The 56,577-nt window shown below is 70.4% G+C and carries 51 protein-coding genes, 1 other RNA gene and 3 pseudogenes (1 of these 55 only partly in view); 28 read left to right on the top strand and 27 right to left on the bottom strand.

The annotated features are described in order from the left end of the window. Positions 1–1,600: the 5' portion of an ATPase gene (locus AB0L65_RS32395; protein WP_364252935.1), read on the bottom strand. 506 nt of this gene lie to the left of the window's left edge; the window shows 1,600 of its 2,106 coding nt (coding positions 1–1,600); it begins with the start codon at positions 1,598–1,600; its stop codon lies beyond the left edge, outside the window. 582 nt (positions 1,601–2,182) lie between these two features. Between AB0L65_RS32395 and AB0L65_RS32390 the strand changes: the two genes are divergently transcribed. Beyond that, the gene (locus AB0L65_RS32390) at positions 2,183–3,898 is read left to right on the top strand and encodes a hypothetical protein (RefSeq protein WP_364252932.1); all 1,716 of its coding nucleotides are present in this window, start codon (positions 2,183–2,185) and stop codon (positions 3,896–3,898) included. A 77-nt stretch (positions 3,899–3,975) separates the two neighbouring features. Here AB0L65_RS32390 and AB0L65_RS32385 read toward each other — a convergent pair whose 3' ends face one another. Further along, positions 3,976–4,587 carry a DoxX family protein gene (locus tag AB0L65_RS32385; RefSeq protein ID WP_364252929.1) on the bottom strand — a complete coding sequence of 204 codons (612 nt, stop codon included), beginning with the start codon at positions 4,585–4,587 and terminating at the stop codon, positions 3,976–3,978. After that, complete coding sequence (locus AB0L65_RS32380; protein ID WP_364253557.1) at positions 4,584–5,141, bottom strand: ABC transporter permease; 558 nt, start codon at positions 5,139–5,141, stop codon at positions 4,584–4,586. Before AB0L65_RS32380 ends, AB0L65_RS32385 begins: the two co-directional genes overlap by 4 nt. An 88-nt stretch (positions 5,142–5,229) precedes the next feature. On the opposite strand from AB0L65_RS32380, the gene AB0L65_RS32375 reads away from it, so the two are divergent. After that, positions 5,230–5,727 carry a TetR/AcrR family transcriptional regulator gene (locus tag AB0L65_RS32375; protein WP_364252926.1) on the top strand — a complete coding sequence of 166 codons (498 nt, stop codon included), beginning with the start codon at positions 5,230–5,232 and terminating at the stop codon, positions 5,725–5,727. A gap of 85 nt (positions 5,728–5,812) precedes the next feature. Here the strand turns inward: AB0L65_RS32375 and AB0L65_RS32370 are convergent, their stop codons facing one another. Together AB0L65_RS32370 and AB0L65_RS32365 are read right to left on the bottom strand one after the other, a co-directional pair. Further along, entirely contained in the window at positions 5,813–7,174 is a 1,362-nt protein-coding gene (locus tag AB0L65_RS32370) for an MFS transporter (protein WP_364252923.1), read from the bottom strand. 70 nt (positions 7,175–7,244) lie between these two features. Next, positions 7,245–8,087, bottom strand: a complete 843-nt coding sequence (locus AB0L65_RS32365; RefSeq protein WP_364252920.1) for an NAD(P)H-binding protein — start codon at positions 8,085–8,087, stop codon at positions 7,245–7,247. 105 nt (positions 8,088–8,192) lie between these two features. On the opposite strand from AB0L65_RS32365, the gene AB0L65_RS32360 reads away from it, so the two are divergent. The 5 genes from AB0L65_RS32360 to glpK all read left to right on the top strand — a co-directional run bounded on the left by AB0L65_RS32360 (position 8,193) and on the right by glpK (position 12,223). Continuing rightward, positions 8,193–8,666: a MarR family winged helix-turn-helix transcriptional regulator gene (locus AB0L65_RS32360; RefSeq protein ID WP_364252917.1), complete on the top strand. Its 474-nt coding sequence runs from the start codon at positions 8,193–8,195 to the stop codon at positions 8,664–8,666. 79 nt (positions 8,667–8,745) lie between these two features. After that, positions 8,746–9,279, top strand: coding sequence for a chloramphenicol phosphotransferase CPT (gene cpt, locus AB0L65_RS32355; RefSeq protein ID WP_364252914.1), 534 nt, complete (start codon positions 8,746–8,748; stop codon positions 9,277–9,279). An 8-nt stretch (positions 9,280–9,287) separates the two neighbouring features. Beyond that, complete coding sequence (locus tag AB0L65_RS32350; protein ID WP_364252911.1) at positions 9,288–9,752, top strand: GNAT family N-acetyltransferase; 465 nt, start codon at positions 9,288–9,290, stop codon at positions 9,750–9,752. A gap of 127 nt (positions 9,753–9,879) precedes the next feature. Then, positions 9,880–10,689: an MIP/aquaporin family protein gene (locus AB0L65_RS32345; protein ID WP_364252908.1), complete on the top strand. Its 810-nt coding sequence runs from the start codon at positions 9,880–9,882 to the stop codon at positions 10,687–10,689. A 25-nt stretch (positions 10,690–10,714) separates the two neighbouring features. Beyond that, a complete protein-coding gene (gene glpK / locus AB0L65_RS32340) occupies positions 10,715–12,223 on the top strand; it encodes a glycerol kinase GlpK (protein ID WP_364252905.1) in 1,509 nt (502 codons plus the stop codon). On the opposite strand, the gene AB0L65_RS32335 is transcribed toward glpK, so the two are convergent. Genes AB0L65_RS32335 through AB0L65_RS32325 form a run of 3 tightly spaced genes read right to left on the bottom strand, consistent with a single transcriptional unit; the run spans position 12,220 to position 16,115 of the window. After that, positions 12,220–13,071 carry an ABC transporter permease subunit gene (locus tag AB0L65_RS32335; RefSeq protein ID WP_192786611.1) on the bottom strand — a complete coding sequence of 284 codons (852 nt, stop codon included), beginning with the start codon at positions 13,069–13,071 and terminating at the stop codon, positions 12,220–12,222. The two genes, glpK and AB0L65_RS32335, sit on opposite strands and share 4 nt — an antisense overlap. Continuing rightward, a complete protein-coding gene (locus tag AB0L65_RS32330; protein ID WP_364252902.1) occupies positions 13,068–15,647 on the bottom strand; it encodes a CocE/NonD family hydrolase in 2,580 nt (859 codons plus the stop codon). Before AB0L65_RS32330 ends, AB0L65_RS32335 begins: the two co-directional genes overlap by 4 nt. A 60-nt stretch (positions 15,648–15,707) precedes the next feature. Further along, positions 15,708–16,115: a PaaI family thioesterase gene (locus tag AB0L65_RS32325; RefSeq protein WP_364252899.1), complete on the bottom strand. Its 408-nt coding sequence runs from the start codon at positions 16,113–16,115 to the stop codon at positions 15,708–15,710. Between the two features lie 112 nt (positions 16,116–16,227). On the opposite strand from AB0L65_RS32325, the gene AB0L65_RS32320 reads away from it, so the two are divergent. The 3 genes from AB0L65_RS32320 to AB0L65_RS32310 all read left to right on the top strand — a co-directional run bounded on the left by AB0L65_RS32320 (position 16,228) and on the right by AB0L65_RS32310 (position 19,605). Beyond that, complete coding sequence (locus AB0L65_RS32320; protein ID WP_364252896.1) at positions 16,228–17,511, top strand: cytochrome P450; 1,284 nt, start codon at positions 16,228–16,230, stop codon at positions 17,509–17,511. 49 nt (positions 17,512–17,560) lie between these two features. Beyond that, complete coding sequence (locus AB0L65_RS32315) at positions 17,561–18,355, top strand: class I SAM-dependent methyltransferase (protein WP_364252893.1); 795 nt, start codon at positions 17,561–17,563, stop codon at positions 18,353–18,355. A gap of 68 nt (positions 18,356–18,423) precedes the next feature. After that, complete coding sequence (locus tag AB0L65_RS32310) at positions 18,424–19,605, top strand: hypothetical protein (RefSeq protein ID WP_364252890.1); 1,182 nt, start codon at positions 18,424–18,426, stop codon at positions 19,603–19,605. Here AB0L65_RS32310 and AB0L65_RS32305 read toward each other — a convergent pair. Further along, the gene (locus AB0L65_RS32305) at positions 19,563–20,594 is read right to left on the bottom strand and encodes a CopD family protein (RefSeq protein ID WP_364252887.1); all 1,032 of its coding nucleotides are present in this window, start codon (positions 20,592–20,594) and stop codon (positions 19,563–19,565) included. The genes AB0L65_RS32310 and AB0L65_RS32305 overlap by 43 nt on opposite strands. Next, positions 20,591–21,220, bottom strand: a complete 630-nt coding sequence (locus tag AB0L65_RS32300; RefSeq protein WP_364252884.1) for a copper resistance CopC family protein — start codon at positions 21,218–21,220, stop codon at positions 20,591–20,593. Before AB0L65_RS32300 ends, AB0L65_RS32305 begins: the two co-directional genes overlap by 4 nt. A 51-nt stretch (positions 21,221–21,271) precedes the next feature. Here AB0L65_RS32300 and AB0L65_RS32295 point away from each other — a divergent pair, with 51 nt between their 5' ends. Continuing rightward, positions 21,272–22,036 (top strand): methyltransferase domain-containing protein, encoded by a 765-nt coding sequence (locus AB0L65_RS32295; protein ID WP_364252881.1) that lies wholly within the window; start codon positions 21,272–21,274, stop codon positions 22,034–22,036. Here AB0L65_RS32295 and AB0L65_RS32290 read toward each other — a convergent pair. The 3 genes from AB0L65_RS32290 to AB0L65_RS32280 all read right to left on the bottom strand — a co-directional run bounded on the left by AB0L65_RS32290 (position 22,033) and on the right by AB0L65_RS32280 (position 25,075). Then, on the bottom strand, positions 22,033–22,992 hold the full coding sequence (locus AB0L65_RS32290; RefSeq protein ID WP_355194281.1) for a diiron oxygenase: 960 nt from the start codon (positions 22,990–22,992) through the stop codon (positions 22,033–22,035). The two genes, AB0L65_RS32295 and AB0L65_RS32290, sit on opposite strands and share 4 nt — an antisense overlap. Before the next feature lie 63 nt (positions 22,993–23,055). Further along, on the bottom strand, positions 23,056–23,655 hold the full coding sequence (locus tag AB0L65_RS32285; protein ID WP_350722968.1) for a TetR family transcriptional regulator C-terminal domain-containing protein: 600 nt from the start codon (positions 23,653–23,655) through the stop codon (positions 23,056–23,058). A gap of 82 nt (positions 23,656–23,737) precedes the next feature. Next, complete coding sequence (locus tag AB0L65_RS32280) at positions 23,738–25,075, bottom strand: HAMP domain-containing sensor histidine kinase (RefSeq protein WP_364252877.1); 1,338 nt, start codon at positions 25,073–25,075, stop codon at positions 23,738–23,740. Positions 25,076–25,234: 159 nt separating this feature from the next. Here AB0L65_RS32280 and AB0L65_RS32275 point away from each other — a divergent pair, with 159 nt between their 5' ends. From AB0L65_RS32275 to AB0L65_RS32265, 3 genes are read left to right on the top strand one after another with little or no spacing between them, the layout of a single operon-like run. Continuing rightward, positions 25,235–26,401 (top strand): acyl-CoA dehydrogenase family protein, encoded by a 1,167-nt coding sequence (locus tag AB0L65_RS32275; protein ID WP_364252874.1) that lies wholly within the window; start codon positions 25,235–25,237, stop codon positions 26,399–26,401. Further along, positions 26,398–27,414: an acyl-CoA dehydrogenase family protein gene (locus tag AB0L65_RS32270; protein ID WP_364252871.1), complete on the top strand. Its 1,017-nt coding sequence runs from the start codon at positions 26,398–26,400 to the stop codon at positions 27,412–27,414. The genes AB0L65_RS32275 and AB0L65_RS32270 overlap by 4 nt, the downstream gene beginning before the upstream one ends. Continuing rightward, positions 27,415–28,902, top strand: a complete 1,488-nt coding sequence (locus AB0L65_RS32265) for an AMP-binding protein (protein ID WP_364252868.1) — start codon at positions 27,415–27,417, stop codon at positions 28,900–28,902. Here AB0L65_RS32265 and AB0L65_RS32260 read toward each other — a convergent pair. The 7 genes and pseudogenes from AB0L65_RS32260 to AB0L65_RS32230 form a co-directional block, all read right to left on the bottom strand. Next, positions 28,884–30,005 carry a C45 family peptidase gene (locus tag AB0L65_RS32260; RefSeq protein ID WP_364252865.1) on the bottom strand — a complete coding sequence of 374 codons (1,122 nt, stop codon included), beginning with the start codon at positions 30,003–30,005 and terminating at the stop codon, positions 28,884–28,886. The genes AB0L65_RS32265 and AB0L65_RS32260 overlap by 19 nt on opposite strands. Positions 30,006–30,040: 35 nt before the next feature. After that, positions 30,041–31,009 carry a YafY family protein gene (locus AB0L65_RS32255; RefSeq protein WP_364252862.1) on the bottom strand — a complete coding sequence of 323 codons (969 nt, stop codon included), beginning with the start codon at positions 31,007–31,009 and terminating at the stop codon, positions 30,041–30,043. 18 nt (positions 31,010–31,027) lie between these two features. Then, a complete protein-coding gene (locus AB0L65_RS32250) occupies positions 31,028–31,921 on the bottom strand; it encodes an NADP-dependent oxidoreductase (protein ID WP_364253554.1) in 894 nt (297 codons plus the stop codon). A 12-nt stretch (positions 31,922–31,933) separates the two neighbouring features. After that, a pseudogene (locus AB0L65_RS32245) lies at positions 31,934–32,710 on the bottom strand (zinc-binding dehydrogenase); the annotation flags it as partial. Positions 32,711–32,884: 174 nt separating this feature from the next. After that, positions 32,885–34,315: an Nramp family divalent metal transporter gene (locus AB0L65_RS32240; RefSeq protein WP_364252859.1), complete on the bottom strand. Its 1,431-nt coding sequence runs from the start codon at positions 34,313–34,315 to the stop codon at positions 32,885–32,887. A gap of 66 nt (positions 34,316–34,381) precedes the next feature. After that, positions 34,382–35,131 (bottom strand): GNAT family N-acetyltransferase, encoded by a 750-nt coding sequence (locus AB0L65_RS32235; RefSeq protein ID WP_364252856.1) that lies wholly within the window; start codon positions 35,129–35,131, stop codon positions 34,382–34,384. 266 nt (positions 35,132–35,397) lie between these two features. Continuing rightward, positions 35,398–36,843, bottom strand: a complete 1,446-nt coding sequence (locus AB0L65_RS32230; protein ID WP_364252853.1) for an NAD(P)/FAD-dependent oxidoreductase — start codon at positions 36,841–36,843, stop codon at positions 35,398–35,400. A gap of 94 nt (positions 36,844–36,937) precedes the next feature. On the opposite strand from AB0L65_RS32230, the gene AB0L65_RS32225 reads away from it, so the two are divergent. The 6 genes and pseudogenes from AB0L65_RS32225 (at position 36,938) to AB0L65_RS32200 (ending at position 41,557) form a co-directional block, all read left to right on the top strand. Further along, the gene (locus AB0L65_RS32225; RefSeq protein WP_357730565.1) at positions 36,938–37,738 is read left to right on the top strand and encodes a Nif3-like dinuclear metal center hexameric protein; all 801 of its coding nucleotides are present in this window, start codon (positions 36,938–36,940) and stop codon (positions 37,736–37,738) included. A gap of 2 nt (positions 37,739–37,740) precedes the next feature. Beyond that, positions 37,741–38,481 carry a C4-type zinc ribbon domain-containing protein gene (locus AB0L65_RS32220; RefSeq protein ID WP_357730568.1) on the top strand — a complete coding sequence of 247 codons (741 nt, stop codon included), beginning with the start codon at positions 37,741–37,743 and terminating at the stop codon, positions 38,479–38,481. After that, positions 38,478–39,776, top strand: coding sequence for a bifunctional RNase H/acid phosphatase (locus AB0L65_RS32215; protein WP_364252849.1), 1,299 nt, complete (start codon positions 38,478–38,480; stop codon positions 39,774–39,776). Before AB0L65_RS32220 ends, AB0L65_RS32215 begins: the two co-directional genes overlap by 4 nt. 36 nt (positions 39,777–39,812) lie before the next feature. Next, an RNA gene (gene rnpB / locus AB0L65_RS32210) (RNase P RNA component class A) lies at positions 39,813–40,200 on the top strand. Between the two features lie 227 nt (positions 40,201–40,427). Continuing rightward, positions 40,428–40,802, top strand: a pseudogene (locus tag AB0L65_RS32205) (transposase); the annotation flags it as partial. Positions 40,803–40,978: 176 nt separating this feature from the next. Next, entirely contained in the window at positions 40,979–41,557 is a 579-nt protein-coding gene (locus AB0L65_RS32200; RefSeq protein ID WP_355201520.1) for a dihydrofolate reductase family protein, read from the top strand. Here AB0L65_RS32200 and AB0L65_RS32195 read toward each other — a convergent pair. The 3 genes from AB0L65_RS32195 to AB0L65_RS32185 all read right to left on the bottom strand — a co-directional run bounded on the left by AB0L65_RS32195 (position 41,539) and on the right by AB0L65_RS32185 (position 43,761). Beyond that, entirely contained in the window at positions 41,539–42,165 is a 627-nt protein-coding gene (locus tag AB0L65_RS32195) for a helix-turn-helix domain-containing protein (RefSeq protein WP_364252846.1), read from the bottom strand. The genes AB0L65_RS32200 and AB0L65_RS32195 overlap by 19 nt on opposite strands. Positions 42,166–42,601: 436 nt before the next feature. Beyond that, on the bottom strand, positions 42,602–43,018 hold the full coding sequence (locus AB0L65_RS32190; protein WP_364252843.1) for a hypothetical protein: 417 nt from the start codon (positions 43,016–43,018) through the stop codon (positions 42,602–42,604). 137 nt (positions 43,019–43,155) lie between these two features. Then, on the bottom strand, positions 43,156–43,761 hold the full coding sequence (locus AB0L65_RS32185) for a hypothetical protein (RefSeq protein ID WP_364252840.1): 606 nt from the start codon (positions 43,759–43,761) through the stop codon (positions 43,156–43,158). 507 nt (positions 43,762–44,268) lie between these two features. Between AB0L65_RS32185 and AB0L65_RS32180 the strand changes: the two genes are divergently transcribed. From AB0L65_RS32180 to AB0L65_RS32170, 3 genes are all read left to right on the top strand, one after another. Next, positions 44,269–44,991, top strand: a complete 723-nt coding sequence (locus AB0L65_RS32180; RefSeq protein ID WP_364252837.1) for a VOC family protein — start codon at positions 44,269–44,271, stop codon at positions 44,989–44,991. Between the two features lie 157 nt (positions 44,992–45,148). Further along, positions 45,149–46,339, top strand: coding sequence for an FAD-dependent oxidoreductase (locus AB0L65_RS32175; RefSeq protein WP_364252834.1), 1,191 nt, complete (start codon positions 45,149–45,151; stop codon positions 46,337–46,339). Beyond that, positions 46,336–47,256 (top strand): RNA polymerase sigma-70 factor, encoded by a 921-nt coding sequence (locus AB0L65_RS32170; protein WP_364252831.1) that lies wholly within the window; start codon positions 46,336–46,338, stop codon positions 47,254–47,256. The genes AB0L65_RS32175 and AB0L65_RS32170 overlap by 4 nt, the downstream gene beginning before the upstream one ends. 14 nt (positions 47,257–47,270) lie before the next feature. Here AB0L65_RS32170 and AB0L65_RS32165 read toward each other — a convergent pair whose 3' ends face one another. Further along, a complete protein-coding gene (locus AB0L65_RS32165) occupies positions 47,271–48,140 on the bottom strand; it encodes an alpha/beta hydrolase (RefSeq protein ID WP_364252828.1) in 870 nt (289 codons plus the stop codon). A gap of 54 nt (positions 48,141–48,194) precedes the next feature. Continuing rightward, positions 48,195–48,782, bottom strand: coding sequence for a GNAT family N-acetyltransferase (locus tag AB0L65_RS32160; protein WP_364252825.1), 588 nt, complete (start codon positions 48,780–48,782; stop codon positions 48,195–48,197). 107 nt (positions 48,783–48,889) lie between these two features. On the opposite strand from AB0L65_RS32160, the gene AB0L65_RS32155 reads away from it, so the two are divergent. Continuing rightward, complete coding sequence (locus AB0L65_RS32155) at positions 48,890–49,834, top strand: GntR family transcriptional regulator (protein ID WP_364252822.1); 945 nt, start codon at positions 48,890–48,892, stop codon at positions 49,832–49,834. A 7-nt stretch (positions 49,835–49,841) separates the two neighbouring features. On the opposite strand, the gene AB0L65_RS32150 is transcribed toward AB0L65_RS32155, so the two are convergent. Together AB0L65_RS32150 and AB0L65_RS32145 are read right to left on the bottom strand one after the other, a co-directional pair. Beyond that, positions 49,842–50,303 carry a DUF2871 domain-containing protein gene (locus tag AB0L65_RS32150; protein ID WP_364252819.1) on the bottom strand — a complete coding sequence of 154 codons (462 nt, stop codon included), beginning with the start codon at positions 50,301–50,303 and terminating at the stop codon, positions 49,842–49,844. Between the two features lie 121 nt (positions 50,304–50,424). Beyond that, positions 50,425–51,363 carry an SDR family NAD(P)-dependent oxidoreductase gene (locus AB0L65_RS32145; protein ID WP_364252816.1) on the bottom strand — a complete coding sequence of 313 codons (939 nt, stop codon included), beginning with the start codon at positions 51,361–51,363 and terminating at the stop codon, positions 50,425–50,427. Positions 51,364–51,463: 100 nt separating this feature from the next. Between AB0L65_RS32145 and AB0L65_RS32140 the strand changes: the two genes are divergently transcribed. From AB0L65_RS32140 to AB0L65_RS32125, 4 genes and pseudogenes are all read left to right on the top strand, one after another. Continuing rightward, positions 51,464–52,042, top strand: a complete 579-nt coding sequence (locus AB0L65_RS32140; protein ID WP_364253551.1) for a TetR family transcriptional regulator — start codon at positions 51,464–51,466, stop codon at positions 52,040–52,042. A 528-nt stretch (positions 52,043–52,570) separates the two neighbouring features. Next, on the top strand, positions 52,571–53,599 hold the full coding sequence (locus tag AB0L65_RS32135; RefSeq protein WP_364252813.1) for a dipeptidase: 1,029 nt from the start codon (positions 52,571–52,573) through the stop codon (positions 53,597–53,599). Between the two features lie 637 nt (positions 53,600–54,236). Further along, entirely contained in the window at positions 54,237–55,307 is a 1,071-nt protein-coding gene (locus AB0L65_RS32130; protein ID WP_364252810.1) for a M20 family metallopeptidase, read from the top strand. Between the two features lie 1,026 nt (positions 55,308–56,333). Further along, positions 56,334–56,577: pseudogene (locus AB0L65_RS32125) on the top strand (cytochrome P450); the annotation flags it as partial.

Here is a 56,577-nt window from a genome sequence, read left to right as displayed (position 1 = left end):
CGATGGCGGGCAGCAGGCCGGGGTTGAGCTCCTTGTTGTCGGTGTTGAACTCGATCGCCACGCCCAGCAGCGCGCTGGCCTTCTGCAGGTCGCCCTGGAGCAGCGCGGCCGTGCCCTGCATCTTGGAGGCCAGGATCACGGCCCTGGAGTCGCCGACCCTGACGGCCTCGGTGCTGCACTGCTCGGCCGCCTTCAGCGCGCCCGCGCTGTCGCCCTGGGCGCTGCGCACGTACGAGAGCACCCACAGCGCCTTGCAGCGCTCCTTGCTCACGGTGGGGTTGGCCTGGAGCGCCTTCTCCAGGTAGAGCCGCCCCTCACGGACGAATCCACAGCAGATCCACATGAACCACAACGACGACAGCAGCGTCAGCGCCAGCACCGACTTGCCTGGCGACTTGAGCGCGTGGTCGAGCGCCACCCGTACGTTGTCGTGCTCCTGCCGCATGCGGACGAACCAGTAGATCTGCCGCGGCCCGGACCAGGCGTCCTCGCTGCGCTGGGCCAGGCTCAGGTAGTACTCCAGGTGCCGCTGCTGCATCTGCTCCATCTGGCCGAGCTTGTCGAGCCACTCCTCGCCGTACTCCGCGAGGGTGTCGATGAGCTTGTAGCGGACCCCGGCGTGGTTGCTCCTGATCAGCAGGATGGACTTCTCGACCAGCCCCGTGACCAGATCGGTGATGTCCTCGGACGGCAGCCGCCCGTCGGAGCAGACGAACCTGGCCGCGTCCAGCTCGAAGTCCTTCGCGAACACCGACAGCCGCGCCCACAGCAGCCGCTCCGCGGGCTCGCACAGCTCGTGGCTCCACCCGATGGCCGCGCGCAGCGTCTGGTGCCGCGGCAGCGCCGTCCGGCTCGCGCCCGCCAGCAGGCTGAACCGGTCGGTCAGCAGCCCGAGGATCTGCTCCACCGACAGCGCCCGCAGCCGCACGGCCGCCAGCTCGATCGCGAGCGGGATCCCGTCGAGCCTGCGGCACAGCTCGGCCACGGCGCCGATGTTGTCCTCGTCGAGCACGAAGTCGGGCACGCTCGCCCCGGCGCGTTCGGCGAAGAGCTGCACGGACTCGTTCGTGAACAGGCTCTCGCCCGGATCCTCGAACGGCACCTGCAGCGGCGGCACGGGGACCACGTGCTCGTACGGCAGGTTCAGCGACTGGCGGCTGGTGGCCAGCACCTTCAGATTGGGCGCCGCCTCCAGCAACTCGTGCACCAGATCGGCGCACCCGTGCACCAGGTGTTCGCAGGTGTCGATGATGAGCAGCATGTCGCGCTCGCCCACCCACTCCGACAGCGACTCGGACTCGGCCCGCGAGGACTGGTCGGCGATGCCCAGCGCGGAGGCGATGGTGTGCTTGACCATGCCCGCGTCCTGCAACCGCCCGAGATCCGCGAACCACACGCCGTCCGGATACTGCGACCGGACGAGATGCGCGAGCCTCAGCACCGTACGGGACTTGCCCACGCCCCCGATGCCCGTCACGGTCACCAGGCGCGACTCGCCGAGGTGCCGTTTGAGGTTGGCGAGGAGCCGCGTCCTGCCGATGAAGCTGGTGAGCTCCGCCGGTAGATTGCCGTCTCGCTGCCAGCCTGTCGGGGTTGCCATGAGCAGCCTCACGGGGGGATAGGCGACACCTGCTCTCGCATCGTACCGCCGCCGCCCCCGCCTGTCCCTGGACCTGCGGACACGTCGGGCGCTTTGTATGCCCGAGTAGCATGTCCGGCGTGAACGATTTTCTACCGGAGCAGACAGCGGACGACACGGACGAGGGCTGGGGCGACTGGCCCGAGACCGACCCGGACGCCTTCTACCTGGACAACAAGCCTCCACACTGGGCCTGAGAGCAAGGCCCTCGCTCCGCTCGGACCGTCCTTCCAGAGGCGCGCCTGACGGCGCCATCGAGCCCACCCGCTGACCGGCGAAACGGTGGGCCATCTGGTGCCCGCCCCGGACAGGATGCCTTTCGGGCCGCGTTGCCCGATCACGCATGGCGCGGTGTTCGGCGGTAACGGCTCGATCAGCTCCTACTGCGCGTCGGTCAGCCCCGAGGGGTAGCGATCAGCGGGCATCCGGCCACCCCGACGACACAAGCGCCGAACATGAGCGATCCCTTGTTGGGCCCGCATGTCAGTGGCGATCTCTATCATGCTGCCCCAGAGATCATCCGTGCCGATCGGGGTTCCCACCATGGAGCGTCCGTTCGTGAGGATTGTCGATGGCCCGTTCGCCGGCCTCGATGCGGAGCTCGTCTCTGTGGACGGTCAAAGGTTGACCGCGCGTGTGACGATCTTCGATCGGGAAACAGCGGTGGAACTCCATCGGGACCAGGTGGAGCATCCCGAGGACATACCCGCGCTGTGGTACGGCGAGGAGGAGGACGACGGGCAGGTCCTTGCCGGGCTGCGGGAGCAGATAGCGGCGCAGTACGACGACCTCAGGTATGGGAGAAGGTTCGAGTTCTTTCTCGAGCGTGCCGACCTTCCCGAGGAGGACCTGGCCCAGGAGTGGGACGCTTACACCGCGTTGTGCGCCGAGCTTGACGCCGATGTGCAACGGTGCAAGGCAGAGGCGTTGCGCGCGTTCGATGAGGAGATCGCTCCGCTACCGGCAGGTGAGGCGAGAAGGCGAGTGGCTGACGACCCCGGCCGCTGGCTACCGGCTGCGGCCGCCCGGGAAGAGCGCCGGTCGCGGTATCCGGGCATCGACCGCTCCAATACCGAAGAACGGTTGATGGCAACGATATTCGGGCAGCCTGATCCGCCGCTGACGCTGTGGGAACGGGCCGACCGTCGGCGGGCCGCATCGCGTTCCGCCGCCGGGCTGCGGGATTACGCGGTGTGGAAGGCGGCGAACCGACTACAGGAGCAGGTGAGGTCGGCCGCTGTGGCCCAGGTGGCGCACGAACGCGCCGCGATCGAGGAACGCCTTGCCCGCGACTGGGGATTCCAGCTGCCCGACTCGATCTTCCGGTTTCGGGCCTTCCTGCTGTCCTTGGGCCCGGCCGAAAAGCAGGCCCTCGACGACCTGGAACTGTGCCCGTTCGGGATCATGGACCTGTTCGATGATCCCGAACGCGGTTCCCGGGCCGGCATCGATGTGCGCGTACACGGCCGCTACTACCGCGACCCGCCCGAGTTCCTCACGTTCATGCACGGTGGCACCGACGGGCTGCATTTCGGGCTCTGGTACGACGACGGCCGCACCTGCACCGGAGTCGCCTCCTACTACAACAACGACGGTGGCGGCGTGGGCCTCCCGTCGCGTACCCCTCTCGAGGCCGTCCGGAACACGCTCGAATGGGGATGGCGCCACCTCGGAGATCAGGATGATGAGCCGGCCGATCCCATGGACCCCGAGGTGGTCGCACGACGGCACCGGCTACGGCTCCTGCGCGAGATCCTGATGACCTTCGAGACCGGCGACCGCGACGAACAGGGCGAGGACTACCACAACGCCTACGGACACTCCCCAGAACTGCTCGAGCACGGAGATCCGGATCGAATCGAAACCCTGGACGGCGGCGGCGCGCTCGTCGACGGTGACACCGCGATCAGGCGCGGCCGACAGAGACCATGGGACGACTACGACTTCTGCACAACCCTGCAAAAGGAGCTGACCGACGACCCGGCCGTCCGGGAAGCCCGCCTCACCGAGGCACGCCGCCGCTGCGCCGCCGGACAACCCGCCGACGCTCTCACCCTCGGCCGTGACCTGCACTGGATCAGCGCAGGAGACCCCGAACTCGAACACCATGCGAACGAGCTGCTCACCATGGCCTACCGCGCTCTGGGACGCGACAACCTCGCTGCGATCGCCCAAGCCCACCACCGCCACCGCGATCTCCCCCAGGTGCACGTCCTCGAAGAGACCTGGACAGCGGAGCGAGGCTGCGAAGCCGGTTGACCACATTCGCCGATCTTGACCATCGTGGGCGAACAGCCCCGGCGAAAGACGTTCACGATCTCGAGCGGGGTGGACGGTCAGAAGCGGCCCCAGGCGATCAAGGCGGTCAGTGCGAGCAGGACGACATTGACGGCGACGGCCGGAGGCTCTTTGCGGCGAACGTGGGTGGCGGCGGCGCCGAGCATGGTGATGGCCAGGCCGGCGGCAGCCAGCGGGGTGAGGATCGGGGCGATGCCGGTGGCGGCGGGCAGGATCAGGCCGAGGGCGCCGATCACCTGCGCGTCGAGGGGCAGTCGCCCGCCCTGGAGGGTGATGGTGACCGCGCCGGTGGCCAGGACGGCCAGTGCGGTGGGCAGGGCGGAGATCACGGCGGCGACCTGGCGGCCGAGGATGAGCGCGGCCGAGGGCAGCGGGGTCAGGTAGGTCTGTTCCAGCACGCCGGACTGGATGTCGCCCAGGTAGCTCCAGAACACGCGGTTGACCTGCTCGTGGATGAAGGTCAGCGCCACCATGCCGAGCAGGACCGGCGGCAGGAGGTCCGCGCGCAGCTGCCCACGTCCCATGAACAGCACGATGAGCAGGTAGAACAGCGGGAAAGTGGCCATCTGGATGAGGACTTCGCGCCATCCGGCGACGAGGTTGAGCAGGCCCTTGCGTACTTCCGCGGCGAATCCGCGAGCGAAGATCATGCCGTCTCCTGCAGGGCACGGCGGTGGTTGCGGACGAACAGCAGCCCGCCGGCGGCGGTGAGCGCGAGCGTATGGGCGAGCAGCCAGGGCAGGGTGCCTCCGTTCCACACGTCGGCCAGGGTCCGGTCCTGGAACAGCGTCCGGACGAGAGCCTCGATGCCCAGCGTGGTGGGCAGGACCCTGGCCAGGACCGCCAGCCAGTCCGGATAGAAGGCCAGCGGCAGGAACGACCCGTTGAGCAGCAGCACCAGTGCGGTGAACAGCGACTGCAGTGCCCCGATCATCGGGGAGACCAGTGCGAGGGCCGCCAGCAGGAACGTGAAGGCCAGCACGTTCGCTCCGAGCAGCAGGGCCGGCACCAGTGCCGCCCAGCGCATCGGGATCGCGATCCCGGTCACCAGCATGGGGACGAGCGCGGCGCCCGCGGCCACGGCCAGGCCGAACACCGAGGCGGTGATCAGCCGCCCGAGCATCGGCAGCCAGGGCGGCGCCGGGGTCATCTGCGCCTGGGCGAAGGTGCCGGCGCGTTTCTCCTCGATGAGGTCGGCCACCATCACCAAAGCGGCGTACTGCAGGAACCAGTAGGCGCCGATCGCGACCAGGGTCTCCCTGCAGGACGTCGCCGAGAAGGCCGGGGTCGCGGTGCAGACGATCTACTTCGTCTTCGGCAACAAGCGCGCCCTGCTCAAGGAGCTGGTCGACGTCACGATCGCGGGCGATGACGAGCCGGTGGCCACGATGGACCGGCCGTGGTACGTGGCGGCGCTGGCCGCCGGCACCGCCCAGGACATGTTGCGCGCCTACGTCGCCGGCACGACCTCGGTCCTGGAACGCGTCGCGCCGATCGGCCGGGTCCTGGAGGCGGCGGTCGCGAGCGACCCCGAGGTCGCCTCGCTGTGGTCGCATGACGTCGATCCCCGGCATGTCGTCCAGCAGGGCGCGGCCAGGGCACTTGTCGGCAAACCCGGAGCGCGGGCCGAGGTGTCGGTGGAGGAGGCCGCCGACCTGCTGTACGGCCTGCTCAGTCCCGAGCTGTACCTGCTGTTCGTGCGCGAGCGCGGCTGGACGCGTGAGCGCTGGGAACGGTGGGTCGGCGAGACCCTCCGCGCCCAGCTCTGCACCATGGGCGGGAACGGGTGATCCTCCATCCCGTCGCCGACGTCCGGTTCGACCGGATCGGTGAAGCGGCCGTGCGGATGGGTAGGGCGGTGTGCCCCGTGCCGGGTCAGTGGTGGGGTTGCGCGTGGTGCGGCAGCAGCCGTACCAGGACGCAGGAGGCCAGCAGAAGGGCCGCCACCACGCCGAGGCTGACCGTCGGGCCGGCGTGGAAGTAGACGGTGGTGAGGGCGGCGGCGCCGAGGCTGTTGGCCAGTTGCTGGGTGGCCGACAGCGAGCCGCTGGCGCTGCCGGACTCGGCCGGGTCGACGTCGCCGAGAGTGATCTGGTAGACGGTGCCGAAGCAGGTGCCCAGACCCAGGCCGATCACGAACACCGGCAGGATGAGCGCGATGCCGGTGAGGAGCATCAGGACGCCGGTCAGGGTGAGCAGCAGGCCGATGAGAATGAGCCTGCGGCCCAGCCGGGCGATGAGCCGGTACGTGGTGATCGAGGCGACCACGATGCCGGCGGCGACGGGCGCCAGGCCGAGGGAGGCCCCGGTGGGGGTGCGGCCGAGGTCGTTCTGCAGGTGAAGGGAGAGCACCAGCAGCAGGCCGGCGACGGCGGCGTTGAAGGCCAGGCCGAGGATCAGCCCGGAGGTGAAGCCGCGGTTGGTCAGCAGCGAGGGTTTGATGAGCGGCTGAGGCGCGGTGAGCTGGCGGCGGCAGAACAGGGCGAAGGACACCAGCCCGGCGCCCAGGCAGATGACCGGTGGCAGGCCCCAGCCGTGACTGGAGCCGTCGATCAGGCCGTACAGCAGGGTGAGCATGGTGACGGCGAGCAGGGCTGAGCCGGGTCCGTCGACGGTGACGGCACGGTCGCCGGGATCCGGGGGCAGCAGCCGTACGGCACAGCCGATCGCCAGGCCGCCGAGGGCGATGTTGATGAGGAACATGGCACGCCAGCCGAGGCCGAGCAGGTCGGCGTCGATGAGGAAGCCGGCGAGGATGGGGCCGCCGATGGCGGACAGGCCCAGGGCGGGGGCGAAGACGCTGAAGGCCGTGCCGATCTGGTCGCGGGGGAAGACGGCGCCGAGGATGCCGAAGCCCTGCGGGATGAGCAGGGCGCCGAACGCCCCTTGGAGCAGCCGGAACGCCACCATGGAGGTCGGGTCGAAGGCCAGGCCGCAGGCGATGGAGGCCAGGGTGAAGCCGGTGATGCCGATCAGGAACAGGCGTCGCCGGCCGTACTTGTCGCCGAGCCGTCCGCCGACCACCAGCAGCACTCCCATGGCCAGGGCGTAGGCGGCGCCGAGCCACTGGATGAGAGCCTGTCCGCCGTTCAGGTCGGCGGCGATGGCGGGGGCGGCGATGTTGGTGATGGTCGAATCCAGCAGGTCGAGGATGGCGGCGAACAGCACGACGGCGAGGACGGCCCAGCGCCGGCGCGCGGAGGTGAATGCGGGCGCGGGGGCCACAGGGGTGCGCATGAGGACTTCCTATGAGGGTGAAGGGGGATGAGCCCCGGCCCGAGCAGGGCGGGGCGTGGACGGATGGCGCTCATCGGGCGTCGAAGGCGGCGACGTTCTCCGCGGCCCACTGGGCGAAGGTGCGGGCGGGAGTGCCGAGGAGCGTCTGGGTGGTCTCGGCGATCGGGGCGGGACCGGCGGTGGCGGCGGCCCACAGGTCCAGCAGCGAGCCGGCGTAGGGGGCGGGCATCCACCGGGTCATCTGCTGCTCGGCCTCGGCGCGGGTGATCTGAAGGAGCGGGATGTCGCGGCCGATCACGCCGGACAGGATGACCAGTTGCTCGCGGAAGGTGAGCGACTGCGGCCCGGTGAGGGTGACCTGACGGCCGGTGAGCGCGTCGCCGGTCAGGGCGGCCACGGCGAGGTCGGCGAGGTCGTCGGAGTGGATGGGCGCTATGTGCGCGTCGGGGTAGGCGAGCTGGATCGGCTGGTTCTGGCCGATGAGGTAGGACCAGCCGAGCGCGTTGCTGGCGAAGGCGTCCGGGCGCAGGAAGGTGCAGGTCAGGCCGGAGGCGGTCACGGCGCGTTCGACCTGGAGGCTGTGGGAGGCCAGCGGGTCGGTCTCGGCGCCGGGGGCCGTGACGGAGGAGGACGACAGCAGTACGACGTGCTCGACGCCGGCGGCCTGGGCGGTCTTGACGAAGGCGTCGATGCCGGCGGGCTCCGGGTAGAGGAAGACCTGGCGGACGCCGTCCAGCGCGGCGGGGAAGGTGCCGGGCTGGTCGAGCTTGAGCTCGGCGATCTCGACGCCGGTCGGGGCGGTCAGGCCGGTGGGGTCGGCGCTGGCGGCGCGGGTGGGCAGGCCCGCGGCGACCAGGCGGTGGATGACGGCCTGGCCGACCTTGCCGCGGGCGCCGGTGATGAGGATGGTCATGGTGACTCCTGAGGTAGTTGGTGCGTGAAGACACATGCATGCTGTCATGCACATAAATTCATGTCAACACATGTCTTGCTGGTTGCACAGAGATACGATGAGGACATGGATGAGACAGCGACAGCCGAGGACCTGCTCAACGCCGTGGGACCGGCCTTCTCCAAGTTGCGCCGCACCTCGCTGCTGGAGGTCGAGAACGCCATCTCGGCCAAGGACCTGAGCAGGACGCTCGTGCTGAACCTGGTCCTGGAGCACACCACCGGTCAGGACAAGGAGGTGACCGTCGGCGCGATAGCGGAGCTGCTGGCGGTGGACCCCTCGGTCGCCAGCCGCATGGTGAGCGACAACATCAAGGCGGGCTACCTGATCCGCACCGCTTCCCAGCAGGACGGCCGGCGCACCGTGCTGGAGCTGAGTCCGGCGGGGGTGGAGCTCATGGAGCGCTTCCGCCGTCACCAGCGCGAGGCGTTCGAGTACATCACCGCCGAGTGGAACGAGGGCGACCGGCTCGAGTTCGCCCGGCTGATGCTCAAGTACGTCGATTCCCTGGCCCAGCTCCGCGACCGCACGGGCAGGTAGGCATCGGGGCCCGGGTCTGGACGGCCCTCCGCCCGAAAATGCCTTTGGGCCTGGTGGGGAGCGCCCCTATCGTGGGCCGGTGACTACTCAGGTGATCGTGTTGAATGGCGGCTCCAGCTCGGGCAAGTCCGGGATCGTCCGGTGTCTGCAGGCGGTCCTGCCGGATCCGTGGCTCGCCCTCGGGGTCGACTCGCTGGTGGAGGCGATGCCGGCGTCCATGCAGGGATCGGACGCGGGCATCGAGTTCGCTCCGGACGGCGGGGTCAGTGTCGGGCCGCAGTTCCGGATGCTGGACGCGGCGTGGGCGGAAGGGGTCGCCGCGATGGTCCGGGCGGGCGCCCGGGTCATCATCGATGACGTCTTCCTCGGTGGAGCCGCCTCCCAGGGGCGGTGGCAGAAGGTTCTGGCCGGGCTGGACGTGCTGTGGGTCGGTGTCAAGTGCGAGAGCGCGGTCGCCGCGGGCCGGGAGATCGCCCGGGGAGACCGGGTCCGGGGGATGGCGGAGCTGCAGGCGGAGGTGGTCCACCAGGGTGTGACCTACGACCTGGAGGTGGACACCACGCGTACCGAATCGCTGGAGTGCGCGCGGACCATCGCCGCGCGGGTCAGGTGACAGAGCCCATGACGTCCCCCGCGTACGAGCTGCGCCCCGCCACCCCCGCCGACTACGACCCCATAGCCTCCGTCGTCGACGAGTGGTGGGGCCGGCCGGTCCTGCCCTCCCTGCCCAGGCTCTTCCTCGACCACTTCCACCGCACGAGCCTGATCGCGGAGGGCCCGGCGGGCATGGCGGGGTTCCTGATCGGCTTCATCTCCCCGTCCGAGCCCGACGAGGCGTACATCCACTTCGTCGGCGTCTCCCCGGAGGCCAGGACGGGCGGCGTGGCCCGCGCCATGTACGAACGCTTCTTCGACCTGGCCCGCCGCCACGACCGCCGCGTCGTGAAGGCCATCACCTCGTCCGTCAACCAGACGTCCATGGCGTTCCACCGGCGCATGGGGTTCGAGGTCAGCGAGCCCGTCCCCGGCTACAACGGCCCGGGAACCGCCCTGGTGACCTTCAGGCGAAGCATCTCTGGTCAGTAGGCGCTCCAGGGAACCGGTGAGCGCGAACAGCCTCCCATGTCACTTTGCGTGACGAATAGCGTGCGCGCCGTATGCATGTCCCGAAATCGGGAATGGCACACGACGATCTCATGCGCAAGGAGGAGCGGTGGCCGGACGTCGCGACCGGATAGGGCTGACCGGTGAGCTGATCGCCGAGTTCGCCGGCACGATGGTGCTCATTCTGTTCGGCGTCGGCGTGGTCGCCCAGGTGGTCGCGGGCAAGCTCGGCGACCACGACAGCATCGCCTGGGCGTGGGGCATCGGCGTCGCGCTGGGCGTCTACGTCGCGGGCCGGACCACGGGCGCGCACCTCAACCCGGCGGTCACGCTGGCGTTCGCGGTCTTCCGCGGCTTCGCCTGGGGCAAGGTCCTGCCGTACGCGCTGGCGCAGACGGCCGGGGCCTTCATCGCGGCGCTCATCGTGCGCTGGAACTACACCGAGGTGCTGGCCATGGTGGACCCCGGGCACACGATCAAGACCCAGGGCGTCTTCTCGACCCTGCCCGGCAACGGGGTGCTCCCGGTGGACATGTGGGGCGGGTTCCGCGACCAGATCATCGGCACCGCCATCCTGCTCTTCGTCATCTTCGCCGTGTCCGACGTCGCCAACATGGCCCCCAGCGCGAACCTCGGCCCCGTCGTCGTCGGCCTGCTCATCGTGGGGATCGGCATGTCCTTCGGCACCGACGCCGGCTACGCGATCAACCCCGCGCGCGACTTCGGGCCGCGCCTGGCGAGCTACCTCACCGGCTACTCCACCGCCTGGCGAGATCAGTACGGCGATCTGTACTTCTGGGTGCCGATCGTCGCCCCGCTGATCGGCGGTCTCATCGGCGCCGGCCTCTACCAGGCGGGCATCGCCCGGTTCCTCCCGCCGAGCGAGGAGCGCGGGATCGTGCAGCCGGTGGAGATCTGACGGGAATCTTGCAGAGGAGAAAGACATGCCCGAGTTCGTGGGAGCCGTCGACCAGGGCACCACCAGCACCCGATTCATGGTCTTCGACCATGACGGCGCCGAGGTCGCCAAATACCAGCTCGAACACGAGCAGATCCTGCCGAAGGCGGGCTGGGTCGAGCACAACCCGATAGAGATCTGGACCGTGACGGCGGCCGTGATCCAGACGACGATCCAGCGTGCCGGGCTGCACGCCAAGGATCTGGCGGCCCTGGGCGTCACGAACCAGCGCGAGACCACCGTCGTCTGGAACCGGCGGACCGGCCGCCCGTACTACAACGCGATCGTGTGGCAGGACACCCGTACCGACCGGATCGCCGCCGCGCTGGAGCGGGACGGGCGGGGGGAGGTCATCCGCGAAAGGACGGGCCTGCGGCCGGAGGCGTACTTCTCCGGCGGCAAGATCCAGTGGATCCTGGAGAACGTGGAGGGCGTCCGCGCGGACGCGGAGCGCGGCGAGGCCGTCTTCGGCAACACCGACACCTGGACCCTGTGGAACCTCACCGGCGGCGTCAAGGGCGGCGTGCACATCACCGACGTGACCAACGCCAGCCGGACGATGCTGATGGACCTGGAGACGCTCGACTGGGACGACGAGCTGCTGTCGTTCTTCGGGATCCCGCGCCGGATGCTGCCCGAGATCCGGCCGTCGGCCGACCCCGCCATGTACGGGACCACGCTCCCGTACGGGCCGCTCGGCGGGGAGGTGCCGATCAGCGCGATCCTGGGGGACCAGCAGGCGGCCACCGTCGGCCAGGTCTGCTTCGCGCCCGGCCAGGCCAAGAACACCTACGGCACCGGCAACTTCCTGCTGCTCAACACCGGCACCGACCGCGTGCGCTCGCGCAGCGGGCTGCTCACCACGCCGGCCTACAAGTTCGGGGACCAGCCGGCCGTGTTCGCGCTGGAGGGGTCCATCGCGGTGACCGGCTCGGCGGTCCAGTGGCTGCGCGACCAGCTCCACGTCATCACCTCCGCGGAGCAGAGCGAGGCCCTGGCCCGGCAGGTGGAGGACTCCGGGGGGATGTACTTCGTGCCGGCGTTCTCCGGGCTGTTCGCCCCCTACTGGCGCGCCGACGCCCGCGGTGTGATCGTCGGCCTGTCGCGCTTCAACACCGACGCCCACCTCGCCAGGGCCGCCCTGGAGGCGATCTGCTACCAGAGCCGCGACGTCGTCGAGGCGATGCAGCAGGACTCCGGGGTGGTCCTGGACGTGCTCAAGGTGGACGGCGGCATCACCATGAACGACCTGTGCATGCAGCTCCAGTCCGACATCCTCGGCGTGCCGGTCAGCCGCCCGGTCGTGTCGGAGACCACCGCGCTCGGGGCCGCGTACGCCGCCGGGCTCGCCTCCGGATACTGGAAGGACATCTCGGAGTTGCGGGCGCACTGGGCGGAGGACCGCCGCTGGGAGCCCCGGTGGAGCGAGGAGCGGCGGGAGGAGGCGTACGCGGGCTGGAAGAAGGCCGTGACCAGGTCGTTCGACTGGGTCTAGCTCACGACGTCCTTGCGCCGGAAGCGCCGGAACGCGAGCGCGATCAGGAGGGCCGCGTACGTGACCGACACCGACGCCCCCTTCGCCATGCCGCTCCAGTCCAGCTCCGGCATCAGCGCGTCGAGCCAGGCGTTGTTCCAGAACGTGGGCAGGAACTCGCGCAGCGAGCCCAGCGCCTCCACCGCCTGCAGGATGTTGCAGACGATCCAGAGCCCGACCGCCCCGCCGACCGCGCCGAGCGGGGAGTCGGTCATGGTGGAGACGAGGAACGCGAGCGCGGCCACCACCAGCTGGCTGACCAGCGCGTACCCGATCACGATGCCGAAGCGCGGCAGCACGTCCAGGGCCGGGATCGTCTCGCCCGTGCCGGGCACCTGGATGTCGTTCCAGCCGAACGCCAGCGTGCCCGCGAGCAGCGCCATCAGCGGCAGGCAGATCACCGCCGCCGCCGAGTAGCCCAGCGCCACGATCAGCTTCTGGCGCAGCAGCCGGTCGCGGGGGACCGGCGCGGCCAGCAGGTAGCGCAGCGACGACCAGTTGGCCTCGCTGGCGACAGTGTCGCCGCAGAACAGCGCGACCGCCACCACCAGCAGGAAGCTGGCCGACACCGACAGGGCGAAGGCGGCGAAGTTCAGGCCGCTCGCCGTCGCCAGGTCGGAGATGCGCAGCGACGACTGCCCCTGCCCGCTCGGCTGCGGCCCGAACTGGAACGCGATCACCAGGATCCACGGCAGCGCCAGCAGCAGCCCGAACATCACCAGCGTCCGCCGCCGCTTGAACTGCCTGACGATCTCCACGCGCAGCGGCAGCGTGCGACGGGGCGCGTAGCCCGGCGCGGCGACGGTCATGACTTGTCTCCGATGAGGTCGAGGAACACGTCTTCCAGGCGCGGCCCGTGCCCGTTGGAGGGGACGGTGGCCGACGTGAGCAGCAGCGACACCGGCCCGGTCGAGACCAGGCGGCCCCGGTGCATGACCACGACGTGGCTGCAGGTCTGCTCGACCTCGGCCAGCATGTGGCTGGAGACGATCACGGTACGGCCGTCCTGCGCGTAGCGCTTGAGCACCTCGCGCATCTCCCGGATCTGGGGCGGGTCGAGACCGTTCGTGGGCTCGTCGAGCACCAGCAGGTCCGGAAGCCCGAGCATGGCCTGGGCGATGGCGAGCCGCTGGCGCATGCCCTGCGAGTACGTGCGGACGGCCCGGTCCAGGGCCTTGCCCAGGCCGGCGATCTCCAGCGCCTCGTCGAAGTGCGCGTCGGCGGCGGGCCGTCCGGTGGCGGCCCAGTACAGCTCGATGTTGTCCCGCCCGGACAGGTGCGGCAGGAACCCCGGGCCCTCGACGAACGACCCGAGCCTGGACAGCACGGGCGCCCCGGGCGTGACGCGGTCACCGAAGATCCGGATCTCGCCGCCGTCCGGCTGGATGAGGCCCATCATCATGCGCATCGTGGTCGTCTTGCCCGCGCCGTTCGGCCCGAGCAGGCCCAGGACCTGGCCCCGCTCGACGCGGAACGACAGCCCGTCCACGGCCAGCTCGCCGTTCCGGTACGCCTTGGTCAGCCCGCTGATCTCCAGCGGCACGTCCTCGTCGCCATGCGGCCCGTTCTCCGGGGTGCCGGTTGCGGGTCGGCGGGACGCGGTGCGCCCCGTCGCCAGCAGCACGGCGGCGACCACCACGGCGGCCAGCGGCATCGCCCACACCCACCACGCCACCCCGGTCGGCGGAGCGGCGAGCGTGCGCACCGTCGGCACGGCGAGCGCGGGGGAGGCCAGGGACACTTGGTACGAAGCGGGCTCGACGGCGGTCGCGAAACCCATGTCCGTCGTGGTCAGGACCAGCCGGAGCCGGTGGCCTGCGGCGAAGCGGTAATCCACGGCGGGCAGGGTGACGGTGACCTCCGCGCTGCCCGCGCCCTCCGGGATCGTCACCCGGACCGGCGCCACCAGCCCGGCGGGCAGGGCGGGCGGCTGGGTGCCGTCGGCCACGTCGTACAGCTTGGCGAACAGCGTCGCCTCGCCCTTGCCCGACACCTTGACCCTGACCGTGGAACTGCCGGTGAGCTGGAGCGGGGCGGTGAGCGGACGGGACTCGAACGCGGCGCTCTGGCCCGGCATGTCGATGGACACGCCGGTGCCGGCCTGGCCGCCGCCCAGCAGGCCGCCGATGCCGGGCACCGTCGAGATGGAGGCGGGCGCGCCGCCGGGCGGGTTGACGATGTTCTGGGCGGGGCCGTTCAGCTGGACCGTGGTGGTGTCGGTGCCGGTCAGGCCGGGGTAGGAGGCGGCCTCCGGGTGCAGGCGGATGCGCTGGCGGGTGCCGGGGTCGCGGCCGCCGTCGCGCGTCACCGTGAACGCGCTCACCGCCGGGTCGGACTTGTCGCCCTTCAGGTAGCGGGCGAACCAGGCCGTGGACTGCTCGAACACCCAGTCCGCCTCGCCGTTGCCGCCGTCGTGCCCGCCGTCGAACCAGGCCAGGCTCACCGGCGTGCCCGCGGCGGCGATCGCCTTGGCGTTGGCGTCGGCGTGGCCGAGCGGGAAGAGCGAGTCTCGCTGGCCCTGGATGAGCAGGGTCGGCGCCTTGATCTGGCCGGCCACGGTGATCGGGCTCGACTTGCGCAGCAGGGCGACGGCCTCCGGCGTGGCCTTGCCGTCCTTGGCGACCTGCTGGTAGACGTCGCAGATGGCGGGCAGGAACCTGCCGCACCGCGCCTGCTCGGGCGTCAGCGGGCCGGCGGCGGCCCGCCGCTCGCCCCGCCCCGCGAAGCTGTCCAGCGAGACGCCCTGGCCGAAGAAGATGCCGGCCCACATGCGCTTGAAGACCCCGTGCTCGGCGTCCGGGCCGATGGCGGCGGGACTGGCGCCCTGCGCGGCGGCGTTGGGGAAGAGCGCGTCGGCCAGGTCGGCCCAGGTGATCTGGGGGACGATCGCGTCCACCCGGTGGTCGTAGGCGGCCGTCATCAGGGAGATGGCGCCGCCGTACGAGCCGCCCGCGATGCCCACGCGCGGGTCGTTCGCGGCGTCGAGCTGGACCTCCGGCCGCTTGGCCAGCCAGTCGATCAGCTGCTTGACGTCCTTGACCTCGTAGTCGGGCGAGTTGAGCGCGATCTCGCCGGTCGAGCGCCCGAACCCGCGCGCCGACCAGGTCAGCACCGCGTAGCCCTGCTGGGCGATCCGGACGGCCTGGTCCCGCACGCTCTGCTTGCTGCCGCCGAAGCCGTGCCCGATCAGTACGGCTGGAGCCTTCCCGCCGTCGGGCGGCGGGAAGAAGGTCGTATCGAGCTCCACCCGTTGGTCGTCGCCGGGTCCGTCGACGACGCTGATTGTCTGGTCCTGGCCCCGCACCCCAGGAGCCGACGGCCACACGAGCCACGTCGTCACCCCGATGAGGGCGAGCGCCGCTACCAGCGCGGCCACACGCTTCATGACCGTGAGCCTACTTTCCGCACCTGAGAGATCCCTGAGATCAAGGCCTGAGCTGCGGGATCAGGCCAGGATGGCGTAGACGGTCGTCGCGTGGGCGGCGGTCTCGGCGCTGCCCTCGGCCGTGAGGGTGACGTCGGAGAAGGCCAGCGTGCGGCCCAGTTTCGTGATGCGGACGTCGATCAGGACGTCCTTGCCCAGCACCGGCCGCTGGAACGTCGTCGACTGCTGCACCGTGGTCATCGGCACGAACCCGCCGCGCGCCGAGGAGATGGCGATGACGGTGGCGGTGTCGGCGGCCGCCATCATCGCCTGGCCGCACAGCCCGCCGCCCTCCCGGGCCAGGTCGTCGGACCACGGGAGCCGTACGACGGCGTGGCGCTCGCCCACCTCCTCCACGCGCAACCCGAGCCGCTGGATCCAGGGGGCGAAGTATTCCTGGAGGATCGCCTCTGCGTCTGCTGGAGTCACGCGCTCATGATGCCCGCCGCAGCGCCGCGCCGCGCCTGGCTCGATCGCTTGCGTCGTGTCAGGGTGCCGGTATAGGGCGGAGCCACGATGGACGAGCGCGGGGGTGGGTGGCATGGCGGGTGCGAGCGGGCGGCCGGTGGTCGAGGTGTTCATGCCGGCCACGTACGAGTCGGCCGTCCCGTACGACCTGTTCGCCGCGTTGCGGGAGGAGTCCCCGGTCTGCCGGATCCCGGAGCCCGCCGTCGGCCCGTGGCGGGAAGGGCCCGGCTACTGGGGGGTGTTCAGGCACGCCGACGTCAAACACGTCCTGCGCAGCCCCGAGGACTTCTCCTCGCGGCTCGGCGCCACCCAGCTCCGCGACCCCGACACCCCGGGCGATCTGGCGTTCGTGCAGGTCCAGATGCTGAACATGGACCCGCCCGACCACTCCAGGCTGCGCAGGATCGTGGCGGCGGCCTTCACCCCGCGGGCCGTGCGAGCCCTGGAGCGCACGATCGCCGGGCGGGCCGCGGCGCTGTTCGCGCCGGGCGAGTGCGACTTCGTGGAGGTGGCCGCCGACCTGCCCGTGTGGACGCTGGCCCACGTCATGGGGGTCCCGGCGCAGGACATGCGGCTGCTGTACGACTGGGCGTCGCGCGTGATCGGCTACCAGGACGCCGACTACGCGGGCCTGTCCACGGCCGGCGTCGAGTCGCTCACCCCGATGGGCCGCCTGGCCGTCGCGTCCAGGCCGGAGCTCGCGCCCGGGGTGAACCCGCGCTCGAAGGCCGCGCTGACCGACATGTTCGCCTACGCGCACGCCCTGGCCGAGGCCCCCGTGGACGGCGAGTCCGTCATGTCGGCCATGCGGAAGGGCGGCTTGACGGAGGCCGAGTTCGAGAACATGTTCTTCCTCTTCGCCGTCGCGGGCAACGAGACCCTGCGCAACGGCATCCCCGGAGGGCTGCTCACGCTCCTGCAGCACCCCGCGGAGCTGGCCCGCCTGCGCGCGGACCCGTCGCTGCTCGGCTCCGCCATCGAGGAGATGCTCCGCTTCTGGCCTCCCGTCATGCACTTCCGGCGGACGGCCACGCGCGATCTCACCCTGGGCGGCCGGCGCATCCTCGCCGGGGACAAGGTGGTCGTCTACCACGCCTCCGCCAACCGCGACCCGTCGGTCTTCCCCGACCCCGACCGTTTCGACATCGCCCGTACCCCGAACGACCACGTCAGCTTCGGGTTCGGCCCGCACGTCTGCCTCGGCGCCCACCTGGCCCGCGCGCAGTTCCGCTCGGCGTTCACGGAGCTGCTGCGCGAGTGGGACGTCGAGCCGGCGGGCAGCCCGCGACGGCTGACGTCCAACTTCCAGAACGGGCTCAAGCACCTCCCGGTACGGCTGACGAGAAGGCGCCCCTGACCGAAAACCAGCGGCGGCGGGATCGGGGGCTCGCCTACGCTGCCCTCCCATGGACTACTTGGACGTCAACAGGGCCAACTGGGACGGACGGGTCCCCATCCACGTCGCCAGCGACTTCTACGACGTCGAGGGCTTCAAGGCGGGCCGGAGCCCGCTGCGGGCGTTCGAGCGGGACGAGGTCGGCGACGTGAGCGGCCGCCGCCTGCTGCACTTGCAGTGCCACTTCGGCCTGGACACCCTGGCCTGGGCCAGGCTCGGCGCCGAGGTGACCGGACTCGACTTCTCCGCGGCCGCCATCGAGCAGGCCAGGGCCATCGCCGCCGAATGCGGCATCCCGGCGGAGTTCGTCACCGCCGACGTCTACGACGCGGTCGAGGCGCTCGGCGGGGCCACGTACGACATCGTCTACACCGGCCTCGGCGCGCTGGTGTGGCTGGCCGACCTCACCGCCTGGGCGCGGACGGTCGCCGCGCTGCTCAAGCCGGGCGGATTCCTCTATCTCGCCGAATTCCATCCGTTCGCCGACACCATGGACGACGAGACGGGCACCACCGTCACCACCGACTACTTCGACCGAGGCCCCCACGTCTGGGAGTACCCGCACACCTACACCGGCAGCGAAATCCTGGAGCACCAGACTTCCGTGCAGTTCCAGCACGGGATCGGCGAGGTCGTCAGCGCGGTCGCGGCGGCGGGCCTGCGGGTCGCGTTCCTGCGCGAGCACGACCGCACGTACTTCCGCCGCTTCGGCACGCTGGTCGACGGCCAGGAGGGCTTCCGGCTCCCGGAGGGCGCCCCCAGGATCCCGCTCCTGTACACCCTGCGGGCCTCGGCGGTAGCCTGACCTGCCAAGACATTGCCTGGCATTACCCCAGCAACAGCTCAACGCAGGGAACCGTAAGATTCACTCCCGTGAAGTCTCCAGCATCTCTCAAGAGGGCCGCCGAGTGGGCCCTGCCGTACTGGACCAGGGGCCAGGCGGGGCGTGAGACGCCGCAGGATCTGTTCAGGGTGCTCTATTTCGGCTGGCTGGTGGCGTTCACGCTCAAGCTGCTCGGCTCGGCGTGGGACGTTTCGTGGCACTTCAAGTGGCTGCGGGACGACCTCGCCCCGCCCCACCTGCTCAACTCCGCCGGCACGGCCATCGCCGTCGCGCTGACCATCATCCACGGATACACCGGCTACGGCGTGGACAAGGCGGCGCTGCGGCTGATCCAGTGGGGCACCGGGATCTTCCTGGTCGCGGTCCCGCTCGACCTGATCAACCACCGGGTCAACGGGCTCGACATCACCTCGTGGAGCCCGTCGCACATCATGCTCTATCTTGGAACGTTTTTCATGATCGCGGGCGTGCTCCGCGGCTGGTTCATGGGCGCGCCGCCCGGGCGGGAGCGGACCGTCGTGCTGGGCGCGTTCTTCGCGTTCTTCCTGGAGAACGTGCACTTCCCCGAGCAGCACCAAGAGTACGGCATCCTGTCGATCGGCGCCTGGGACAACCACGCGACCTATGCCGAGCAGATCCTGCTCCAGTTCGCGGCCCACCAGATGGGGCGGCCGGTGGACCGGGCGATGATGGTCGCGTTCTCGCTGCCCGTCCCCGACCTCCTCTATCCGGTCTACGCGGTGGTCGTCGGCCTGTCGGTGCTGGTCGTGGCCAGGCTGCTGATCGGCAGGTTCGGGGCCGCGACGCTGGTGGCGGGCGCCTATGTGGGGGTCCGCACGGTGCTCTGGCCGCTGCTGACGTTCACCGGGTTCCCGCCGTCGGCGGTGCCGTTCTTCCTGGTCGTGGCGGGGCTGGTGGTGGACCTCGCGTTCCTGGTGCGCATGCCGTACGTACGGGCCGTGCTCGGGAGCGTCGGCGTCACGGCCGCCGCCTACGGCGCGCTGGTGGCGCAGAGCGCGATCATGGGCGGCGTGTACAGCGCGATCAAGGGCCAGAAGGGGCTGCTCGGAGCGCCCCCACTGGCCACGTCGTCGGCCGTCTGGGCGGGGCTCGGCCTGCTGGTCGTCTGGCTGGCGGTCGAGTGGCTGGCCGCCAGGCGGCGCGGGTCTCAGCCGATCGAGGCCCGGGTGATCGCCACCGCCACGCCGTAGGCCAGCCCCATCACGCCCACCTCGGCCGCCGCCCAGCCCACCAGGGCGGTGGCCCGGCCTGCGCGGACGGCGGGCATCAGGCGGAAGCGGATGTGGGCGGCCAGCGGCACCAGCGCCGCCACCAGGACCGTCTTGATCACCACCAGCACGCCGTAGTGGCTGGTCAGTAACGCGTCGGGCAGCGTCACGCCGGGGGTGAGCGCCATCGTGCCGAGCCCGTTGACCAGCCCTGACAGCCCGACCAGGAGCAGGCACACCGTGGCGATCCTGGAGAACCTGGGCAGGACCACGGCCAGCAGCTCCCGGTGCGGCGCCAGGAATATGGCCGTGGCCGCCAGCCCGCCCGCCCACGCCGCCGCGCCCATCACGTGGATCTCCATCGAGACCATGATGGGGTCATGCCAGATCGAGTTGACGGCGTGCCCGGTGACGGGGATGGGCAGCAGCCCGAACAGCGCCACGATCACCCGCAGCTCGGCCGGCACCTTCTCACCGAACCGCACCGCCATGAGCCCGATGCCGGCCGCCGCCAGCGCGCACGCCGCGCTGAACAGCAGCCCCTGACCGGTGCCGACGGTCTCGACGTAGCCGGCGATCATCCCGAACGTGGGCACGCTGCCGGGATTCAGCTCGGCCGTCTGGAACACGATGGTGAGCAGCGCGCAGATCGCCCACGCCCAGGCGGCCAGCACGGCCAGCGGCCGCACCCTGAGCATGACGGGCTCGGTCCGCTCGGGGGCGTCGAACCCGAGCAGCTTGGGCAGCAGGCTCAGCCCGACCACGGCGACGGCGGCCAGGTCGAGCAGCACCCGCACGACGGGCAGGCCGAAGGACACCAGCGGGCCGGGCATGGGGATGCCGGGGACGGCCTCCTGCGCGGTGAACGTGCTCGCCGCCACCGCGGCGACGACCGCGCAGACGCCGAACGCCCCGGCCACCAGCCGCCCGCCGACCCGCTGCCGGGGGAGGGGAGGCGCGGTGACGGTCATGCCCGGGCCTCTTCGCCGGCGGCATCGGGCCCAGCATTCGGCCGGGCCCCTCCGGCGGAGCCCGGGGCGGGCGCGGCCGGGCGGGGGCGGCGCAGCGCCACCGCCGTGCCGGCGGCGAGCAGCAGCAGCGCGCCCACGATCCACACCACGGCCATGCCCGCGCCGCCGTTGGCGGCCGCCTCGGCGGCCTGCGCGCTCGCGTCCTGCGGCGCCTGCCCGGTGGCGGCCTGACCCGTGTTCTGGGCCGGGCCACCGGTCCCGGTCCCGGCCGCGAGGGTGAAGGTGATCTTGCCGGTGACCGGGTGGCCGTCGGCCGACAGGATCCGGTAGCCCACCGTGTACGCGCCCCCGGACGGCAGCGGCTTGACGCGTACCGACACCCGCTCGGCGGCGACCTCCGCGGACCCGTCCGTCCACGAGGACCCGTCCGGGCCCGTCACGCCCACCTGCGCGTAGCCCTGCCGCACCGCCTGGTCGAACACCAGCGTCACCCGCGCCGGCGCGGCCGGCAACGTGGCACCGTCCTTGGGGTCGCTGCTGAGGAGCACGTTGTGCGCCTGCGCCGCGGGAGGGGCGATCCCGGCGGCGGCGAAGGCGAGCAGCAGGACCGTGAGTAGCCGCCTCAAAGATCAAAACCTTCCAGCAACGACGAAACGAACCCGTATATGGTCCCATCCATGACAGACCTGTTTGCCGGCACGGCCCCCTACTACGCGAAGTACCGGTCCGACCACGGGGATCAGGCGATCGAGCACCTGGCGAGGACGTTCGGCCCGGACAGCACCGTGCTCGACCTCGGCTGCGGTCCCGGCACGGTGGCGATCCCGCTGGCGCCCGGCGTGCGCGAGATCCTGGCCGTCGATCCCGACGAGGGGATGCTGGAGACGGGCAGAGGGCTGGCGGCGGAGGTGCGGAACATCCGGTGGCTGCGCGGCGACTCGACGAGGCTGCGCGAGCTCCCGGCGTTCGGTCACATCGTCATGGGCAGGTCGTTCCACTGGATGGACCGCCGCGCGGTGCTGGCCGATCTGGACGAGCTGCTGCCGCCCGGCGGGGTCGTGGCCCTCCTCGGCCCGGGCCGCGAACCCCAGGAGGAGCCCTGGGAGGCGACGATGCGCCGGGTGCGCGAGGAGTTCGACGCGAACACGTTCACGGCCACCGGCTCCTTCCAGGTCAGCGGCGAGCACCCCCACGACGTGCTGGTCACCACGCCGTTCGGCGACCTGGAGTCCGCCACGTACGAGCACCGCCTGACCTACGACGTGGACGCCGTGATCGGCCTGCAGCTGTCCTACTCCTACAGCTCCCCGGCCCGCCTCGGCGACCGGCTGGAGCCGTTCAAGGAGGCGGCCAGGAAGGCGCTGCTCGACCTCGACCCCTCGGGGACATGGGAGCACACCGAGGTCACCGAGGTGCTGATCGCCCGGCGGCCGACCGGCTAAATGCCCATCGCCCGCCAGATCCGCCGGGTGACCGGGTTGATCAGGCCGATCTCCGTGCACAGCTCCCGCGTCCTGCCCACCGAGTCGCGGATCTCCTGCTTGGCGGCGGGATTGCGCAGGTAGATGTCGGCGACCACGTGGGCCGGGATGCGGAAGCGCCGGATCATCGGCCCCGGGGGCGCCAGCATGATCCGGGCCATCACGCCCAGGATGACGGGGGAGATGACCCCGAGCAGGAGCCGCCGGTACGCGGGCATCCGGGGCACCCGGTTGCGCAGGTAGTGCCGGGCGAAGGAGATGTGCCTGGCCTCCTCCGCGATGTGGATCCGCATGATCGTCTCTTCCAGCGGATGATGCGCCCGCTCGTCCTTCAGCACCTTGCGCTGCACGTGGTCGATCGGGTCCTCGCCGCCGAGCACGAACACGAAGAACAGCTCCGTCGAGATCAGCGGGATCCACGGAGCCACCTGCGCGATCAGCGACAGCGGCCCGGGCATCCCGCGGATCGGTAAGCCGGTGCGGTTCACGAACTCCTGGAACATCATCCCGTGATGTCCCTCTTCGATGGTCTCGTGGTAGACGTACCGGAACTCCGGTGACCCGTTCGGCAGCCGGTAGGCGTAGTTGAGCAGCCCGCGCTTGAGCAGGTTCTCGAACTGCAGCCCGACCTTCATCGCGGTGGCCACCCGCCACAGCCCGATCGCCGCCCGCACCTCGGGCGGGCGGCTGCGGTACCACGGATGGCCGCCCAGCTTGTCGACCTCCGGCAGTTCCCAGCGGGGATCCGCCGGGTCCACGGCGAACTCCGGGTCATCCCACGGGATGTCCCGGTACGGCTCCCAGTGCTTGTCGACCGACGCCTTCGAGAGCCGTTCGATGACCGCTCGGTAGGCGCTCCTGCTGGCGACCTGCTCGTCGCGTTCGCGGGCGGCGGCAGAGCTCGGTGCGGATGCCATCACGTGCTCCTCTCCTCGCCGCTAATTGTACGGAGCATCCAATAGCGTCGGAAGAGGGGAGGGTCACAGGGTTTCCGCGGAGAGCCCGAGCTCGGCCGCGGCGGCCGTACGGATCAGCGTGTTCACCTTGCGCCTGGTCAGCACCTTGGGATGCGCGTGCGTCTGGATCGCGAGCCCGTCCACGAGCGCGAGAATCCGCCACGTGGAAGCGTCGGGGTCGTCGCACTTGAACTCGCCGCACGACACGCCCGCCTCGATGATCGCGCGCATGACCAGCCGGCCCCGGGAGTCGAGGCGGCGCGAGATCTCCTCCAGTTCCGGGTTGCGCATCGCCTCGGACCACGCGTCGATCCACAGCCGCCATCCCTCGGTGGGGATCGCCGGGGAGGAGAGCCTGAGCAGGGTGCGCAGCCGTTCGAGCGGCGTGCCCTTGGACTCCTCGATGTGTTCGAGCGAGTGGAGATGCTGGCGGGCGGCGTAGGTGAAAGCCTGCGCGAACAGCCGATCCTTGGTCTCGAAGTGGTAGAACAGCAGCGCCTGGCTCACCCCGGCGGCTCTGGCGATGTCAATGGTCCGGGTATGCCCGAACCCGCGCTCCGCGATGACCTCGCAGGCCGTCTTCAGTAAATCCTCGCGCCGTAATCGGCTGAACCCTGAAGTCACAGCGAGTAACTCACCTCCGATGCATAGTAATCGTGCGCGCCCAGAGATCCATCAAGGGGCGGAAAATTTCTCATACCCACATTCACTCCTTTCGTATCGGCAATCGCAGCACGAAGCGTGCGCCGATGTCGGAGTCCTCGATCGTGAGGGTGCCGTTGTGGGCCTGGGCGATCTCGCGGGCGATGGGCAGGCCCAGCCCGGTGCCGCCGGCGTCGCGGCTGCGTGAGGCGTCCAGCCGGGTGAACCGCCTGAAGACCACCTCGCGCTGGTCCGGCGCGATGCCCGCGCCGTCGTCGAGCACTTCGAGCAGGGCCTGCTCGTTCCGGCGCAGGGTCACGATGATCGTGCTCTCGGCGTGCCGCTCGGCGTTGTCCAGCAGGTTCGTCAGGAGGCGGGCCAGCTTGAGCCGGTTGCCCGTGACGACCACGCCGGGCTGCAGCGCGGTGACGATCTTCTTCGACCGCGGCCTGGTGGTCTCGGCGGCGACCAGCTCGGCCAGGTCGACGGACTCGAGCCGCGACGGGGCGCCCGCTTCGAGCCTGGCCAGCGTCAGCAGGTCGGCGACGATGTTCTGCAGCCGGTCGAGGCTGGCCATCAGCTTGCCGCCGGTCTCGCACCAGTCGGTCTCCTCGGGTGCGAGCATCGCCGCCTCGAGCTCGGCGCGCATGGCGGTGATCGGGCTGCGCAGGTCGTGCGAGGCGTCGGAGGCGAACCGGCGCTGCTGCTCCATCGCGGCCTCCAGCCGCGCGAGCATGAAGTTGGCGGCATCCGCGAGCGCCTTGATCTCCTCGGCCTTCTCCGGCACGGGCACGCGCATGATCTCGTCGCCGTAGTTGATGTCGGTCAGCCGCCGGGTGATCTGGTTCACCGGCGCGAGCGTCCTGGCCACCACCTTGGACACGCCGAACCAGGTGATCGCGACCAGCAGCACGGTCAGCACGATCAGCGCGGCGATCACGGAGGGGTGGATGTACCAGGGCACCGTGGAGTCGTAGGCGTAGACGAACCAGTCGCCGGCCTCGTCGTAGACCCGGACGGCGGCCGTGATGTGGCACTCGTCGCCGAGCTCGGGCAGCTCGCACAGCAGGTCGGTGCGGCTGGGGCTGTTCGGGTCGGGCACCACGGCGGTCAGGCGCGGCTTGCCCTCCAGGTTCGGCGTCGAGGCCACCACGCGACCGGTCGGGTCGACGACCTGGATGCCCTTCAGATCGAAGTGGGGCAGGGGGCGCAGGTGATTGCGCTGGATGTCGTGGCCCACGTGCAGCGCCGCGGTGGTCACCTCTCTCGTGCGGATGTCGACGGCGGTGTTGCGCCCCACCCACAGGAAGAACGAGCCCGCCGCCAGGCACAGCAGTGCCATGGCGACGCTGGCGAACAGCGCCAGGCGCGCGCGAATGGACCGGCCCAGCCGTTCGATCACACCCAATCCCCCCGTGATCAGATGATCACAGTACGTGCCTCTACATCCAATTATCGGAGATTCGGTGATAAATCACGCCAAAAGACCTGCAGAACAGTGCTCTATGCGGCATCCGGTCGCCTGACTAGAGTAAGTGAGCACTGATGCCAAGGAGTCGAAGTGAACCTTGCTGACTATCGGCGGTCCGCCAGGACCTGGCTGCAGGAAAATGTCCCGGCGGACGACCGGCCCGGGGGAGACCCGATCGCCCGGGCCAAGGAATTCATGGCCAAGCTCCATGACGCCGGCTACTCCGGCATCACGTGGCCGGAGCAGTGGGGCGGCCAGGGGCTGACGCAGGCGGAGGAGCGCGCGTTCGCCGCCGAGGCCCGCGGTTTCACCCTCCCCACGTACGTCTTCTCGATCGGCCTCGGCATGACCGGGCCCACGCTGGTCGACCGGGGCACCGACGCCCAGCGCGAGCGGTTCGTCCGGCCGCTGCTGCGCGGCGAGGAGATCTGGTGCCAGCTCTTCTCCGAGCCGGGCGCGGGCAGCGACGTGGCCGGCCTGCAGACGAGGGCCGAGCGCGACGGCGACCACTGGATCGTCAACGGCCAGAAGGTGTGGACCTCGGTCGCCCACCACGCCGACTGGGGCCTGCTGCTGGCCCGCACGGACGTGGAGGTGCCCAAGCACAAGGGGCTGACCATGTTCGTGGTGGACATGCACCACCCCGGGGTCACGGTCAGGCCGCTGAAGGACATGACCGGCAGGTCCAACTTCAACGAGATCTTCTTCGACGACGTCCCGGTCCCCGACGAGCACCGCGTCGGCGAGGTCAACGACGGCTGGAGCGTGGCCGTCACGACCCTGCTGCACGAGCGGCTGTCGATCTCGGCGGGCGTGGGCATGAGCGGTCAGAAGGAGGACCCGACCTCGCTGGAGGCGCTGCGCCGGGTGGTCGACACCGGCGACCCGCTGGTCCGCGACGAGCTGGTCGAGCTGCACATCCGCAGCCGCGCCCTGGCGCTGTTCAACCAGCGGCTGGCCCAGGAGACCGAGGCGGGGATCTTCCCCGGCGCCCGGGGCAGCGCCGCCAAGCTGCTGCTGGCCGAGCTGACCATGTTCCAGGCAGACCTGGCCACGCGGCTCGCCGGCCCGGAGGCCGCCCTGGGCGACTCCCCGCTCGCGCAGGCGATCTCGATGGCCCCGGCCATGTCGCTGGGCGGCGGCACCAACGAGATCATGCGTAACATCGTGGGCGACCGCGTGCTCAACCTGCCGCCGGAGCCCCGGATGGACAAGACCGTGCCGTTCAAGGACCTGAAGGTGGGGACGCAGGGGTGAAGCTCGTACTCGATGAGGAGCAGCGGCAGCTGCGCGAGGCCGTGCGCGCCTTCCTGGGCGCCGCCTCGCCGCTGTCCAAGGCGCGGCAGGGCTACGACCCGCAGGTGTACGCCAGGCTCAACGGCGAGCTGGGCCTGGCGGGCCTGATCATCGCCGAGGAGTACGGCGGCGCGGGCGCGGGACTGGCCGAGCTGGCGGTCGCGCTGGAGGAGACGGGCGCGGCCCTGCTGCCCGGGCCGTTCCTGGCCACCGCGTTCGCCGCGATCGCCCTGACCCGCACCCCCGACAAGGAGCTGCTCGCCGCCATCGCGGAGGGCCGCACCACGGCCACGCTCGCCCAGGCCCCCGTCGACCTCGACGGCGGGGCCGTGCGCGGCACGCTGGCGCAGGTGCTCAGCGGCATGGAGGCCGACGTGCTGGTGGCGCCCGCGCGCGGTGGCGACGGCGAGCTCCTGGTCGCCGTCGAGCTGGCCGGGCCCGGCGTCACCAGGACCCCGCTGGAGACGCTCGACCTGACGCGCGGCCAGGCGCGGGTGGTCCTGGAGGGCGCGCCCGCCCGCGTGCTGGGGCCGGCGCCGGAGGTCGGCGACCGGCTGTGCGTGGCGCTGGCGGCCGAGCAGCTCGGCGTGATGCGGGCGGCGCTGGACGCCATCGTGGCCTACGCCAAGATCCGCGTCACCTTCGGCCGGTACATCGGCTCCTACCAGGGCGTCAAGCACAAGCTGGCCGACATGCACTGCAAGCTCGAACAGGCCGAGTCCATCGTCAGGTACGCCGCCTGGGCCGCCGACGAGTCGCCGGAGGAGCTGCCCGGCGCCGCCGCCCTCGCCCAGGCCTACGTCGGCCGCGCCTGCTTCGAGGTGGCCCGCGACCACCTGCTGCTGTACGGCGGCATCGGCTTCACCTGGGAGCACGACGCGCATCTGTTCTACAAGCGGGCCAAGGCGGACGAGGTGCTGCTCGGCCCGCCCCGCATCCACCGCGCCCGTCTCGCGCAACTGCTGGAGCTCTAAATGGATGTCAGCCAGCTGCCGGGCTTCTACGCCATCGCCGCCGCCGACCCGGACCGCCTCGCGGTGATCGACTCCGACGGCACGAGGACGTCCTACGGCGAGCTGCTCGCCCGGGTCAACCAGGTGTCGCACGGCCTCAGGGCCCGCGGGCTCGGCACCGGCGACGTGGTGGCGGGCGTGCTGCCCAACGGCATCGACGCCATCGTCATGGTCATGGCGACCGCGCAGATCGGGCTCTACTACGTGCCGATCAACTGGCACCTGACGGCGTCGGAGGTGGCGTACATCCTGGCCGACTGCGACGCCAAGGTCGTGGTCACCGGGCCCGACCACGCCGTACCCGGCGGGGAGATCGGCACGGCGGGGCTGGCCGAGGGGCAGCCTGCCGACGCGCCCGGCGAGCGGACGTCCGGGGCGGTCATGTGGTACACCTCCGGCACCACCGGCTTCCCCAAGGGCGTGCAGCGGCCGCTGCCGGGCGTCGCGCCCGAGCAGATGGTGCCCGCCTACCAGTGGTTCCTCGGCGAGGTGGTGGACCTCAGGCCGGGCGACGACGTCCATCTGGTGACCTCGCCGATGTACCACTCGGCGCCGTGCGCGCACACCCAGTTCGCGCTGCACCTCGGGCACACCGTGGTCGTCGCCCCCAAGTTCGAGCCGGTGACGATCCTGGAGCTCGTCGAGCGCTACCGGGTCACCAACGCGATGATGGTGCCGACCATGTTCCACCGCATGCTGCAGCTGCCGGAGGAGGTCAGGGGCAAGTACGACGTGTCGAGCCTGCGCCAGGTCATCCACACCGCCGCCGCCTGCCCCGTCGCGGTCAAGCAGCAGATCATGGACTGGTGGGGGCCGGTGCTGTACGAGTACTACGGCTCCACCGAGTCGACGATCGCCTTCGCGGTCAAGCCGCACGACTGGCTGGCCAGGCCCGGCACGGTGGGGCGGCCGGTGCCCACGTTCGAGGCCAAGATCGTGGACGAGGACGGCGCCGAGCTGCCGGTCGGCGAGCCCGGCCTGATCTACGTCAAGTCGGCCATGGGCACGTTCGAGTACCGCAAGGACCCGGCGAAGACGGCCGCCAGCATGCTGGGGGAGTGGTACTCGCCGGGCGACATCGGCTACCTGGACGAGGACGGCTACCTGTTCCTGTGCGACCGGCGGACCGACCTGATCGTCTCCGGCGGGGTCAACATCTACCCCGCCGAGATCGAGGCCGCCCTGCTCGAGCACCCGGCGGTGGCGGACGTGGCCGTCATCGGGGTGCCGGACGAGGAGTGGGGCCACCACGTGGTGGCCCTCGTCCAGCCCGCCGAAGGGGTCACGCCCGGCCCCGGACTCACCGCCGAGCTGCTGGAGCACTGCGGGCCGCGCATCGCCAGGTTCAAGCACCCGAAGGAGATCGAATACCGCTCCCTGCTGCCGCGCACGCCCACGGGCAAGCTGTCGCGCTCCAAGGTGCGCGAGGACTACCTGTCGGAGGGGTGAAAGACCAGCTCCTCGCTGTAGCGCCGGCCGTCTCCCAGGTAGAAGCGGGCCGACAGGGTGCGGTCGGCGGTGTCGAAGACGGTCGTCCACAACGTGCGGAACGGCAGGGCCGGGTCCTCGGCCTGCCGGACCGCGCGCAGGTGGTCGCGCAGCTCCCGCGGTGACACGGCGGCGCCCTTGCTGCGCTCGTACAGCGTGCGCAGCCGCTCGTAGGTCCGGAAGCTGCCCGGGGTGTCCTCGGGCAGGTTCATCGGGTCGGGGTGGCGGTGCAGCAGGTGGTTGGTGACGCAGAGCGGGCCGTCGCCGAGCTGGACGATGTGCTCGCCGCCGTCCCTGCCGCGCTCCCACACGAACGCCTGCCCGTGGGCGTCGGCCACCAGGTAGTGCAGGGAGGTGCCGTGGTCGTACTGCTTGGCGCCCAGGAGCGCCTGCTTGGCCTGCTCCACGTTCTCGCAGGTGTCGACCAGGAACCTGGGCAGCTGCACGCTCCCCACCCCGACCTGCGGAGACACGTGCTCCGGCGGCGCGGCGTGCTCGAAGTCGGCCACCAGCAGCACGACCGCCAGGCCGGCCGAGTTGATGCCGTCCATGCAGCCGTCGAGGTTCGACATGGTGATCACGGTGGAGGCCGGCCCCTCGTCGGGCACCGTCGTGATCACGTAGGGACGCGAGGCCATCGGCAGCTCGCCCGGCCTGGGCTCGGTGCCCATCACCTCGCTGCTGGTCATGGGGAAGAAGTCGTAGTTGCGGCCCATCCGGCCGTGGCCGTCCGCGGCGGCCGACGGCGGGATCCACAGGGCCGAGCAGCCGGTGCCCTCGGGGACGTAGTTCAGCCCGTCGAGGGCCAGATCGTCCTGGTCGGGGTCGAGGCCGAGGACCGCCGCCGCGCCGTCCATGCGGGCGTGGTGCTGCGGCCAGTGCCGCTCGAACCACGTCCTGCGGGCCCGGTTCACCGCCGGGTCGGCCGGCGTGGGGGCCCAGCCCAGCCGCCGGGCCTCCTCGGTGAGCGCCCTGCCGATCTCGAACTGGCTGCCTTTGAGCGTGAGATGGTGCACGAGCTGGAAATCGTCCTTGCCGCCCGCCACCCGCGTCATGTTCTTCATGCCGCCGAGCCTGAGGCCGGCCGCTGACCGGAGCCCTACCGTTCGCTGACCGCCCGCCGGTAGCGTTCGGAGAGCCTCAGCACGGCCTCGGCCAGCTCGGGCGGGTCGAGCACCTCGAAGTCCACGCCCATGAACCCGATCCACACGGCCATGCTGTCCGGATTGTCGCCGCCCAGCCTGACCAGGCTGGTGGCCTCGTCCACCGGCTCCACCTCCAGCCCCGCCGGCAGGTGGGCCAGCCGGTCGGCCGGGGCGTGCGCCAGCACCGTGGCCCGGTGGCGCCACGTCGCCGTGTTGACGCCCTTCTCCACGTACGCCGCCACGTCGCCGCCCTCCGGCGGCTCGCGCGGGGTGAACCTGGGCCCGGCCGGGGTACGCGGGCGCACCCGGTCCACCCGGAACGTGCGCCAGCCCTGCCGCTCGACGTCGTACCCCACGAGGTACCAGCGGCCGCGCCGGTGCGCCAGACGGAGCGGCTCCACGTTCCGCACGGCCGTCGCCCCGTCGTGGCCGGTGTAGTCGAAGCGCAGCCGCTCGTGGTCGCGGGCCGCGTTCGCGATCGTGGTCAGCACCTCGGGGGGTACGGCGGGCACGTCACCCGGTATTTGCCCCGGTATTTGCACGGTGTAGGTGTTGAGCGCGTTCACCCGGCGGCGCAGCCGGGACGGGAGCACCTGCTCCAGCTTGGCCAGGGCGCGCACGGAGGTCTCCTCGATGCCCTCGACGCCGCCCCCGGCCGCCCGGCCCAGCCCGACCGCCACCGCGACGGCCTCCTCGTCGTCGAGCAGCAGCGGCGGGAGCGAGGCCCCGGCGCCCAGCCGGTAGCCGCCCGCGACCCCGGGCGTGGCGTGCACGGGGTAGCCCAGCGTGCGCAGCCGCTCGACGTCGTTGCGGATCGTCCTGGTGGAGACCCCGAGCCGGGACGACAACTCGGGGCCGGTCCAGTCCCGGCGGGCTTGGAGCAGGGACAGGAGCTTCAGCAGGCGGGCCGAGGTTTCCAGCATGGAGACCAGTGTGCCGCGCTATCGCGGCAAGGCCCCTTCCGTGTTCACCACGATCTTGCCCAGGAAGTGGCCGTCCTCGCTGAGCCGGTGCGCGTCGGCGATCCGCTCCAGGGGGAACGCCTCCGCGATGGGGATCCGGACGTTCTGGTGGTCCACCGGCCCCTTCGCGCCGCCGGACGAGAAGCGCACGCCGAGCTCGGCCGCGCCGGCCCGGTCGGCGATGGTGATCACGTTGGCGGGGTCGCCGGCCAGCTTCACCGACAGCTCCAGCTCGCCTCTGCCCGAGGCGTCCAGCACCCGGTCGACGGGGCCGGGCAGGCGCTCCTCCAGGCCCTCGCCGTACGTGACCGGGTGGACGCCGAGGCCGCGCAGGAAGGCGTGGTGGCGCTCGCCGGCCGTCCCGACGACCCGGGCGCCCGCGGCGAGGGCGAGCTGCGCGGCCGCCAGCCCGACGCCGCCCGCGACCGCGTGGATCAGCAGCGTCTGGCCCTTCTCCAGGCCCAGCCCGCCCAGCGCCCGCCGGGCCGTCTCGACGGCGACGGGCAGCGCGGCGGCCTCCTCGTACGTCAGATCGTCCGGCTTGGCCGCCAGCAGCCCCGCGTCCGCGATCGCGTGCGTGGCGGCGGCACCTCCCTCGACCTGCCCGAACACCGCGTCGCCCAGCCGCCACCCGGTCACCCCGGGGCCGAGGGCGTCGATCGTCCCGGCCAGTTCGAGCCCGGTGCCCTGAGGCTCCCCGAGGGGCGCGCCCATGAGGCCGCGGCGGAGCTTCCAGTCGATGGGGTTGACCCCGGCCGCGCGGACCGCGATCCGCACCTGTCCCGGGCCGGGCTGGGGGAGCGGGATCTCCTCCAGGGCCAGCACCTCCGGACCGCCGTGGGCGCGGTAACGGGCGGCCTGGGCGGTGACCAGCAGGACCGCCTTGCCGACCAGCTCGCGGCTCCCCAGGGCGGCGTGGGCCTCGTGCGCGCGTTCCAGCGGCACGGCCAGCCCCACGACGGTCGTCAGGATGTCGTGCTCCAGGGCCCGCCCGGCCAGCCGCCGGAACTCGTCCGGCGCGAACTGGACCTGCTCCATGCCCACCACCCGCGCGGCCCCGGGCTCGATCCGGGCGGTCGAGCCGCTGGGCACGCCGTAGGCGAAGAACGTGCCGCCGGGCTCGACCAGCTCGTACGCGGCGCCGCCGACCTCCCCGCCGACCCCGTCGAACACCACGTCGAAGGGCCCGCCGAGCTCGTCGTAGCCGACGGCCTCCGCCGCGCCCATGCCCAGGGCCGCGGCCCGCTTCGCCGCGCCGCGGGCGGCGGCCGTCACCCGGGCCCCCGCCGCACTCGCCAGCCCCACGATCGGCAGCCCCAGCGCGCCACCGGCCCCCGTGACCAGCACCCGCGTCCCCGGCTTCAGCTCGGCCGCCGCCACCAGGCTCAGGGCCGCGGGCCCGACCTGGATCAGCGCGGCCGCCCACCACAGAGGCACCTCGTCGGGCACCGGGACCACCGTCTCGACGTCGGCGACGACCCGCTCGGCGTACGCGCCGCCGCCGGGCAGGAACGCGGCCACCCGCCGCCCCGCCCACGCGCCGTCCACCCCGTCGCCCACCGACAGCACCCGCCCGGCCACGCCGGTGCCGGGCACGAACGGTGGCTCGCCGGGGAACCACTCCCGTCCCCAGCCGGCCCGCAGCTGCGCGTCGAGCGACATCACGTCCACCACCGACACGCCGATGAGCACCTGCCCCGGGCCGGCCTCCGGCTCCGGCGCCTGCCGGACCTCCAGCACCTCGGGACCGCCGAACCTCGTCACCTCGATCACGTCCATGCGGCCGAGTCTGTAACCTCAAGTCCGGTTGAGGTCAATTCCGGGGGCAGGTCACTCTCAGCCGAACAGCTTGTCCGCCTGCTGGATGACGACCATCACGGTCAGCGTGCCGAAGAACGCCACCGACCAGATCAGCGCGCCGAGCCGGTACGAGCGCACTTTGATGGGCTCGGGCAGCGACCGCCGGTTGAGGATGATCAGCAGGATCGAGTACACGAACATCATCACGGCCGCGAAGCACGCCGAGAGCACCAGCAGGATGAGCGGCTGGTCGAAGCCCGCCAGCAGGAAGGCGATCCCGATCAGCGCCATCGCCCAGACGGTGTAGAAGTAGACGCGGTTCACCGAGACGGGCTTGTCACGCAGGTAGACCGTCTTGATCGTGTCGGAGGCCAGCCGCGAGGTGTAGTCGACGATGCCCATGGCGGAGGCGAACAGTGCCAGCGCCCCGATCACCCAGAACAGCACCCCGAACCACGGCCCGACGACCTCCTGCAGCACCTCGCCCTCGACCTTGAGGAACTGGATGCCGTTGGCCAGTCCCTCCCGGCCGAACACGGTGGAGTAGGCCAGCATCGACATGAACGCGATCGTCAGGAACGACACCACGGCGAAGGTCCAGGCCTGCTCGATGTTCGCGAAGCGCCACCACTGCCGCCAGCGCGCCAGGTTCTCCTTGGTGGGCGCGAACTGGAAGCCGGTCGAGGCGGCCGCCTCCTCCTGGCCGGTCACCGGGCTGACCAGGCGCGGCACGTACAGGCCCATGCCGAAGCCCTTGTCGCGGATCCAGTTGCTCTGGCAGAGGTTCTGGCCGCCGCCCGCGCCGGCGTAGGCGATGGCGCCCATCAGCAGCGAGAACTCCAGCGGCGGCACCGGGATCCGGGCGCCGACGGTCAGGCCCTTGCCGAGCTGGACCCAGCTCTCCGCGTTGATCGCGAACAGGACGGCGACCAGGATCAGCGTGGCCACCAGGATGATCTTCACGAAGATGACCCGTTCGAGCGCGGTGTAGATCACCGGCGCCAGCGTCAGGCCGAGTGCGATCACGACGAGCATGCCGATGGCGATCCACCGCACGCTGCCCGCGCCCGACCCGGTCAGGTACGTCACCATCGTCGCGGACGTGGTGACCCAGCCGGGCCAGAGGTTCGAGCAGAGCGTCATCACCACGAAGACCAGGCCCCAGTGTTTCCACATCCGGCTGAAGCCGGTGAGCGCGGTCTCACCGGTGGCCAGCGTGTAGCGCTCGATCTCCATGTTCAGGAACCACTGCGTGATGATGCCGATCGCGGCTCCCCAGACGAAAATGAGCCCGACTTGGGAGGCGATGTACGGCCAGAGAATGAATTCGCCCGACGCCAGCCCCACACCCGCGCCGACCAGCCCCGGGCCGATGATGCGCCAGGTCGATCGGGGAGGGTCGGGCAGGTCGCGGACGGTGACGGACGGTAGGACTCGCGCGGGAACGGTCGGGGTGAACTCCGCCATGCGAATCTCCTTGCTAAGCGTTGCCTAGCCGCCACATTACAGAGACCGCAAACTCTGGTGGAATACCTAGTTAACCTGCTTGACCACGTATTCTCCGCGTTCGGTGAAACCCACGACACGCCAGCCCGCTTTCATACGCCGGCCGAGCGCGTCACGCACGGCGAGCCGCCAAGCCGCGGCCGCCGCCGGGTCCTCGCGCCGCAACCGCTCGACGTCCGCCGGCGTCCCCACGAGCACCGTGCCGCCCCGCGCCTCCTTGGCCACGGGCCACCCGCCCTCGTCCGACAGGAGCGCCTCGGCGGCGGGCGGTTCGCCGGGTTTCGCCGTTTCTGTGAGGCGCCACGCGGCCAGCAGTCGGTCGGACGCGTCCCCCTCGTTGATCGCGTCGGCCATCTTCCCGTAGAAGTCCTCCAGGTACTCCTCCGGCATGGCGCCCAGCTTGACCAGGTTGAAGCGCGCGTTCCTGCGTACGAGGGGGTCGAACGTCCAGGTGATCCGTTCCAGCCCCTGACCCAGGCACCACTCGCGCTGGTGCGACTTGAGCGCGTGGCCGATGCCCCTGCCGATGACGGCGCCGGTCACGTGCGAGTGCAGCGTCCGCTCCGCCGCCCTGAACCCGACCGAGGCGCCCACGAGCGTGCCGCCCTCGTCGTACGCGCCCGCCACGTAGTTGCCCGTGTGCGCGAACCCGATCATCAGCTCTATCGTCACGGGCGGGTTGTGCGGCGCCGGGTGCCAGATGTCGTCGAAGAGCCGGTAGACCTCCTCGAACTCGTCGATCTCCCGCAACTCCCTGATCTTCACACCACCGTTCACCCCTCCATTTACGCACGCCCGCGCGGCCCTGCCGGACGTCCCCTTACGCACGGCCGCTTACGCACGTCGGCTACGCACGCCCGCGCGTCCCCGCCGGACGTCCCCTTACGCACGCGCGCCGGCGGATCGTGGTCCGACGGCGCGGCGCGCTCCGCAGTACCGCGCGCTCGGCGTCAGGCGTCGGCGGGGACCCGGAGCCTCGGTCCGGGGCCGCAGATCGGGGCTCGTGGATGCGGGCCCGCAGATACGGGCCCGCATCGTCGCGGCTAAGGCGTCCGCTGGCCGACGGGGCGGTAGGCGGGGGCCGGGGGTCTGGTGGTGAGGCGGCGGTAGAGGGTGGTGGGGCCCGGCCAGTTGTTCGTCACGCGGCCCTCGGCCGTCTTGTACCAGCTCCGGCAGCCGCCGCCCCACACCATCCGCGCCATCGCCGCGTCGAGCTGCCCGCGCCAGGCCGCCATCACCTCGGGCCGCACCTCGATCGGCCCGTTGGCGGACAGGTACGGCAGGCAGGACATGATGTGCTCAACCTGGCACTCGATCATGAAGACGATGGAGTTGTGGCCGAGGTTGGTGTTGGGGCCGTACAGGAGGAAGAGGTTGGGGAAGTTCGGCACGGAGATGCCCAGGTAAGCCTCGGGGCCACCCTTCCACTGCTCCTCCAGCGTGCGGCCGTCGCGCCCGGTGATCTCCATGGGGGCCAGGAACTCGGTGGTCCGGAAGCCGGTGGCGTAGACGATCGTGTCCACCTCGTGCGGGCCCTCGGTGGTCTCGACGCCCGTGGGCGTGATCCGTACGATCCTGTCCGTCACCACGTCGACGTTGGGCCTGGTCAGCGCGGGATAGAAGGCGCTGTCGATGACGACCCGCTTGCAGCCCGGCGGGTAGTCCGGCGTGAGCTTGGCCCGCAGCGCCGGGTCGGGCACCTGGTCGTGCAGGTGCCGCAGGGCGCGTCTCCTGAGCAGGTCCGCGCTCCAGCCCTGGGCGAGCGCGGGATAGAGGGTGGCCTCGGCGTACCGGTAGAGCCACTCGCGGTAGGCGCGCTGGAGGCCGGGCACGTAGCGGAACCCCAGCCTGGCCAGCGGTCCGAAGGTGGTGTCCGGCTTGGGGATGACCCAGTTCGGGGTGCGCTGGAACACGGACAGGCGCTCGACCTGCTCCGCGACGCGCGGGATGAGCTGGGCCGCCGACGACCCGTTCCCGATCACGGCGACGCGGCGGCCGGTGAGGTCGTGGGTGTGGTTCCAGCGGGCGGAGTGGAAGGAGGCGCCCCCGAAGCTCGACATTCCCGGAATGTCGGGGAGGTGGGGGCGGTTGAGCTGGCCCGCGCCGGTGACGACCACGTCGAACGGCTCGGTGCGGTCGCCGCTCGTCACCTGCCACCTGGTGCCGTCGAAATCGGCGCGCTGGACTTCCGCGCCGAACCGGATTTTTCGCCTGACGTCGTATTTATCGGCGCAATGTTCAAGATATCCAAGAATTTCGGGCTGTTCTGGGTAACGGCGGGTCCAGCTCGCGTACTGCTCGAATGAGTACGAGTAAAGATGCGAGGGAATGTCGCACCCCGCCCCGGGATAGCTGTTGTCGCGCCAGGTGCCCCCGAGGTCGTCCGCCCTCTCGAAGATCACGTACGAGCGGATCCCGGCCCGTTCGAGCCGGATCGCCATGCACAGCCCGCCGAACCCCGCTCCGACGATCGCGACGCTTGGTGACATGCCGCCCTCCGCAGGTCAGGATTCACTTACATTACGCCGAACGCCGTTCCACCGACACCCTCTCCCGTGCCGATAGTCTGCGCAGGTGGCTGCTGTGTCGTTGACGAACGTGATCGAGGTGCTCGAGGCGGCCTACCCGCCCGCCCGGGCCGAGTCGTGGGACGCCGTGGGGCTGGTCTGCGGGGATCCGGCGCAGGAGGTGCGCCGGGTGCTGTTCGCGGTCGACCCGGTGGCGGCCGTGGCCGAGGAGGCCCTGGAGTGGCGGGCCGACCTGATCGTCACCCATCACCCCCTGTACCTGCGCGGCACCACCAGCGTGGCCGCGACCACGCCGAAGGGCCGCCTGATCCACACCCTGATAAAGAACGACATATCGCTTTACACCGCCCACACGAACGCCGACGTGGCCAACCCCGGCGTGTCGGACGCCCTGGCCAGGGCCGTGGGCCTGGTGGGCGACCTGGTGCCGCTCCAGCCGTTCCCGGACGACCCGTGGCGGGGTCTGGGCCGCATCGGCGAGCTGCCCTCGGCGATGACGCTGGGCGACTTCGCGGCGCAGGCGTCCAAGGGCCTGCCCCGTACGTCCTGGGGCATCCGCGTGGCGGGCGACCTCGACCGGCCCGTCACCCGCGTCGCGGTCAGCGGCGGCGCCGGTGACTCCCTGCTCGGCACGGCCAAGGCGGCCGAGGTCGATGTGTTCCTGACGGCGGATCTGCGGCATCATCCGGCGAGTGAGTTCGTGGAGTCGGGCGGGCCGGCGCTCATCGACGCCGCGCACTGGGCGACCGAGTGGCCCTGGCTGGACAGCGCGGCGTCCATCCTGCACTCGAGTGGCGTTACCGTTGAAACGCGCGTCTCCGCCACGGTCACCGATGCTTGGACAAAAGGATATTGATCATGAAAGCTGCCCCTGAGGCACAGAAGAGACTGCTCGACCTGGCAGAGCTCGACTCCGTGATTGATCGGCTGGCCCATCGCCGCCGCACCCTGCCCGAGCTGGCCGAGATCGACGAGCGGTCGAAGTTGTTCGCCAAGGTCGCCACCCAGGTGATCGAGGCCGAGACCGAGGCGGGCGACCTGGCCCGCGAGCAGGCCAAGGCGGAGAGCGACGTCGACGCCGTGCGCACGCGTGCCGACCGCGACCAGAAGCGCCTCGACTCCGGCGCCGTGACCTCGCCGCGCGACCTTTCCAGCCTGCAGTCCGAGATCGCCTCGCTGCACAAGCGCCAGGGCGACCTGGAAGAGGTCGTGCTGGAGATCATGGAGCGCAGGGAGGCCGCCGACACCAAGGTCACCGACCTGATCACGCAGCGTGACGAGCTCGCCGCCGCCCTGTCCACCGCCGAGGCCCGCCGCGACGAGGGGCTCCAGGGGATCGACAAGGAGGCTTCGGAGGTCCAGGGTCGCCGGGGCGGCGTCTCCGGCGAGATCCCCGCCGACCTGCTGGCGCTCTACGAGAAGCTCAAGGACCAGTACGGCGTGGGCGCCGCGATGCTGCGGGGCGGCCGGTGCCAGGGGTGCAAGGTGGCCCTGTCCATCGCCGAGATGAACCGCATCAAGGCCGCGCCCCACGACGACGTCCTCCGTTGTGAGGAGTGCCGGCGCATCCTCGTACGTACGGCAGAGTCAGGCCTGTGACCTCCTACGTCATCGAGGCGGACGGCGGCTCCCGCGGCAACCCGGGGCCCGCCGGCTACGGCGCGGTGGTCATGGACGCCTCCGACGGCCAGGTGCTGGCGGAGGCGGCCGAGGCCATCGGCGTCACGACCAACAACGTCGCCGAATACCGCGGCCTGATCGCCGGCCTGCAGGCCGTGCTGCGGTTGGGCGGCGAGGGCGCGCCGGTGGCCGTCCGGATGGACTCGAAGCTGGTCATCGAGCAGATGGCGGGCCGCTGGAAGATCAAGAACGAGGGGCTGCGGCCGCTCGCGATGGAAGCCGGATCCCTGGTCAGGCGGCTGCGGGTGACGGAGTGGACCTGGATCCCCCGCGAACGCAACAAGCACGCCGACCGCCTGGCCAACGAGGCCATGGACGCGGCCGCCAAGGGCCTGACCTGGAAGGCCGGCGGCACCACCCAACCGGAGCTACAGGAAGAGCCCCCGACCGCGGGCGGACAGCCCCCCTCGGCCCGCACCGCGGCCCCCACCACGCCGCCTGCCATCGCCCAGCAGACAGACCTCCTCGACATAGGCGCAATCGGCACCACCGGCACCATTTCCGAAATATCCGCCCCAACCGCCTCCACCGCCGCGGCCCAGCAACGCACGGCCAAGGCGCCCGCCAAGGGCACCGGCTGGGCCCCGCCGACCCGCGTGGCCACGTCCTTGCTGCTGCTCAGGCACGGCGAGACCGCGCTGTCCGTGGAGCGCAGGTTCTCGGGCAGGGGCGACGCCGAGCTCACGGCCAACGGCCTGGCCCAGGCCGCGGCGGCCGCCGAACGGCTGTCGCGCGAGCCGTACCGGCTGGATGTGATCGTCAGCTCGCCGCTCAAGCGCGCCCGGCAGACCGCGGAGGCGGTCGCCCGGCGGACCGGGCTCGACGTCGAGGTGGACGAGGACCTCAGGGAGCTCGATTTCGGCGACTGGGAGGGCCACACGTTCACGGAGGTTCAGCGCCGCTGGCCCGCCGAGCTCTCCACCTGGCTCGCCGACCCGGAGACCGCGCCGCCGGGCGGCGAGAGCTTCGCCACGGTCGCCCGCCGCGTCCAGGCGGCGGGGGAGCGGCTGGTGGAGCGCTACGAGGGCAAGACCGTCCTCGCGGTCTCCCACGTCACACCCATCAAGATGCTGCTGCGGCTGGCCCTGATGGCCCCGCTGGAGTCCCTCTACCGCATGCACCTCGACGTGGCCTGCCTGTCGCTGATCGAGTACTACGCGGACGGCCCGGCCGTGGTGAAGTCGTTCAACGACACCTCACACCTGCGCCGTTGACCGGGAACGCCGCGGAGCTTGGTAAAGTGCTGCAGACGAGTCGGCCGGGCGACCGCGTCGGGCCATCCGGCCCGCCGAGGAAGGTCCGGGCTCCACAGGGCAGGGTGGTCGGTAACACCGACCCGGGGTGACCCGCGGGACAGTGCCACAGAAAGCAGACCGCCTCCCGGTTGACGGGAGGTAAGGGTGAAAGGGTGGTGTAAGAGACCACCAGCGCCCACGGTGACGTGGGCGGCTAGGTAAACCCCACCCGGAGCAAGGTCAAGAAGGGACGCTCTCCGGAGCGTTCCGCGCGCGACGTTCGAGGGCTGCCCGCCCGAGCCGCGCGGGTAGACCGCTCGAGGCCGCCGGCAACGGCGGCCCTAGATGGATGGTCGCCCCTTCTCACGAAGGACAAAACCCGGCCTACAGGCCGACTCGTCACACTCCGCCCCTGCGACCAGGGGCGGAGCACCCTTCAAGATTTCCCGTTCCGTGATCTTCGGAAGTAGAAGCGCGTCGATCGCTCCGCCTCCGAGACGGGTTTGGATCACTAAAGGTTGGCCTTGATCAGTCCGGAGGCGTAGAAGTGCCTCAGTGAGTGTTTGAGAAGTTCTCATGTAGACGGCGTGGCGGCATGACGGCTGGTATCAGGCTCGGCAGGGTGTCCGGGTGTCATCTCGCCGCGGCTACCCGTCTGACTTGACTGACGCCCAGTGGGACCTGGTCAAGGACTTGCCTCCCGAGCCGAGCAGGGATGGCCGACCGGAGAACATCCCCGGCGCGAGCTCGTCAACGCGATCCTCTTCGTGGCAGGACCGCGACGGCGGTGAGGCCGCCCTTCTCGGTGCCTGCCTGAGCAGCCCGATCCGTCACGTCTTCGCTGATCAAGGCTTCGCCGGCCGGTTCGTCGACTGGGCGAACACCACGCTCAAGACCACCGTCGAGATCGTGCGCAAACCCGCCGACCAACGTGGCTTCGCCGTTCACCCGCGCCGGTGGGTCGTGGAGAGAACCCTGGCCTGGCTCACGGCGCACCGCCGGCTGGCCCGCCGCACCTTCACCTGGACCTGATCAACATCTCACACTGGCCAAGGACGAGCTGGTCGCGGCGGTGTTCAGATACGCGTTTCGGACCCGCTGTCGTTTCCGTCCAAGACAGCTACCGCGGCCGTGATCTAGCGTGGACCCGGCAGCTCGCCCGAGCATGAGGAGACGGCACAGTGCGTAACTTGGTCTACACCGGTTTCATGTCGCTCGATGGCGTCGTGGACTCGCCTGGCGGCGGGCCGGGGGAAGAACACCGCAGCGGCGGGTGGGTGGTCAAGGACCTCGAGTTCGTCCCCGAAGCCTGGTCGCTGAAGGGTGAGGAGCTCACCGACACGACGGCGCTGATGTTCGGCCGTCGCAGTTACGAGGCGTTCGCGGCGGTCTGGCCCGGCTCGGGGGACCACGCCGACTACAAGGAACTGCCCAAGTATGTGGTGTCGACCACGCTGTCCGACGACGCCATCGTCGACGGATGGGGGCCAACCACGATCCTGCGCTCGACCGAGGACGTCGCGGCGCTCAAGGAGGGTGAGGGCGGTGCGATCTTCATCCACGGGAGCGCGGAGCTGGCCCGGCGGCTGTCGGACGCGGGGCTGATCGACCAGTACAACCTGCTTGTCTTTCCCGTGCTGCTCGGTGCCGGGAAGAGCCTGTTCGGCCGGGCCGACCGGGACAAGCACATGCTGACCCTGCGGGAATCGGAAAGCTACTCGAACGGGATCCTGAAGCTGGTCTACGACGTCAAGCGCTGATCCAGGTCGAGGGCGATCGCGCCGCCGGCGCCCTCGCGCAGCTGCTTAACGGTGCGTCCGACGTAGGAGCGCAATGCCCGGGCCAGGTGCGGCTCGTCGAAGTAGTCAAGCTTGGCAACGACGTCGGCGGCCGGGTCGCCGGCAGCCAGCAGTTGCGCCGCCGTGCGGGCCCGCTCGATCTGCCGCACCGCGCCCCGCGTCAGTCCAGTCGCGGCGCGGAACCGACGTTCGACCGTGCGCCCCGAGACGACCGGGCGGTGACCCCGCACCACGTCGGTGACGAGCAGGTCACGGACCACGATCCCGGCCCGGACGAACCTCTCGACCAGAGCCTCGGCGTCGTCGGGGCCGGGCGTCTCCCAACGCGCGCCGTCCAGCCGGAACGTCCGGCGCGTGGTGTCGGGGAGCCCGATGCCCCCGTCGACCAGCGCCGGCGTGGGCACGGCCCGCAACGAGGTGCCCACGGCGAACTCGATGCCCGTGAAGGTCGCGCCCTCCGGCACCGGCGCCGTGCCGGTCCGGGTCTCGGGACCGGTGATGCCCCCGTACGCCCGGCCAGCGTGTTCCCAGAACACCAGGCCCCAACGCACCCCTGCGATGGACGTCATTGCAGTGACCTGCTCGCTCGTGCATGTCCACACGATGTCGACCCACGCCGAGTCCGACTCGCGCGTCTTGAACCGCAGTCCCACAGGCGAAGGATACGTCGCTTCGCGTTCTCGGTGGCTTGCCCGGCTACGCGGCTTTGCGCTACGGCAAGCTGTGCGGGCTGCGCTGAACCGAGCTTCGACCTAACCACGCGATCTAACCAAGCGAACGCGATCGCAGGCCGATCCGGCCGTAGAGGTCCGCCTTGTCGTTTGGACGGATACCCACGGCGAGACGGCACCCGCACACCTTGCCTTGCCTTCTCGCCTAGCGTGATGATCCCCTCATGCAGGGTGGTGCGGGTGCCGTCATACACGCCGGCCGGGCGCTTGGTCCTGGTGCCGGCGAGCAGGGCCTTGAGCGTTGCGGGGTCGCTCAGCCGCATGTCGCCACAGGTCAGGGCAAGGGACTGCTTGTCCTTGATGCCCCCCAGCTCCTGCCTTCCGGCAGACGCTCGCGCCAGAACGAGGACTGCTCGTAGTACCGATCCGGGAAGACAAGGAAGCGCTCGGGGTCTTTGCCATCCCCAGGATCGAGGATCTGGCTTGCGATGACCTCACCGTGAGCCAGTTCGTGGACCCCCGACCGCCGAAAAGTCCGCGACTCTCCATCCCAGGACGTCGAGACCGTTACGTGCGAGAACGTCACGCCGTTGCCGCTCGCGAGCTGGTGGCGCAGCGCGGCGACGGGGTTGAGGCGAGCCTCGGCCACGGCCGACGGCGGGACGATCACGGCTACGGACGTGATCGTCAGGGCAAGCGCCCAAAGCCTCATGCGGTCGTCTCCTCGGAACGGGGCCAGACGGGTGATCATCGTAGGCGGATATCTCGTCCCGGTATCAACGTGATCGGCCTGACCTCACACCTGAACCCGCGTGAATCGATCGACATGCTGCAAGTCTGGTTCGAGTCCTATCGCCGGCTTGAGCGATACACGGCAACGAGCACGAGTTACTTGTCGTCGCCGTAGTAGATGGAGAAGGGGTCGTCGAAGTCGAGAGGTTCGTTCACGTCAAGTGTGAGCTGAACGCTCCTGGTGGGCCTAAGACCCGGGACATCATCGAGGATCGTGTCCTCACCCGAGGCGTGCATGAGCTGGTAGACGGCCAGGCTCACGGTCTGCACGTCAACTTCGGCGTCATCCTCGACGTCGTCCGGCCGCACTTGCAGGTAGGCAGCCCGGCTGGCAGCCATCAGCGCCTCCCGGTCGTTGATCAGAAAGTCGTGGCGTATGAGTACGGCGATCCGCTCCGCAGACTTCTCTTCTTCTTCGTCGTCCTCGATGCGGTAATCGAAGGAAGGGGAGATCCCGGTGAGATCGAACTGGGCGTCGCAGAAGCGGCGAGCTACCTCCGAGAGCGGGCTGTCCATCGCAAAGATCTCCGCAATTTCCCGTTGGCGCCCCTCCATTCCGCACAAGGTCTCGGCGTGCTGAAGCACCTGCGCCGCGAACGCCTCGGCCGCCTCTCGTAACCGCTTCCGGGCCTCGTCCGAGAACTGCGTGACCTCTTTGTGGACCTCGTCGTCGTTGAACGAAGCCGTGTCCCGATCGCCCATGGAGAATCCCTTCGTCCGGTCCGGTCTCACCAGTGCACAGTGCGGCACACTAACCAGTTCATCGACCTGGGCAAAGCCCACTCCTCCCGATCGCGAGGACTGCTTTCGGAGGAAGAAGCCGCAGATTCACATTGGCCACGGACGTGCTTCCGCTGGCGGAAGCTCGGGACAGGGGCTCGGACCACACCTCATTTGAATCGGTGCCGGCATCGAGTAACCGAGTCAACTCCTCCAGGTCACCGTGCTCCACCGCCTGATGCGCCTGAGTCATCGGCTCGTAGGCTGCCGCTTCATGTTCCATGGCTGTGATCAAAGCAGCCCCTGCCGCGTGCTCGGAACCGCGGCTCCTCGCAGGGCACTTCCCGGCCCGCTGCCGCTCCCTGGTGGGGCGACGGGCGCGGAGAAAATGCGTGGCGGGGCCCATGCGCCCGGCGTTATTTTCTCCATGGGCGCGGTGGACGTGCCCTTTCTGCGGCTTTAATCAGCAGATCGGAGGTGCGGAGCGGAATGGCTTGTCGCCTCCACGCGCTCTGCTTCGACGCACACGACCCGCTCCGTCTCGCGCGCTTCTGGGCCGGGGTTCTGGACTGGGAGCTGGCTGACGACCCCCGGGACGGCGTCGCGCTCCTGCCGAGCGATGACACCGGGTTCCGGATCCGGTTCCTGCCGTCCCAGGCGCAGAAGATCAGCCAGAACCAGATGCACTTCGACCTGACGAGCAAGTCCCTCGAGGGCCAGCAGGAGACGGTGGCGAGGGCGCTCGGGCTCGGCGGCCGGCACATCGACGTCGGTCAAGGTCCGGAGGATGAGCACGTCGTGCTCGCGGACCCCGAAGGCAACGAGTTCTGCGTGATCGAGCCGGGCAACAACTTCCTCGCCGAATGCGGATTCGTCGGAGCGCTCGCGTGCGACGGCTCGCAGGAGGTCGGCTACTTCTGGAGCGAGGCGCTGGGCTGGCCGCTGGTCTGGGACCAGGACCAGGAGACCGCGATCCGCTCGCCGCAGGGCGGCCCGAAGATCACCTGGGGCGGTCCGCCGCTGGATCCGAAGACCGGGAAGTACCGGCTGCATTTCGACCTCGCGCCACCCGCCGACGGTGATCAGCAAGCGGAGGTCGAACGGCTCATCGCCCTCGGGGCGAAGCGCGTCGACATCGGTCAGGGCGAGGTCGACTGGGTGGTCATGGCCGATCCCGATGGCCATGAGTTCTGTGTTCTGAGCCCGCGATAGCGCCGTCGTTCGCGCCCTCTCGTGGTCGCTGACCAGGCGAAAGTCTCCGTAGTCCGTTCGTGAGGCGGGGTGTGGCGCACGTCACACCTGGTCCGTGTCACGTAGCGGCGAGCAGCTTGCATCATGTGGTCGTCAGCGCGAGGAGAAGGGCGCAGAGATGACCGAAAACCGTGAAGCGGGCACGCATCGGGTTCTGATTCTGGGGGCGGGGTACGCGGGCATGGCCGCGGCGATCCAGCTCGCGGCTCGGGGCAAGCGGCGCGAGGACGTGCAGGTGACCCTGGTGAACGCGCAGGAGCGGTTCACCGAGCGGCTGCGGCTGCACATGTCGGCGACCGGGCAGCGGGTCGCCGAGCTGAGCATCCCGGAGCTGCTGGAGGGCACGGGCGCGCGGTTCGTGCGGGGCTGGGTGACGGTGCTGGACGCGGACGCGAAGCTCGTACGGATCGACGACGATCGGGTGCTGCACTACGACACGCTGGTGTACGGGCTGGGCAGCGTGGCCGACACGGCGGCGGTGCCGGGCGTGGAGGATCACGCGTACACGCTCAACAGCGCGCAGGACGCCGAGCTGCTGGCCGATCGGCTGGCCCGGCTGGGCCGTGGCACGGTCGTGGTCGGCGGCAGCGGGCTGACCGGCGTCGAGTCGGCCGCGGAGATCGCCGAGCAGTACCCGGAGCTGGACGTCGTGCTGCTGGGCCGGCAGGAGCCCGGCGCGGCCATGAGCCCCAAGCCGAGGGCGTATCTGCAGGCCGCGCTCGCGCGCCTGGGCGTCCGGGTGCTCAGCGGGGTCGAGGTGGTGAAGGTGCTGCCGGACGCGGTGGAGCTGGCGGGTGGGGAGCTCGTCGCCGCCGACGCCGTGCTGTGGACGAGCGGTACGCGGGTGTCGCCACTGGCCGGCGCGGCCGGTCTGACCGTTGACGAGCGTGGCAGGGTCGTCACCGATGCCGCGCTGCGGTCGGTGTCGCACCCGGACGTGTACGCCGTGGGCGACGCGGCCGCGATCCGGCAGGGCTACGGCGTCATGCACGGCACCTGCCAGGGCGGCATGCCGACCGGTGTGCACGCCGCGGTGTCGATCGTCCGCACGCTGGACGGCAGGCGGCCCAAGCCGTTCCGCTTCGGCTACTACCACACGCCGGTGAGCCTGGGGCGGCACGACGCGGTCGTCCAGTTCACCCACCCCGACGACAGCCCCCGACGGGTCTATCTCACCGGCCGGATGGCGGCACGGTATAAGGAGACGGTGACCGCCTCGCCCTGGCCGACCTATGGCCGCATGAAGAAGCTGCCCGCCTCGGGCGCGTTCTGGCCCCGCGGCGGCCGCTTCACCAGGGGTGCGCGGTGACGCAGCCGTACTCCGATCGCGACCAGCAGGTCTTCAACCAGCATCGCAACCTGCTGTTCTCCGTGGCCTACCGCATCCTCGGCACCGTGGCGGACGCCGAGGACGCGGTCCAGGAGGCCTGGATCAAATGGTCGGCCGCCGACCGTTCGCAGGTGGCCGAACCCAAGGCCTATCTGGCGCGGATCGTGTCGAATCTGGCGCTGCAACGGCTGCGCTCCACGCAGCACCAGCGCGAGACCTACGTGGGGCCGTGGCTTCCGGAGCCGATCCTGACCAGCGGCGACACCGCCGACGACGTGACGAACGCCGAGTCGGTGTCGACGGCGATGCTGGTGGTGCTGGAGACCCTGAGCCCGCTCGAACGCGCCGTCTTCGTCCTGAAGGAGGTCTTCGGCTTCAGCCACGCCGAGATCGCGGAGGCGGTGGAGCGCTCCGAGTCCGCGGTGCGCCAGGCCGCGCACCGTGCTCGCGAGCACGTACGGGCCCGGCGGCCCCGGTTCACCGCGGACCGGTCGCGGCAACGCGACGTCACCGAACGCTTCCTCGCCGCCGCGACCGGCGGCGACATCAACACCCTCATGGAACTGCTGTCCCCGGACGTCACCCTGTGGACCGACGGCGGCGGCAAGGTTCGCCAGGCGCTGCGGCCGGTGGTGGGCGCGGAGACGGTGGCCGCCTGGTTCGCCGCCATCGGTGAGGTCACCTACCAGGGCGTCGAGCCCGCCGACATGAACGCCGCACTGGTCGAGATCAACGGCGGCCCGGGCGTGGTGTTCAGCGGCCCGGGCCGGGTGATCGCCACCGTCACGTTCGACTTCGACGCCGACGGTCGCATCTTCACCATCCACAACATCGCCAACCCGGACAAACTCCAGGCCATCGCGGACGGCACCACGCGCGACGTCCGTACCCCCTGAGACTTCGCGCGGGACTAACGGCTGAGGAGCTCGCTGAAGATCTCCACCACTTCGGGCCGGTCGAAGGGGCCGACGTGGGGCGCCGCGACGCTTCGCACGTCGGTCGGGTTGTCCGGCGTGAGGCGGTCGGCCTCCTGGATGAACCGGTCCTGCAGCGCCGGCGGGATCAGCCGGTCGAGGGTGAAACGTACGTAGGTGCGGGGAATGCGGCCCCACGTGTGCGCCTCGCCCCGGGCGTCGGCCATGGGAATGCCGGCGGTCTCGTCCGGTTCGAGCAGGTTGAGCAGCCGGCTCACCCCCTCGTCGGTGAAGTCGCCGGCCAGGGCCTCCTTGACGCCGCGGATCACCGCCGGGTCGGCCGAGCGCCAGTTGAGCCGGGTCACCCCGAGGACCGCGGGGTCGGCGACCAGCGCCTGGGTCACTTGGGGGAGCAGGCTGTCGCTGTTCTCGGGGGTGGAGAGGTAGGCGGCCAGGTTCGGCAGGTCCACGCAGCAGTACGCGGCGACATAGACGACCCGGTCGAGCAGCTCGGGGATGGCGTTGCCGACCCTGCTCACGGTGACGCCGCCCTGGCTGGCGCCGGCCAGGATCACGGGCCCGAGGCGGCGGGCGCGGCGGACCACGTCCACGACGCGTTCGACGTAGTCGTCGATGGTGATCTTGGCGAGCGGCGACGGCTCGGTCGCCAGCGCCTGGAGGTCCTGCGGGGCCTGGTACGCGCGGGGGTAGAACGCCTCGTCGCCGTGTCCCGGGAGGTCGACCATCAGGGCTCGGTGCCCGCGCAGGGTGAGTTCGCGGATCAGCCCCGTGCCGAGGGCCGAGGAGGAGTTGGTCCCGTGGACGAACACCAGGGTCGGCGCGCGTCCTTCTTCATGGTTGGTCATCGTCGTTCTCTTCCTTGTTCGTCGGGTTTGTGCGGCTGGTTAAGGGCGGGCTGGTCACGGGCGCGGCCGGCGCCACATCGGCCACAGGAGCGGGCTGTCGGCCACGCGTACCGGTTCGCCGAGATCCTCGAAGCCGTGCCGCAGGTAGAGGTCGCGGCTGCGGGGTGAACTCGCCTCCAGGTACGCGGCGAGCCCGTCGGCGTCCGCCCGCTCCAGCCGGTGCCGCAGCATCGCCGTACCGAGTCCGGCGCCCTGCCGCCCGCCGACCACGCCCATGCACGCGAGGTAGAGGTGCGGTTCGTGGCCGGGGTGCCGTTGGGCCAGTGCCTCGCCGACGGCTTGCAGCCGTGCTCCGTTCTCGCCGAAGACCTGGTCCGCCCCCTCGTGGGACGTCTGGCCGGTGGCCGGCGCCAGCCACAACGAGGCGCCTTCGCGACCGCCGATCAGGTACGCCTCGGCGGTGGGATCGGCCAGCAGGGAGCGGTAGAAGTACGGCTGGAGCCGACCTCGTTCGCTCGTCTCGGGGAAGAGCCAGCAGGCGAGGGGGTCGTTCATGAACGCCTCGGTGAGGACGTCCAGCACCGCCTGCTCGTCTGCTCCATCCGCCTTCCGCACGGATGCGTACGGCGTATCAACTGTCATGCGTACAGAGTATTTCGACGGCCGCCTTTCTGGCTGTTTTAGGGGAAAAAAGTGAACTAGTACTGTATAGAGTGAACTAGTGCACTTATCGATGGATCGGAGGTCCCATGCAGCGAACGGATCCGCCCTATCAGCGGATCGTCGCGGAGATCCGTGCCCGGATCCTGAGCGGCGCCCTGCGGCCCGGCGACCGGATGCCGTCCATCCGGCAGATCGCCCAGCGATGGGGTGTCGCGCTCGCCACCGCGACCAAGGTGATGGCGGCGCTGCGCGACGAGGGGCTGGTCGAGACGAAGGTCGGCTCCGGCGCGGTGGTCAGCTCACGTACGACCCTCAAGCAGCCGGCCGTGCCGCCGAGACCGCGGCAGGCCGGTGTCCCCAAGCAGGCGCTCAATCGCGAGCAGATGCTCCGCACCGCCATCAAGATCGCCGACGCCGAAGGGCTCGACGCCGTGTCCATGCGGCGGCTCGCGGCCGAGCTCGGCGCCGGTCCGATGTCGCTCTACCGGCACGTGGAGAACAAGGACGAGCTGGTGACGCAGATGGTCGACGAGGTCTTCGGCGAACCGGAGCTCCCCGTGCCCGGGCCGGACGGCTGGCGGGCCAAGCTCGAGCTGATCTCCCGCGCGCAATGGCAGCTGGTACGGCGGCACCTCTGGCTGCCCAGGGCCGTCTCGTTCACGCGCCCGCTGCTCGTGCCCAACATGATGGCCCACACCGAATGGACCCTGCGCGCGCTCGACGGGCTCGGCCTGCCCATGGCGACATGCATCCGAGAGGCGCTCGCGCTGCACGGACTGGTCATCACCGTCGCCCTGTCGATGGCGGACGAGGTCGAGGCGGAGCAGGAGACCGGTGTGACCCTCGACCGGTGGTGGCTCGCGCAACGGAACCGCGCCGACGAACTCCTCAACAGCGGACGATTTCCGCTGCTGGCCACGATTCCGGAGGAGACGGTGTCGGACCTGGACGGGCTGTTCGAGTACAGCCTCGCGCGCCATCTCGACGGCTTCGCCGCCCTGGTCGAGGGCCAGGCCCGGGCGCGACCATGAGCCCTCGTCAGGCTTCGGCGTTCCCCGGTGCCGTGTCGGCCGGGACGGGGTCGCCCTCGGGAGCGGGCTTGGCGGGGATGCGCTTGCCCAAAGTGACGAACAGCAGGATCAGCCCCACGGTCAGCAGGACGTGACCCAGCCCGGAGATCAACGCGATGGCTTCATCGCTGGGGCGGCCCAGGACGGTCAGGGTGCCATGGAGGATCATCGTGGCGACGGTCACCGCCAGGCCGGCGTTGTAGATCCAGAAGAACCAGCCGAAGAGCCGGACGGAGGTCAGCGCGAACAGCTTCTCCAGAGCGAGGACCACGAGAAAGAACAGCATCCCGAGCGCGAGCAGGTGCGTGTGGACGACGCCCAGCTGCGTGTCGCCGGTGAAGCCCGTCAGCTTGGTCAGCTCGCGGTAGTACAGGCCGCTGACCAGTCCGAGGATCATGTAGACGTGAGCAACGTTGAGGATCTTCCTCATGGGCGCTGACCTTCACTCTCGCGCGGGGGAAACGGTGCGGCCCTCGCCGGGTGAGGTTCGCTGGAGGGGCGTTCTTCTGGTGCCGGTCGGTGCCGGGAGGACATTATCGGACTGTGGTCCGTTATCGCAATGCCGCCGGAGGGCTCGGGTCGAGGCCGGTCAGGGCGGAACTGGCGGCCCACACGCGGGCCGCGAGTTCGGTGTCGGCCAGGTGGCCGCGTACGGGTTCGAGGGTGGGCAGGCCGCGGATCCCGAAGACCCGGGGTCCCCATAGCTGGCCGCCTCGTACGGAGGGGTCGAGGACGGCCCGGACGGCGGGCCAGGCGGCGGCTTCCTTGCCCTGGAGGAGGACGCCGGCGGGCAGGCCGCGTAGCCGTTCGCCGGTGGTGGGCATGTGGACCGGCGGGCGGGCCGGTGTGAGGGAGTCGAGCGCGCCGCCGGGGTGGGTGACCACGCTCAGCGTCGTGCTGCCGGCGGCGCGCAGGCGGCGGTCGAGTTCGAAGCCGAAGAGCATCTGCGCGAGCTTGGATCGGGCGTAGGTGCGTTTGGGCCGGTAGTCGCGCGTGCTCTGGAGATCGTCGAGGTCCAGGGTCTCGGACTTGGCGGTGAAGCTGCCGGTGGTGACGACGCGGCTCGCGGGCGTGGCCGTGAGCAGGGGCGCGAGCCAGTGGATCAGCGCGAAGTGCCCCAGGTGGTTGGTGGCGAACATCAGCTCGTTTCCGTCCCCGGTGACCCGCCGTTGTGGCTGGTCGAGCAGCACGCCGGCGTTGCAGACGGCCGCGTCCAGCCTCTCCAGGCCCAGGGCGTCCACGGAGGCTTTGAGCGAGGAGAGGTCGGCGAGGTCCAGGCTTATGTGCCGTACGTCGGCGCCGGGGACGCGGGCGCGGATCGAGGCCCGCGCGGCTTCGGCCTTGGCGGTGTCGCGGCTGCCGAGGATGACGGTGGCGCCGGTGCCGGCGAGTTGTTCGGCGACGAAGTATCCGATGCCGGCGTTGCCGCCGGTGACGAGGAAGTGCTTGCCCTCGGCGGGCGGCAGGCGTCGTACGTCCCAGGGGGACATGGTCGGCTCCCTTGTCTCGATGATTTCTGAACTGACTCTGAAACTATAGTCATTATGGATTCATAGGCGTTACGGGTTTAGCTACGATGGGGACGTGGAGATGGGGCGCCGGGAGCGCAAGAAGGCACAGACCCGCCGGGCGTTGTCGGACGCCGCGTTGCGGCTGTTCGCCGAGCACGGGTACGACGGCGTCACCGTCGCCCAGATCGCCGACGAGGCGGACGTCTCCATCGCCACGCTGTTCGCGCACGTGCCGGACGGCAAGGAAGCATTGATCTTCGACGATGGCGCGGAACGGCACGTCTGGCTGGCCGCCGCTGTCCGCGACCGGCCCGCCGGTCAGTCCGTACTGGAAGCCCTGCGTCGGTGTCTGGCGGGCCGGGGACCGTTCACCGACGATCTCCCGCCCGAACTGCGGGCCAAGCGTGATCTGATCGTCGGCACGCCCGCCCTGCGGGAATATTCGCGCAAGCTCTGGATAGCCGGTGAGGGGCCCCTGGCCGAGGCGATCGCCGCCGAGAGCGGCCGCGAACCGTCCGACATGACCGTCCGTGCGCTCGCCCGCTATGTCCTGGAGATTCCTGAGCTCGCGGGCGTGGAGGCCGACCCCCTGGCCGCGATGAACGCCATCTTCGACCTGCTCGAGGCCGGCTGGCCCCAGTCGCACGAGGAGGCCTGACCGGCTCACCCGATCCTGGGGGCGAACTCCCGATGGCTAGGCCGCTCTGGACGGCGAGGCTGCTCTGGACGGCTGCTCTGGATGGCGACGCCACTTCCAGCGGCGAGGCCACTCCCGGCGCCACAGCTGCAGCATGGCGCCCCCACCCAGTCGCCCCTTAAGCATGGCGCGCCCACCTCTCGGGTCCCTCCAGCACGGCGCCCCCATCCCGTCGCCCCAACCCCGCCGGCCCGTCCAGCACGGCGCGCCCACCCCGCCGGCCCGTCCAGCACGGCGCAGCCATCCCGTCGCGGCCCAGGCGACTCGGCTCGGCCCGAGGCGTCGTCACCGCTCAGCCTGGCCGCGTGCCTTCGGCCACCACCACGGACTCGGCCATTACCCGTCGCCGCGTGCGGTCGGCGCCTGACCGGCGCGTTCGGTTCCCCACTGGGCACACTTGAAACTCAACCCACAGTCGTACAAGTGATCCAAAAAATCGGACTCCGGGTGCATTGGAGCAGGTCCAGCCCTCGCGATAACGTCCATCGCATGACGCTTTCCCTCCACCGACGCGCAGTCGTGGCCGACACACACAACGATCTGCTCATGGCCGTCTCCGCGCGGCCGCCTCAGCAGTGGGCCTCGTTCTTCCGGGAGAGATGGCTGCCCCAGCTCGTCGAGGGCGGGGTCGATCTGCAGGTCCTGCCGGTCTTCATCGACGACCAGTATCGGCCGGAGGGCGCGCTGAGGCAGACGTTGCGCATGATCGAGTGTGCGCACGTGCTGGCCGAGGGAAATCCCGACCACGTCCGGATCTGTCTGAACGCGGCCGACATCGACAGCGCCCTCGAAGAGGGCAAGATCGCGCTGGTGATCGCGCTGGAGAGCATGCCGGGCATCGACGCCGACGTCGAGCTGATCTCGACCGTTCACCGCCTTGGCGTGCGGGTGGCGTCCATCGCACATTTCGGGCGCACGGCGTTGGCCGACGGCAGCGGTGAGGACGCCACAGGCAGTGGCCTGACCTCCCACGGCATCGCGGCCCTGGAGGAGATGGAGCGGCTCGGCATCGTCTTCGACGTCTCCCACCTGGGCGCCTCCGGCGTGGCGCACGTCCTGGAGCTGGCCACCAGACCGGTCATCGCCACCCACTCCGCCGCCAGGGCGCTGCGCGACCACCACCGCAACCTCACCGACGATCAGCTCCGCGCGGTGGCTGCCACGGGCGGCGTGATCTGCGTCAACTTCTTCGCCCCCTTCCTCGCCGAACGCGAGGAGGACATGACCCTCGACCGCCTGCTCGATCACATCGAGCACATCGTGTCCGTCGCCGGGATCGACCACGTCGGGCTCGGCCCCGACTTCATCCGCGAGGTCATGGACGACCTGACGCCGCCGTGCTGCGAGGGCCTCAACACGAGGGGTGTCAACCCGAAGTCGGCCGTCCCGGGGTTGGCGGGTCCCTCCGGCCTGCCCATGGTCACCGAGGGCCTGCTCGCCCGCGGCCTCCCGGAGAAGGACGTCACGAAGATCATCGGCGGCAACGTACACCGCTTCCTGAGCGAGCAACTGGCGTGATCGGCGGCGAGCGCTCGTGGTCCGGCCAGCGGCAGCCGTGGTTCGGTCAGCGGCAGGGTGCGTCGCCTTCCGGGTAACAGCTGAGCCGGTCAACGCCGGCGTGCACTGTCTTCCGGGAAGTAGCCGGGTCGGTTAACGCCGGCGAACATCGCTCTCCGGCCAGGTAGCTCGGTCGGTTAAGGCCGGCGCGCAAGCTTTTCCGGCAAATAGCTGGGCCGGTTGGCGGCAGCGTGCACCGTTTTCCGGGTAAGTAGCAGGTGGAGTGGGTGGCGGCGGCCGGTGCCGCCCCCTGGGTGAGCGATTGATGGCGTTGGCGGCAAGGTGTGCTGGTTCCTGGGTGGGGAACTGGTTGGGTCGGTGGCAGCGGGCGTGCTGCTTGGGCGAGTAGTCGGTGGAGTGGGTGGCGGCGTTCGCCATCTCCTGAGTGAGCGATTGACGGCGTTGGCGGCAGCGTGCGCTGGTTCCTGGGCGGGAGCCGGTTCGGTCGGTGGCAGTGTGCACCGCTTTTAGCGGTCCTGAGTGCGCGGCATGCGCATCACCCCCTTCATCACCCCTTCTCGGACGGCGATCGGGCCGGTGCGAGCTGACGGCTGCGGAGAGGAAACGGAATGAAGCACGAGCCCTACGGAGGAACGGCGTGATCGAGGATCTCGAAGAGCTGGTGTTGTGCGAGTCCTTCACCCACGACCTGGAAGCCATTGCCCGCAGCGCGAAGGTCGTGGCGGCGATGGGAGCCCGTTACCTGGGTACGCAGCCCGAGTTCCTCGTGATCGACGGCGTCACGCACGTGCGCTGGACGTTCGGCACCCCCAAGGTGTTCCTGCTGTGTCACCACGACACCGTCTGGCCGATCGGCACCCTCGCCACCCACCCTTGGTCCGTGGTGGACGGCGTGGCCCGGGGGCCCGGGGTGTTCGACATGAAGGCAGGGCTGGTACAGACGTTCCACGCGCTGGCCGGGCTCGAATCGCTCGACGGCATCACCCTGCTGATCAACGGTGATGAGGAGTGCGGCTCCCGTACGTCGGCCGAGCTGATCAAGGAGACCGCCCGCGGGCTGGCCGCCGCGTTCGTCATGGAGGCGAGCGCCGACGGCGGCGCGCTGAAGACGTCCCGCAAGGGCACCGCCCTCTACACCGTCAACGTTCGCGGCCGGGCCGCGCACGCCGGGCTGGAGCCCGAGAAAGGGCTGAACTCCGCGATCGAGCTGGCCCACCAGGTCCTGGCCATCGCCGCCATGGGCGCCGGGGCCACCACTGTCACGCCGACGGTCCTGTCGGCCGGCACGGCACGCAACACCGTCCCCGCCGCGGCCTCGGTCTCGGTGGACGTGCGAGTGGCTGAGATGTCGGAGCAGGATCGGGTGGACGCGGCCTTCCGCGCGCTCCGGCCGGTCCTGCCCGGCACGCGCCTGGAGATCCTGGGCGGCCCCAACCGGCCGCCGCTCGAGAGCGGGATGTCGGCCTCGCTGTACGCGTTGGCGCAGGAGCTGGCGTCGGACCTGGGAGTGGGGCCGCTGATCTCGGCCTCGGTGGGCGGTGCCTCGGACGGCAACTTCACGGCGGGAGTCGGCTGCCCGACCCTCGACGGGCTGGGCGCGGTGGGCGGCGGGGCGCACGCGGACGACGAGCACGTCATCGTCGCCGAGATGCCCCGGCGCACCGCCCTCCTCCGCGCCCTGATCGAAGCCGTCCGTCGCGGGGCGTGAGCGTGGGTGTCCTCGCCGTGTGACCCGAGGTGGGTGTGCGTCCTGGTGGCCGCTGGACTGTTCGTCCCGGTGGCCGTAGGACGGCTTGGGCGATCTCCTCGGCGATGCCGAGCCGGTGGGTTGAGGGGCTGGCTGGCTTTGGCGTCGGCGTGGTTGGAGGCACGGCCGGAGATGCCGCCGAGGCCGCTGAGGCCCGGATACCGCCGAGCTGGGGCCGGGATGCGCCGAGGTCGTTGAGGCGGGAGACGCCGTAGAGGCCGATGTATGCCCGCGAGGCTGTTGAGGCGATAGATGCCGAACGGAGGTCATTGAGGCGGAAGATGCCGACAAGGCCATTGAAGTGCAAGACGCCGCAGAGGCCGATGTACACCCGCGAGGCCGTTGAGGCGGCGGATGCCGGATCGAGGCCCTTGAGGCGGAAGATGCTGACAAGGCCACTGAGGCCGGAGATGCCGTCGAGCCCGATAGATGCCACCGAGCCGGTTTGAGACTTTGATGCAGTCGAGGACGGTCGAGGCCTGGGATGTCGCCAGGCCAATGAGGCGCGAGATACCGTCCGGGCCGGTGGATGCGTCGAGGCCCTTGAGTCCGGGGATACTGTCGAGGGCCGATTGGGGCCGGAGATACTGCAGAGGCTTGGGATGCCGCCGAGGTGACGATGGCTCTGCTGTCTTGTGCGCTCACGTGCCGCAGTGGAGGTCCCGGCGGCGATCAGGTCTGATGTGGTGACGTGTCAGAGGCCGTGTCAGCTCGGCAACGGTCCGATATCAGCGCGGTCGGCGATGGTGGGTCCCATGAACGGCTCAGCCATCACGGCCCCGTGCTCGACGGCATCGCCCCGGATGTCCGGTGAGGCACGGCTCGGATCCGACGGCGCTGGGAAGACTGCGGCAGCGAACGTGTTGTCGCACGACCGGCTCACCGGCGAGGAAAACCCGCTTCTGATGGCAGACCCAGCGTCATCGCTACCATCCAGCCCTGATCACGATGTCTCGACTCGAACCTAGGTCGATGAGAGGAATGACCATGGAAATCCCCCTCACCAAGATGCCGACGGAGCGTCAGCCCGGCTGCCCCTTCGACCCGCCCAAGGAGCTGATCCAGACCCGCGAGCACAGCCCGATCACCCCCTACCCCTTCCCCGGCGGACACGAGGGCTGGCTGGTCACCGGATTCGACCTGGCCCGGTCGGTCCTGGCCGACCCGCGGTTCAGCTCGCGCAAGGAGCTCATGCGCCACCACCCGCTGATCGACTACAGCGAGTACGGCG

Origin of the sequence: Nonomuraea sp. NPDC052116, from assembly GCF_040680035.1 — a bacterium.
GTDB lineage: Bacteria > Actinomycetota > Actinomycetes > Streptosporangiales > Streptosporangiaceae > Nonomuraea > Nonomuraea angiospora_A.
The sequence above is the reverse complement of the archived record's forward strand: the minus strand, read 5'-3'. Positions and strand labels throughout refer to the sequence as shown.

Coding starts and splice junctions, on each gene's coding strand:
- AB0L65_RS32255 (WP_364252862.1), bottom strand. CDS start 31,009: ATGCTGGAAACCTCGGCCCGCCTGCTGAAGCTCCTGTCCCTGCTCCAA.
- AB0L65_RS32160 (WP_364252825.1), bottom strand. CDS start 48,782: ATGACAGTTGATACGCCGTACGCATCCGTGCGGAAGGCGGATGGAGCA.
- AB0L65_RS32315 (WP_364252893.1), top strand. CDS start 17,561: ATGGACTACTTGGACGTCAACAGGGCCAACTGGGACGGACGGGTCCCC.
- AB0L65_RS32195 (WP_364252846.1), bottom strand. CDS start 42,165: ATGACGTCCATCGCAGGGGTGCGTTGGGGCCTGGTGTTCTGGGAACAC.
- AB0L65_RS32145 (WP_364252816.1), bottom strand. CDS start 51,363: ATGTCCCCCTGGGACGTACGACGCCTGCCGCCCGCCGAGGGCAAGCAC.
- AB0L65_RS32370 (WP_364252923.1), bottom strand. CDS start 7,174: ATGCGCACCCCTGTGGCCCCCGCGCCCGCATTCACCTCCGCGCGCCGG.
- AB0L65_RS32390 (WP_364252932.1), top strand. CDS start 2,183: ATGGAGCGTCCGTTCGTGAGGATTGTCGATGGCCCGTTCGCCGGCCTC.
- AB0L65_RS32350 (WP_364252911.1), top strand. CDS start 9,288: ATGACGTCCCCCGCGTACGAGCTGCGCCCCGCCACCCCCGCCGACTAC.
- AB0L65_RS32140 (WP_364253551.1), top strand. CDS start 51,464: ATGGGGCGCCGGGAGCGCAAGAAGGCACAGACCCGCCGGGCGTTGTCG.
- AB0L65_RS32265 (WP_364252868.1), top strand. CDS start 27,415: ATGGATGTCAGCCAGCTGCCGGGCTTCTACGCCATCGCCGCCGCCGAC.
- AB0L65_RS32335 (WP_192786611.1), bottom strand. CDS start 13,071: ATGACCGTCGCCGCGCCGGGCTACGCGCCCCGTCGCACGCTGCCGCTG.
- AB0L65_RS32155 (WP_364252822.1), top strand. CDS start 48,890: ATGCAGCGAACGGATCCGCCCTATCAGCGGATCGTCGCGGAGATCCGT.
- AB0L65_RS32290 (WP_355194281.1), bottom strand. CDS start 22,992: ATGGCATCCGCACCGAGCTCTGCCGCCGCCCGCGAACGCGACGAGCAG.
- AB0L65_RS32305 (WP_364252887.1), bottom strand. CDS start 20,594: ATGACCGTCACCGCGCCTCCCCTCCCCCGGCAGCGGGTCGGCGGGCGG.
- AB0L65_RS32135 (WP_364252813.1), top strand. CDS start 52,571: ATGACGCTTTCCCTCCACCGACGCGCAGTCGTGGCCGACACACACAAC.
- AB0L65_RS32220 (WP_357730568.1), top strand. CDS start 37,741: ATGAAAGCTGCCCCTGAGGCACAGAAGAGACTGCTCGACCTGGCAGAG.
- AB0L65_RS32380 (WP_364253557.1), bottom strand. CDS start 5,141: ATGGTGGCCGACCTCATCGAGGAGAAACGCGCCGGCACCTTCGCCCAG.
- AB0L65_RS32295 (WP_364252881.1), top strand. CDS start 21,272: ATGACAGACCTGTTTGCCGGCACGGCCCCCTACTACGCGAAGTACCGG.
- AB0L65_RS32150 (WP_364252819.1), bottom strand. CDS start 50,303: ATGAGGAAGATCCTCAACGTTGCTCACGTCTACATGATCCTCGGACTG.
- AB0L65_RS32240 (WP_364252859.1), bottom strand. CDS start 34,315: ATGGCGGAGTTCACCCCGACCGTTCCCGCGCGAGTCCTACCGTCCGTC.
- AB0L65_RS32365 (WP_364252920.1), bottom strand. CDS start 8,087: ATGACCATCCTCATCACCGGCGCCCGCGGCAAGGTCGGCCAGGCCGTC.
- AB0L65_RS32180 (WP_364252837.1), top strand. CDS start 44,269: ATGGCTTGTCGCCTCCACGCGCTCTGCTTCGACGCACACGACCCGCTC.
- AB0L65_RS32175 (WP_364252834.1), top strand. CDS start 45,149: ATGACCGAAAACCGTGAAGCGGGCACGCATCGGGTTCTGATTCTGGGG.
- AB0L65_RS32190 (WP_364252843.1), bottom strand. CDS start 43,018: ATGATCACCCGTCTGGCCCCGTTCCGAGGAGACGACCGCATGAGGCTT.
- AB0L65_RS32230 (WP_364252853.1), bottom strand. CDS start 36,843: ATGTCACCAAGCGTCGCGATCGTCGGAGCGGGGTTCGGCGGGCTGTGC.
- AB0L65_RS32330 (WP_364252902.1), bottom strand. CDS start 15,647: ATGAAGCGTGTGGCCGCGCTGGTAGCGGCGCTCGCCCTCATCGGGGTG.
- AB0L65_RS32360 (WP_364252917.1), top strand. CDS start 8,193: ATGGATGAGACAGCGACAGCCGAGGACCTGCTCAACGCCGTGGGACCG.
- AB0L65_RS32260 (WP_364252865.1), bottom strand. CDS start 30,005: ATGAAGAACATGACGCGGGTGGCGGGCGGCAAGGACGATTTCCAGCTC.
- AB0L65_RS32320 (WP_364252896.1), top strand. CDS start 16,228: ATGGCGGGTGCGAGCGGGCGGCCGGTGGTCGAGGTGTTCATGCCGGCC.
- glpK (WP_364252905.1), top strand. CDS start 10,715: ATGCCCGAGTTCGTGGGAGCCGTCGACCAGGGCACCACCAGCACCCGA.
- AB0L65_RS32185 (WP_364252840.1), bottom strand. CDS start 43,761: ATGGGCGATCGGGACACGGCTTCGTTCAACGACGACGAGGTCCACAAA.
- AB0L65_RS32385 (WP_364252929.1), bottom strand. CDS start 4,587: ATGATCTTCGCTCGCGGATTCGCCGCGGAAGTACGCAAGGGCCTGCTC.
- AB0L65_RS32165 (WP_364252828.1), bottom strand. CDS start 48,140: ATGACCAACCATGAAGAAGGACGCGCGCCGACCCTGGTGTTCGTCCAC.